Raw genomic sequence first — 54,598 nt, 5'->3', positions numbered from 1 at the left:
AGATATCGCGAGGATCGTAGCGAACGACCACCTTTCCATCCCCGCGCCCAATGTGGCCTGCAAGGGCATCGGACCAGTACCGTATCTGGAACAGATGGATGCCGTCACGTCTGACCTTGCGCAGTTCGCTCGGCAGAAAGCTCACCCGAAAGGCTTCCATCTCAAAGGGAATGTCGCCCATCATTTGCTCTGAGCGCGCCTCCCATTTGGCAACGGGCGTGCAGCCAAGACTTGAATGAATGCTGTTGTTGTAACGGCAGATTTCCAGAGCAAACCAGCGATCGAATTCGCTCAACGTCATCGTGGCCATGTCTTCGGCGTCATAGTCGCCCTTGGCCGCGATCGAGGATTGCGTTGTTCCCGGCAACAGGTGAACGGCCCCCATCATCGTCCCGATCAACCGTTCGACGTGACCTCCAAAGTGAGGACTTCCCGGCGGCCGATAGACCAGATCTATCCCCCATTCCGCACATGCCGACCGAAAGGCATGCGACCGGAAATCGCGGCCATTGTCGACGTGGATGCTATGCGGTTTGCCCTGTGCGGGCCAAGGAATATTGCACGCTAATTCCGCCAGAAGTTCCGCCTTGGGGGCAACCGCCTGTGTCAGGCAAAGCGCCACTGACAGACGCGAAGGGGCCTCCAGAGAGGTGTAGTATCCAGTTACCATCCGCGTTGCGATGTCGATCGCCAGCGTGACCCACGGTCGGCCTATTGATTGGCGCTCAAAGCTGTCGACAAGAATGATGTCCGCGGGCGTATGATCAATTTGCACTTTCTCCAAAGGTTGACTGGCCTTGTTCTCACCTGTGACCGGCGCAAATTTCTGGCGGGCCGCCTTTGCGCCCTCTCGTGCCTTCGCAACTTCGCGGGCATCCATCACATCCAGACGACGCTGAACCGTCCGCCGTGTCGGCGGCTGCAAGCCCTGTTGCCAACACGCGCTGCGGATTTCTGTCACGACGCGCGACAGGCTCGAACGCTCCCGGCGCAAGAAATAACGGCGAAGGTGCCCTTCGATCACCGCTTCGACCTTGCTGGATATCAAGGTCGTGCCGGCCGGGCGGCCCCGTTTCCTCGGGGCCAGGGCACTGGTGCGTCCGCCTTCTTCGACCAGTCGCTTTATCCAACGCCAGACCGTCGCCCTGCTGACACCAAGCTCCCAAACGGCATCATTGATGCCACTTTCCAGGCTGCCAGTCCCTTTCAGAAATGCTTGAACAAGCGGGCGCAGCACCGCGGCCCTGCGCGCCTCTTCGGCACCAACGGCAACGGAGTCTTCGCGATCATCATCCATCAATATTTGCCGCACAAGTCTGTGAACCCTGTCTCAGGTTTAAGGGCAAAAATATCGGAATTAAAGGCAAAATCTCATATTTAAGGGCAAAGCACGGCCGTTGATTTCGTTGGATTTATCATCTCACAATTAAGGGCTACGCGACAGCTGGCCGTGATGCCGTTGCTGATGTCCTTCAGCAGTGACAGCGTGTCTGTTGGCCGTGACATGACATAACTTTCAACCCACGCGGACAACCGCCCCGCGGCGTCCGCGTATTGCGGCTTCGCCAGCGAGCCGAGGTCGGTCCGGTCGTCGCTGGAATAAACAAATGGGTAGGAGGCAGCGTCGGCAGCGATCGGGAAAACCGGCCAGACAGGCGCGCTCAGGTCCACCCGCGCGCGCGACCGGATCGAAAGCGACTCCGTCATCTCGTCGAACTGAGCCGTCGCGATCGCATTGCCGGCAACGTCGTTTGACCAGTCGATGCGGGCCTCGGGACTGATCTTCAGGTCGAAAGACGTCAGACTGAGATCCCGGGTTTCCCGCGGACGCAACATCAACCGATGCGGGCCGAGTGAAACAGCGATGCGATACCGATAGCAGGTTGTGTGCGTGAGGGTGATCGATGGCATCGGTGAGACCTACGACAAACGACCGCCGGAACGTCGGCGCCCATGTCCGCTACCCTCGGAAATAGCCGCGCGCCAAACGGCAGACCCCTTGCAACGCGAACATATGCGCTCAACGAACCCCTCGCTCCAGAAGCGCGACCTGCACTTCAAACAGAAGCGCTCGGCGGCAACGTCGGCCGCTGCCCTCGGAATCTCGAGTTCCTCGTCCGCGAACTTGATCGTCATTTCCGCTCCTCGCGTTTCCTCAGTCGTTCCATGTCGCCAAGGGCCCGTTTGATTAGTTTCTGAAGGCGTTCATCTCCAGCCTCGGGGGGCGATGCGTAGCGAACAAGAAGAAAGCGCCATTTCTCCATGACTTCGACCCATGTCCGCGCAGGCTCTGCCAGCATCTGATCTTCGAGACTTCCGAGGCCAAGTTGCGACGAGAGCGTAGAGGGTGGCTGGCTGTTCGCAGGGCGCCGACGCATCTCTGTTTCGCGCTGGTCGGCAGCGGATCTGTGACCGTCGAGATTGATCGGGTGATCGGTCAAAACCGAGCCCCTTCGATCCATTCGAACAACGCACTCGGTTGGATCGGGAAGCATCTGTCCAACAACGGCGTCATTCTCCTATGCCGGGACGAGAACTTCCAGAGAGTGGGCCGGAAATACCTGCATCCGTCCCATTTCGTATCCCCTTCGGCTTGGAGGGGGCAACTTGCCCTGCCTGCCTATTGTCCGCCTCCGGCAAGCCGGGCCTGGAGTAAAGATGTCGCAAATGCGCCTCGGAGACGCCGTCCGCCTGCATAACGAGACGGATCATCGGGTCGGCAAGCATCTCCTCGAGGAAGAAATCCGTCAAGGCATTACCGGTCAGCTTGTCCCTCGCGCGTGCGTGGTCGAGGTCGGCAAGGGAAACAGTCAGGATTCTCTCCAGTCCAGGATGCGATGTCCGGGGATGAAGCTTCACCAAGACGGAGGCTTTCCAAGCTTCGGGGTCCACTTGATCCGGGGGAGACGCCAGTTCCGTTTCAATCTCGTACTCGCCCGCCGGAAGCGTTTCAGCAAAGCCTGGAACGGTGAACGGTCGGGAGAAAACCGCGATAGTCTTGCTCGTCAGATCTTCCATTGGCGCTGTCCTTTCGCTTGTTTCTTTTGTTGCTGTGGGTGGTCCGCGCCCCATTTGAGTATAAGATGCGTGGCCCGTGGAGATGATGTCCCGCGGCGTGGTGTAGCTTACGCCGGGCCTCGCGCTCACCGGCGGGCCGAGCTTGTCAGTCGCGCTGCGCTGCAGGCAGGCTGACCATGACATCATCGCAGACAGGAGCGAGCGTTTCCAGCGTCATGTACCTGCCACGCTGGACGGTCCATTCCTCGGTCTGTTCCATCAGGATGGCGCCGACGAGGCGGCGTATGGATGCCTCGTTGGGGAAGATCCCGACGACATCGGTGCGCCGCTTGATCTCGCCGTTCAGACGCTCGATGGGGTTCGTGCTGTGCAGCTTCGTCCTGTGCTGCTGGGGAAAGGTCATGTAGGCGAGGACGTCCTCCTCGGCCCCGTCCATGAGCGTTGCGAGCTTGGGCAGCTTTGGGCGCATCTGGTCCGCGACCTGGCGCCATTGGGCCTTGGCTGCCGCGTGGTCGGGCTGGGCAAAGGCGGTGGCGATGAAGGCTGACACCACCCGACGGCTGCTCTTGCCGGCATGGGCCAAGGCATTGCGCTGGAAGTGAACCCGGCACCGCTGCCAGCTGGTCGACAGCACGCGGGCCGTGGCCGCCTTGATGCCCTCATGGGCGTCAGAGATCACCAGCTTCACGCCTGACAGGCCGCGCCGGACGAGATCGCGGAGGAACTCGGTCCAGAAGGGCTCGGCCTCGGAGGCTCCAATCGCCATGCCCAGCACCTCGCGCCTGCCGTCCGTGTTGACGCCCACGGCGAGCGTGACCGCGACGCTGACGATGCGACCGCCTTGGCGCACTTTCAGATACGTCGCATCGATCCACAGGTAAGGCCATTCGCCCTCGATGGGCCGGGTCAGAAAGGCATCGACACGGTCGTCTATTTCCTCGCACAAGCGGCTGACCTGGCTCTTGGAGATGCCAGTCCCGCCCATCGCCTGTACGAGATCATCCATGGCGCGGGTCGATACGCCGTGAACATAGGCTTCCTGGATCACCGCGGTCAGGGCCTTTTCGACGGACCGCCGTGGCTCAAGGAAAGATGGGAAGTACGAACCTGTGCGCAGGCGCGGAATACGCAGCTCGACGCTGCCAGCACGGGTCTGCCAGTCCCGATCCCGGTAGCCATTGCGTTGCGCCAGCCGGTCGCTGCTCTTCTCACCGTAGTCGGCGCCGGTCTTCGTGCCGACCTCAAGTTCCATCAGCCGCTCGGCCGCGAAGCCGATCATCTCGCGCAGCAGATCGGCATCTGCACTCTTTTCGACAAGCGCACGCAGGTCCATCATCGGTTTGGTCATCGGAGTTATCCTTGGTTCAGGTTGGTTCTCGCAACCCGACCCTACCGGGAAACCCGATGGCCACCGCAAGCTACACCACGTCCATGGACGTCACCCCCGTGGACGTCTCAAGATGTCTTGGGTTTCGCTGGTATGTCCTTGCCGGCAGGCTTGGACTCGTTCTCCTTGGCAGGAGTCTTAGCTATCTCCTCAGGCTTCGGATTCATTGCAGCCGCAGCCCGGGCAGTCAGGTCCTTGAAAGACATGTCATCGATCCTTTGATTGACCGACGGCAACTCCCCGTCCATGTCGGACCGGAACGCTTGGCGTCGGTATTATGTATATGGGGACTGGCGAACGGACTTACGATGTCCCGTCGCAAAAGAAACCAAGGTCAGGTCAACTCATCTGTCCAGACGTTGAATTGCGTCAGCGTATTCGGCCCGAATGTCTGGGTCAGAGGCACATCGGCGGCGTCCCGACCGCGCGCGATCAGGATCCTTCCCATGCGCGGGCTGTTGTTTCTTGGATCGAAGACCCACCAGCGGCCACCCAGAAAGACCTCCATCCAGGCTGCGAAATCGTCGGGGGCGTGAGGCTCCGGTTGACCGAATTCGCTCAAATAGCCGGTGCAGTAACGCGCCGGGATGTTCATGCAGCGGCAGAAGGCGATGGCGAGATGGGAGAAATCCCGGCAGACGCCCTGCCGACCGGCCAGCGTTTCGGACGCGGTTCTGGTCGCGCTCGCCTGCATGTAATCGAAGCGGACATGCCTGTGCACGAAATCGCAGATCGCCTGAACGCGTGCCCAGCCAGGCGGGGTATTCTCGAAGCGCCGCCATGCCTCTTCCGAAAGAAGATCGGTGTCGCAGTAACGACTGCCGAGAAGGTAGACCAAGGTTTCGAAGGGCAGGTCCTGAACGGCGTGCTGCGCGGCCTCGGTCGCTGACGGATCGGGCAATCCGGTGTCGCGAAAGATCCCGTCGGTGGACAGGGTGAAGTCCCCCGCCGGCGCCACCATCCGCGTGCACCAATTGCCGAAGCCGTCGCGATAGCTTTCCAGCGGCACGCTCGGTTGCGTCATGAGACAGTCTGCACGCTCCAGATCGCCGAACCGCGAATAGTGCACATTCAGCATTGCAATGAGCGGCGTCGGCTGGGTCAGCTGGTAACGCAGGCGACAGCCTATCCGCAACCGCATGCCAGCCGTCTCGGCCGGACGCGATTTGGGGGCATTATCGTCCAAGAACGCACGCCCCGTCAGAAAGTTGAAAGCTCCGGTCGCAACGCCAGCGGTTTCCGGATCGATCGAGATGGGCATTTGCGGGCAGGTCGATCGCCACACAGGCGTTGTCCACCGCCTCGAAACCCCGTTCGCACCGCCATCCCGGACCGTAGGACTCTTGATCCAGAAAGGCGTTTGCCGGAAGCGCCACGGGATCACAGCGGCCATCGATTTCGAAGAAGCCCCTTTCACAGGCCCATTCGGCACCATAGTCGGCATTGGTGAGATAGCCGTTTTCGGGAACCGAAATCGGAACGCAGGCGCTCGCCGACGGTGTGAAACCGCGGTCGCATACCCACCCGGACCCCGACGTGTCTTCCGTGAGGTATCCATGTTCCTGAAGGACGATTGGCACGCATGTCTCACGATCCTGCCGGTATCCGCGCTCGCATTGCCAGTCGTAACCTGATGATCGCAGATAGGCATTCTCGGGCACGGGGATCGCTTCACAGGACGCATCGCCCACTTCTTCGTATCCTCGCCTGCACGCCCAGCCTGAACCATATGTCCGCCCTGTAGCATAGGCGTTGTCGGGGATGTCGAGAGCCAAGCATTCGGCACCGTCCACCCGAAAACCGGGATCGCAGTCCCAGCCCCCACCATAGTTCCGCGCCTCTGCGTTGTCTGGCATCGGTCCAGTGCCGTCTTGAGCAAAGACTGGGAAGGCCACAGACGCAATGATACCGGCCACGACAGCCAGCCTAGAGATCAGTCGTGCTAGCGAATTGTTGTTTTTCTTCTTGTCCTGTCTGATCGGCTTTTCCCTTGCAGGCCAAGCTTTGCCAGTCGCCGTTTTTTCCTTCAAAGAACCCAGGCAGTGTGTTCCGGTTTGGCTCCCGGGGCGGGTGAAGCGCGGTTGCGTATCCTCGAAATCGGGTCTTGGTGGCATGCCCTCGTTTTCTGCCGCCTGAATCGGGAAGTCTTGCGGAACTGTAAGGCGGGCGCGGTTGGTCATTTTTGGGACAACTTTATTAAAGCCGCAGCCGCAAGGGCATGTTCCTTCTGGTGGTAGTCGCCCCGGAACTTGCCATCGACCTGCACCTCCCAGATGCCGTTTCTTTCGCGCACCTGAACCCCATTGCGCTGCGTCGGCCGGTTCATGGAAGAATCTTGTGCTCCTCTGCTTTTCGGCGGCACGGGTTTCATGTCGGTCATTTCCGGCTCCCTCTCGTTTGGCGCGCGCACGTCTACGAGGAGCATCACGGCGCGAATGAATTCTTCCGCATAATCATCGGTTTCGCGGTAGTCATGTTCATGCCGCGCCATGCGCATCGGCTCGACGAACCGTTCTCTCAGATGATCAATAAATCGCGGCTCGGTGCGGGCCATGAAGGCGATCAGGGCTTGAAGCACCTTCTCATGGGCGAGCACACGCCGTTCGAGATCGGTGGTCTCTGCGGCTGTCCTGGTTAGATGTTTGACTGATGTCATAGCGTATTGTCCTCCTCGCTGCGCGGTGCGACGTTGGAAGTCGTGTCCTCGAGTGGGGGCAGGCAGGCCCTCGCCTCATCGCGATCCATCTCTTGCCATCCACCTACCAGCCAAGCGCAAATCGTGCGCTGACGCAGGTTAGGGGCACGGAAATTAAGTGGGTGTGTCTTGCTCAGAAGCGGAAAGAAACCGACCTCGGTGGTCCCGGTGTCATTGACGTGCTTCCCGCTTGATACCCTCTATTCATGCTTGAAACCCTCCACCATGAACCTATCGGCCTGCTTCGACCTCCGTCTGTGTCACGATTGGCGTCGCGGGGTCTTGCGCTGGTCGGGCCCTGCCGATTGACGCCACGCCACCGTCGCTTGGAACGCTGCCTGGATCGCGGATCGGGTCTGCCTCGCCCTGCATGCCACGCAGGAACTGGAACAGATCGCTGTCCGTCGTCAGGACAAGCGTCGTGTCGTCGGAAATCATGTCGCCGTAGGCCTGCATTGTTCGGGTGAAATCGTAGAATTCGACCGAAACGGCATCAACATTGTAGGCGCCCGCATAGATTGCTGCTGCTGCGGCATCGGCGGCACCGCGGATTTCCTCGACGGCGCGATAGGCTTCGGACTGGATCTTGTTCAGATCCCGCACCCTGTTGCCTTGAATACGGGCCGCTTCACCGTTGCCTTCGGACAGGAATCTTTCGGCGATCTGCCGGCGCTCCGAGATCATGCGGTCATAGATCTTGGGTCGCACGCTCTCATTGTAGTTTATGCGCTTGAAACGAATGTCGAGAAGCTCAATCCCGAAGACGCGCACCTTCTCCGCCGCCGCCTCGAAGATCTGCTGCTCGACCAGCGCCCGCCCCTTCGTGATGGGAACCAGTGCGCCAATGTCCTGCGCAAGCTCCTGATCAGTCAGAAGCGTGTCCCGAAGCGGCGTCCGGCCCCTGGTCGTGCGCACAATCTCGATGAGTTCGTGCTTGGCGACGGCGTTCCGCGTCTCGCTACCGAGGATATCATCGAGGCGCGACTGGGCGCTGCGTTCGTCGCGCAGGCGCAGAAAGTACTGCAGAGGATCGGTGATCTTCCAGCGCGCGAAGAGATCGACCGAGATATAGAGCTTGTCTTTGGTGGGCATGTCCGATGGCGAGCCGTCCCACTCCAGAACCCGGCTGTCGATCCGGTTAACCTCCTGAACGAAGGGGAGTTTTATCTTGAGACCAGCCTCGGTGATCGGCGCGCCGACCGGCTTGCCGAACTGGGTGATGATGGCCTGCTCGACCTCGCCGACGGTGTAGACGGCGGATGACGCAGCGACGACCCCGGCAACCGCGATCCCCGAGGCAATAAGCGAAAGGGTCTTCATCGTTGCTCTCCTGTCTGTCGATCAAGGTTCAAAAGCGGGAGGATGCTTGCCGTGGACCCGTCGACAATGATCTTGGAACCAATTCCCGGCAGAACATCCTGAAGGGTTTCGATGTAGATCCGGCGCCGGGTAACTTCGGGCGCCAGACGGTATTCCGTCAGGAGGGCCGTGAATCGGGCCGCATCGCCCTCGGCTTCATTGATCCTCCTCAAGCGATAGCCATCGGCTTCGCGGATGCGCTGGTCCTTTTCGCCTTCGGCCAGAGGTATGACGCGGTTGTATTCGCGGCGGGCCTCGTTGATGATCCGCTCCTTCTCTTGTTGTGCCTGGTTGACCTCGTTGAACGAGGCCTGAACCGGCTGGGGCGGATTGATGTTCTTCAGCTGTACCTGATCGATGCTGATGCCCATCGCGTATTTGGTCGCGAGCGCCTGCATCTTCATCAGGGCTTCGCTTTCGATTTCCTGGCGCCCGACGGTGATCACCTCGTCGACTGTGCGGTCTCCCACAACTTCGCGCATGACGGACTCCGAGACGTAACGCAGGGTCGCGCTTGGCTCGCGCACTTCAAACAAGAACTTCCGGGGTTCGGAAATCCGGTACTGCACCACCCACTCCACGAGCGCGGCGTTGAGATCGCCAGTCACCATCTCGGTCTCGCGGCGACCGTCCGTCGGGCTCTGATAGGGATCGGAGGCACCCGGAGTCGTGAACCCGAACTCTTGTTTCAACTGGCGCTTGACCGGGACCAACGTGGTCACGTCGATCCCGAACGGGATCTTGAAGTGCAGCCCCGGAGGGACCTCGGCCGCGTACTTCCCGAACCGTTGGACAATCGCAACAGAGTCGCTCGGCACCGTGTAATATGAGGACCACGCCCCAAACGCCGCAAGCGCAATGGCGGCCCCGATTGCAAGACGCTTCACCGGTGGCAGACCGTCCGGCAGGATGCCGTGCAGCCGATCCCGGCCCCGCCTGAGAATTGCGTCAACCTCAGGGGGAACGCGGGTCTGCTTGTTTTTCCAAGGTCCGCGATCTTCCGGTCCATTGTTATCAGAAGGCATCGCAAGCTCCTATTTCGGTTTTGGCACTCGGGGCGATGCGTGGCTCGCGCGTTTGACGGTGCGAACCGTTTTGCGCCATCACATCGTCGGCTCTGAACAGCATGACCTCAGAGTTCCAGTTCCTTCAGGCAGGCTTGCGCAATGTCTCGGTCTGGGGCATCGGTTCCTGGCATCGTCGCCCAGCCGGCTGTCATGAGAGCGTCGCGCCTCTGGTAGGTTGAGGCTGCCCGGATCGTTGCAAGCTTGTCCACCCGAGCCGGGTCTGACCGCGCCATGTCGAGGCAGACCGGTACCATTGAGGCGACGACATCGTTACGGGACATCGCCACCGCCCGGTCATTCGAAGTGCCGCCGGTCACCCAGCCACCCCATGTAAATCCGACGACGCCGACAAAGACAGCACCGATCACGGCACCATAGATGCCGGGTTTGAGCCATTCGGGAGTATTCATTTCAAGTCCTCCTGCGGGAAAAGCGCCGCCTCGCTGTGATTGTTCGTTTCGCTTGTGGTTGCATCCCGGCTCAGCGCCGCTTTCAGGTCGCTGTCGGAAATCGCCCGTAATTCTGTACGTCCCGCATGACCGCCCCTTCCGCGCACCGTCAGGTAGGTCGCCGTCCGGCGATACGCCTCAAAGCTGAGCCCCTGGAGAAGCTCTTCTTCGACAAGAACTTCGTAGTCGCCCGCAGGCAAATCGCCCGGGTATCCCGGCAAGGTGAAAGGGTTCGAAAACGTCACCGTCGATCTGGTCGACCGCATGGTCATCTCTGATCTCCGCGATGTTGGCAGATTCGTCGCTCATCACTGTCGAGGGCACCTTGGAGACCCGGCCTGACCAGTCGAACGCTTTAGTGTCTTGTACATCGGGATCGTCCGACTGGCGCTGACGCATGTTAGTCCCTGGCACCGAACCTGCTGCGACCTTCCCGGGGTGCAGTCGCGCGCACTGACCTGTGTAAGGGCGGGGAGACCGACCCGCGCGTATCCTTTGGCAAACAGGGGCGATCTGCGTTCCTGCAACCAAGGAATGGAAATACAATGGCCGACCCCAATGTACTCAACCCGCACCCACCCGAGTTCGAGCGATTTCTCTATGCATCGGTCGGCGAGGACCGAAACGGATATATCGTGACGGTCCTCTCCACGCTCGCGCGGCTTGGCCTCGATCCATGGAAAGAAACCGCTGAACTGGTCATGCTGGGGCGCGACGGCGCGCGGGCACGATTGGGAACGCTGCTTTCCGGATTTCGGGACGTTCCTGCGCTCGCCAGCGATCACGGCAGGATTGCACGAGACCTGAGCCAGCTGCTTCCCGAAGGACCGACGTCAGGTGCCCTGCAGCGCGCTGCCTCGACGGTGGCCGATGGCCGCCCGGGAACAAGCGGAGCGATCTGGGCGGTGCTCGCGATCATCTTCGTACTGTTTCAGATGTTCATGGTTGGCGGGTCGGGGTCAGGCGAATGACCGTCTCAACCGCAACCATGGGCAGACCGGCACATGCGGCACACAAGTCTGGCACGCTATCGCCTCGCGAACAGGGCGTTCTCTGGGACATGGAGGAGCACTTCTGGACCAGTGGCGCCGAGAACGCGCGGGCAACGACAGCGACCAACGCCGTCATGGTGTTCCCCTATCCGCCCGGCATCCTCCAGGGCGACCAGATCTGGACCCATCTTCGGGAAAGGACAGGCTGGCGCACCGTTGTCATGGCCGAACGGCGCGTCACGCGGTGTCGTGATATCGCAATTCTCACCTATCTCGTCTCGGCAGAGAAACCCGATGTGCCGATCTACAAGGCCCTCTGTGCCTCAACCTACCTCAACGATGACGACAGATGGCTGCGGATTTCCCACCAGCAAACTGCAGTGAATTGAGAAGCGCATGGGCAACCGACCTGCCGCAGGCGTCGGGGCTAACCTGCGTCAGTGCGGCGGGGCGCCGACTCCGTTTAGGTGAGACGTGCCGCCGAACATTCGGTGGTGCATTTTTCCGAGTACCCGAGAAGCGTGTGGGCGTGTCGATCTCCAAAGGACGGCATGTCGACACGCTTCTTATTCTCGGAGCGTCCAGGAAAGGACAATTCCAATGACTCCCGAACAGAACAAGACTGCCGAGAAGATGAAGTCCGTGAAGGCCGCGTGGGACAAGGCGCCCTCCGGCCCGAAGAAAGACGCGGCGCTGAAGCACTACCAGGCAGCCGAGAAGGCCCACACGGCGAAAAACGACGCCGAGACCAACAAGGAACTCGATGCGGCGAAACACGCCCTCGCTTAACCTCCGGCGTCTGATGTGATCACCGGGGCCGCCTGCCGAGCAAGAGAGGGCGGCCCTCTCATTTCAGGAGCGGCCCGGTCTGATCCAGATATGCCGGATCGAACTCGGCAAGTTCCACCAGCCCGCCATAGTCGTGAAACGTCACGCGGCCGTCCCGAAAGGTCACCAAACCACTCTCGCGAAGCTGCCGTAGGACGCGGTTCACATGGACCGCGCTCAACCCCAGCGTATCGGCGAGGTGATACTGCGTGAGCGGGCAATCGAACCCTTCCTTGCTGCCTATGCCGACCAGCGCAAGCCTCGATTTCAGTTCCAGCAAGAAATGCGCCATGCGGGCGTCCGCATCACGTCGACCGATCCCGACGAGATGCTCCACGACCATCGCCTCGTCACGCGACGCCGCCCAGAGGATGGCCGTCGCAAGACGCGGCGTCCGTGCGAAGGTATCGAGAAGATCGCTCGCCAGCACTTCGGCGGCCTCGATGTCCACGATAGGTTCGAAGCTGTGATCCGACGTGCGCAACAGGACGCTGCGCAGTCCCAGAAAATCCCCCGGCACCTGGAAATCGACGATCTGCCGGGTCCCGTCGGCCTGCAGCTTGTAGGAGCAGACCCAACCCGACGACAGAATGTATGCGGCCTGGGCCGATTGGCCCTGATGCACCATATCACGTCCCGCGACGAAGGAGCGGCGACGCTGGTGCAGTCGCTCAAGCACGGCCAGTTCGACCTCCGACAGAGCGACGAAGGCCGAGAGCTTGCGGGTCAAAGGGCTGTGTTCTGCTGATGCCATGGAGGCTCCTGGCGTGTCGCGACCCAAGAGCGGAAATCGACTCGGACACTGCTCTGGATCAGTCCAGCATAGAGCACTTCCTGCGAGAAGTGCGGATGTATTTGAACCTCACATTCCCGAGGGTTCACGATATCAAGGAAGGAAACCCGGATGTCCACCGCGAGCGAACATGCAGGTCGGGCCGCCCTGTCAATCTGCGAAGCGCTCCTGCTTGCCATGAACGATCTCGGATTGCTGCCGGAGCACGAGATTGTGGGGGTTCTTCGCGACGCCGCGGCGACCCATGAGAATGCCGTTGGCACCGAACTCGAAATAGAAAGCCACCGGGCCGTCGCCGAATTGATCAACGCGATCATCGCTGGCGGAAACTCGGTTCGACGCTCGTGATGCAATACCGCGGCGGTCTTGATCCGCAATCTCGAAGAATAGCCCCACCAGGTTGTCGCCGCCTTGCGCGCATCCAAGCCGGGCATTCGAACAAGGTACTTACGCCCGACAATCCTCGACAAGGAGCACGTCGATGTCATTCACTCCCCTCCACGACCGGGTGCTCGTTCGCCGCATTGAAGGCGACGAGACGACCAAGGGCGGCCTCATCATTCCCGATACTGCCAAGGAGAAGCCTCAAGGAGGCGAAGTTGTCTCCGTTGGTGCGGGGGGAAGGCGCGAGGACGACGAGCGTATCCCGATGGACGTCAAAGCCGGCGACCGGATCCTGTTCGAAAAATGGTCCGGCTTAGAGATCAAACTCGATGGCGACGACCTTCTGATCATGAAGGAGAGCGACATTCTCGGCGTGATCGCCTGAGTCCGAAACCTTTCACATCAACCTCAGTCTCAGGAATTCACATCATGCCCGCAAAGGAAGTTCGATTCAGTACCGACGCCCGCGATCGCATGCTTAAAGGCATCGACACGTTGGCCAACGCCGTAAAGATCACCCTCGGCCCCAAGGGCCGAAACGTCATTCTCGATAAATCCTGGGGTGCGCCGCGCATCACCAAGGACGGTGTGACCGTCGCCAAGGAGATCGAGCTGTCGGACCATTTCGAGAATATGGGCGCCCAGATGGTCAAAGAGGTCGCGCAGCGCACGAACGACGAGGCTGGCGACGGAACCACCACGGCAACCGTACTCGCCCATGCGATTGTCCGGGAAGGCATGAAGTCGGTTGCGGCCGGCATGAACCCGATGGATCTCAAGCGCGGGATCGACAAAGCCGTCGCTGCGGTCGTGGCCGAGATCAAGACCATGTCCAGACCGGTCGGCGACAGCGAAGAGATCGCCAAGGTCGGGGCCATCTCGGCCAACGGTGAAGCCGAGATCGGTCGGCAGATTGCCGACGCGATGGCCAAGGTCGGCAAGGAAGGCGTGATCACCGTCGAGGAAAACAAGGGGTTGGAGACTGAAACCGAAGTGGTCGAGGGCATGCAGTTCGACCGCGGCTATCTGAGCCCTTATTTCGTCACGAATGCTCAGAAAATGGTCGTCGAGCTGGATGACTGCGTCGTCCTGCTTCACGAGAAGAAGCTGACCTCTCTCATATCCACGGTGCCGTTGCTGGAGGCTGTGATTCAGGCCGAGAAGCAACTGCTGATCGTGGCCGAGGATATCGAGGGCGAGGCGCTGGCGACGCTGGTCGTCAACAAGCTGCGCGGCGGATTGAAGGTGGCGGCCGTCAAAGCACCAGGCTTCGGGGATCGCCGCAAGGCGATGATGGAAGACATCGCCGTGCTGACGGGCGGTCAGGTGATTTCCGTGGAAATGGGCACCAAGCTGGAGAATGTCACCATGGACATGCTCGGGTCCGCCAGAAAAGTCACGATCACCAAGGAAGACACGACCATCATTGACGGTGCCGGCGACAAAGGCGCGATCGCGGCGCGCGTGACGCAGATCCGGGCGCAGATCGAGAACACCACCTCGGACTACGACAAGGAGAAGCTGCAGGAACGGCTGGCCAAGCTTGCCGGCGGCATCGCCGTTATCCGGGTCGGCGGGGCAACCGAGATCGAGGTGAAGGAGCGCAAGGACCGCATCGACGATGCGCTCAATGCCACCCGTGCCGCAGTTCAGGAAGGTGTCGTGCCCGGCGGCGGCGTGGCCCTGGTTCATGCCGGCAAGGTTCTGGCATCGCTGAAGGGCGAGAACGGCGATCAGGATGCCGGCATCAAGATCGTCCGGCGCGCGATCCAGGCACCGCTGCGCCAGATTGCCGAAAATGCCGGGGTCGACGGATCGGTCGTTGTTGGCAAGGTCATCGAGAACGACAGCCGGAGCTTCGGTTTCGACGCGCAAGCCGAGGAGTACGTCGACATGCTGAAGGCCGGCGTTATCGACCCGACGAAAGTCGTTCGGATCGCACTCGAAAACGCCGCGTCCAATGCCGGGCTATTGATCACGACCGAGGCGATGGTCGCGCAAAAACCCAAGGAGGGCGGCGCCGGTAACGAAATGTCCGATATGGGTGGAATGGGCGGAATGATGTGAAGATCTGCGTCCCTTGGTCACGAGCCTCAGGACGCGAAACCAAATTCTTGAAGGACTTGAACACGGATCAATTCGTTAAGCAAATCCAGAACTAGGAGAAACTCAAATGACCAAAGGTGACAAACGACGTGGCAACCGTGAAGCGAAGAAGCCTAAGAAGGTGAAGGAAAAGGTCGTTGCAACAGCCGACTTCACGAAGGGCAAAACCTTGACCAATCTAGGCGAGCACAAGAAGAAATAGGTAGAGGGCCAAATGATTGGCTATCACTGAATACGGAGCCTGATGGCGGCGGGACACGACGCGCATAACACTTTGGCAGAGCTTCCGCTGCGCAAGGCTGCACCTCTGAGACGAGAAGCACTGGAGATTTCTTTCATTCGCGGAGGCCCGGACGCTTGCCGCCTGAGCCGTACGCGACGCGGCTGAGGCGCCGGCAACTGCTTCTCGCGGTCAACGCATCCGCTTTGCGATGACAAAGACTCTGTCGACCCCAAAAGGTATGCTTCTCCCGTGATCGATACTCATCAAGGCCTGCCCCACGAGGCCGCCGACAGTATAACGAAACCATTCGCACGCTTCCTGAAGATCGAAGCGGCAGCTGGTGGACTCCTGCTCCTGGCTGTTCTGCTGGCTTTGGGGCTGGCCAACTCACCGTGGCAAGAAGGCTTTCTTCGTTTCTGGGAGACCCCCATCGGCCTCACATTCGGCTCGTTGGATTTCACCCGCTCTCTGCGGCACTGGATCAACGACGGTCTGATGACCCTTTTCTTCTTCGTGCTTTCTCTGGAACTCAAGCGCGAGTTGGTGCTGGGCGAATTGCGGAACCCTCGACAGGCCGCCCTGCCGTTCGCAGGCGCCTTGGGTGGCATGGTCGTGCCGGTCTCTCTGTATCTTGCGCTGATGTCCGGCCAGCCCGGCATACATGGCTGGGGAACCGTGATGGCAACCGATACGGCCTTCGTGATCGGGTGCCTGGCGCTCTTCGGAAGCCGGATCCCGCCCACCTTGCGATTGTTCCTGCTGTCTCTGGCCATCTTTGACGACGTCGGTGCTATCCTCGTGGTCGCCTTCGGTTACGGTGAGGCGTTGAACTGGTCGGCTCTCGGATTGGGCCTTCTGGGGATTGGTATCGTCGCAGGCGCGTCGCGCCTCGGGATCAGAAGCGTACCGGTATATTTCCTTCTGGGGGCGGCAGTCTGGTTATGCTTCGACGCTTCCGGCGTCCACGCGACTATTGCAGGCGTCATTCTGGGCCTGATGACGCCAACGCGCATATGGGTGAGCGATGCCCGCCTGCGTGAGATCCTTGGGCGCGTACTCGCCGTTCCGACCGGCGAACGTCGACAAGGAGATGCCGCAAGCCACCGCGACCTGCGTCAAGCCGGCAGAGCGGTCACTGAGTCGCTCTCACCAGTCGAACGGCTCGAGATGATGCTGCACCCCTGGGTCGGCTTTGCAATCATGCCGATCTTCGCACTGGCAAATGCCGGCATCACGATTCAGGGTGCCGATTTCGTACAACCGGTCTCGCTGGCGATCATTGTCGGCCTCGTGTTGGGAAAACCGATCGGCGTCCTCGGGTTCAGCTGGTTTGCCGTACGATCCGGCCTGGCGCAACTCGCGCCGGGCTTGTCGTGGCCCTTCATTCTGGCCGGCTCTTTTCTGACGGGGATCGGTTTCACGATGTCGTTGTTCATCGCAGGCCTCGCATTCGACAGTTCCGTCCTGAATGCGGCAAAGTTGGGTATTCTCGGCGGATCGGCGCTCTCGGCGATACTCGGCATCTCGCTTCTGATTTGGCTCATATTGCGAATGAGGTGACGAAAATACTTAGCCGATGCGCTGCGCGACCTCGTTCATGTACCCTTACTGTCCATCGTCGATTTCGACGCCGATCAGTTCTGAGATGCTTTGCTGCTCAATGTTGCTGCAACAGCCGACGACGCAGCGCAACGTGCAGCAACTGCCTGCAAGGAAGGGAACACGAATTGGAACGGCACGGGAACCGGTATGGGCCTTGGCTGGCTCTGCGCCCTGCTGATCCTCGTACTGGTGATCTTGGCCATAGAGGCACCGATCAAACTTCTTCGACAATAGGCGGAAGCCGGAAAGGGCGCCCCGCCGTCCAGACACCGATCCTATGCTATACTGCGCATGCAGTAGTGAGGCCTGTTTATTAGGCGACCCTTAGGGGTGCAACCTAGGAGGACGAGAAGATGAATTGGAACGACATGGGCTTCGGAATGGGGTTTGGCTGGCTGTTCGGCCTGTTGATCCTTGTGCTGGTGGTTTTGGCCATAGCGGCGCTGATCAAATATCTTCGGAAATAGGAAAAAGGACTTCGCAATGACCTACACGATCAATCGCGTGATCTCCGGCGCAGGTATCGACGACATTGACTCTCGCGCGCGCAAGGCGCTGGCGGATCAGGGTTTCGGCGTTCTGACCGAAATCGACGTCAAGGCGACGATGAAGAAGAAGCTCGATGTCGAGATGCCGGCCTATCGCATCCTAGGCGCCTGCAACCCGAAGATGGCCTATCAGGCCATTGGGATCGAGCCGCGTGTGGGTGCGATGCTGCCCTGCAACGTCATCCTGCGCGAGGTGGGGGGCGGAGTGGAAGTCAGCGCCATCGATCCGGTGGCTTCGATGCAGGCGATCGAGAACGCCGAGCTGACGGCCGTCGCGGGCGATGTGCGAGACCTTCTGACCAAGGCCGTCGCGGCAATCTGAGATGAGCCTGCGCGCCTCCATTCTCACGGGCCTTGCGATTCTCGGGATCGGACTGCTCGGTGTCTGGCACTTCGCGCCTTCGGTGTTCAGCGAGGCACGCGACCTTCTGGAGCCAGAGCGCCTCGAGATGCTGGTGGCGCGCGCGGGTCTCTGGGGGCCGGTCCTGATCGTCACGCTCATGACCCTTGCGGTCGTGGCCAGCCCGATCCCGAGCGCGCCGATCGCACTGGCGGCCGGAGCGGCCTACGGACATCTCTGGGGAACCGTGCAGGTCGTCATCGGCGCGGAACTCGGGGCACTGATCGCCTTCGGTCTCGCACGGGTTCTGGGGCATGATGTCCTGCGGCGGATCTTTGGTGACCGCGTCGATGCCGGGCTGCTCGGCTCGCAGACCGCGTTGACCGCGACGGTTTTCGCCAGCCGCCTGATGCCGTTCGTGTCTTTCGACATGATCAGCTACGCTGCGGGCCTCAGCCGCCTGCACGCCTGGCGGTTCGCCCTCGCCACGCTGGCCGGCATCATTCCGGCAAGCTTCCTGCTCGCGCATTTCGGAGGCGAGGCGGTCAGCGGAGACCTTGGCCGAGCGACCTGGGCAGTGCTCGGCCTCGGGCTCGTGACAGGCCTTCCGCTGCTTTGGGCCGCCATGCGGAGAACGCCTGAAGCAGGCGCTCGCGATCAACATCGAGAAGGGACTTGAGCTTCCAACAGCTGGAGGCCGCAAGCTGAAACGAATTACAAAAGGCAGACGGAACATGGAGCACGATCATCATCATGCCGCGCCCGACATCGCTCCGGGCGCCGAAACCGCGACAGATCCGGTCTGCGGAATGACCGTCGAGATCAAGGAGGGCACCCGCAGCCGCGTCCATGGCGGCGAGACGTTTTACTTCTGCTCGGCCGGTTGCCAGGAAAAGTTCGGTGCAGACCCGCATTTCTACGCCTCCGGAAACGCCAAGAAGGCAGGGCAGCGGGCGCTGCCGGGGACGCAATACACCTGCCCGATGCACCCCGAGATCGTCCGCGACGCGCCGGGCAGTTGCCCGATCTGCGGCATGGCGCTGGAGCCGATGGTGCCGTCGGACGAGCCGAGCCACGAACTTGTCGACTTCACACGCCGCATGTGGATCTCGGCGACGGCGGCGGTGCCGCTTATCGTGCTCACCATGGGCGAAATGGTGGCGCTGCCGGTGCGCGACTGGATCGGACACCAGACGGCGAGCTACGTGGAGTTCGTGTTGGCGACGCCCATCGTCCTCTGGGCGGCGCTGCCGTTTTTCCGGCGCGGCATCGACTCCTTCCGCAATGCCTCTCCGAACATGTGGACGCTGATCGCACTTGGCGTGGGTGCTGCCTATCTCTACTCGCTGGTTGCGACCTTTGCGCCAGGTATGTTCCCCGACGCGTACCGAATGGGCCATGGCGTTGGCACATACTACGAGGCCGCCGTCGTGATCGTCGCGCTGATCTTCTTGGGTCAGGTGCTCGAATTGCGCGCGCGGGAGCGGACGGGCGATGCGATCCGCGCACTTCTGGATCTGGCGCCGAAGACCGCACGGCGCATCCTACCCGACGGCTCGGAATATGACGCACCGCTCGAGAACATCGTGGAAGGCGACCTCTTGCGGGTCCGACCGGGCGACAGCGTGCCGGTGGACGGCGACGTAGTCGAAGGCCGCTCCTCGGTCGACGAGAGCATGATCACGGGCGAGTCGATACCGGTTGAGAAGGTCGAAGGCGACCGCGCCACCGGCGGTACGATCAACAAGAACGGGACGCTTGCTGTTCGCGCGACCAAAGTCGGTGCCGAAACGGTCCTCTCGCAGATCGTCGAGATGGTTGCAGGGGCGCGGCGCTCGCGGGCACCGATCCAGGGTCTGGCAGATAAGGTGTCCTCGATTTTCGTGCCGACCGTGGTTCTGGTGGCCATCGTCGCCTTCGTCGTCTGGCTCTGGGCCGGGCCCGAACCGGCGCTGGCCTTCGCCATCGCCTCGGCCGTGTCGGTCCTGATCATCGCCTGTCCCTGTGCTCTGGGGCTTGCCACGCCGATCTCGATCACCACCGCCGCCGGGCGCGGCGCGCAGGCCGGGGTCCTCATCAAGGACGCCGAGGCGTTGGAGCGCATGGCTCGGGTCGATACCGTGATCGTCGACAAAACCGGAACGTTGACCGAAGGCAAGCCGCGTCTGACCGACGTGGTGGCGCTTCAGGGCGACGAGGCGGAGGTACTGGCCCTCGCCGCAGCGCTCGAGCGTGGCTCCGAGCATCCGCTCGCCGAGGCGATCGTGGCCGGCGCCAAGGACCGCGACCTGTCGCTCGGTACAGCCGAGGATTTCGAGGCCGTGACCGGCAAGGGCGTGCACGGCACGGTCGGGGGGCGCAAAGTCGCGCTCGGCAATGCCGCCATGATGTCGGATCTCGGTCTTGCGACGGACGAGGCCGAGGCGGACGCCGATACGCTCCGCGCCGATGGCAAGACCGCGATGTTCGTCGCCGTCGATGGCGCTCTGGCCGGGATCGTCGCCGTGGCCGACCCGATCAAGGAGACGACGGCGGCCGCGATCCGCGACCTTCACGCTCTCGGCCTCAAGATCATCATGGCCACCGGCGACAACGAAAGCACCGCACAGGCGGTTGCTGGCAAGCTCGGCATGCGCGGGCGTCCTGCCGGAGGACAAGCAGAAACTCGTCGAAGAGCTGCGCGCGACGGGCGCCTCCGTTGCGATGGCCGGCGACGGCGTGAACGACGCCCCAGCGCTGGCTGCGGCCGACGTCGGTATCGCCATGAGCACCGGGGCCGATGTGGCGGTGGAAAGCGCGGGGATCACGCTCATGCGCGGCGACCTCGTGGGGCTTGTCCGGGCGCGGAGGCTGGCGGTGGCGACACTGAGGAACATCAAGCAGAACCTGTTCTTCGCCTTCGTCTACAACGCCGCGGGCGTGCCCATCGCCGCCGGGGTTCTGTATCCGTTTGTCGGCCTGTTGCTGTCGCCGATGATCGCCGCCGCCGCTATGAGTCTGTCGTCGGTATCTGTCATCACCAACGCGCTGCGCCTCAGGCGGATCGACCTTTGAGACCGACAGCCCTATATCAGTTTCCATTTGGTAAAGGAGAACGGCATGAACCACGAAAGACCTACCCGTCGCGAAGTGCTGGTCGGCGGCGCGGCGCTCCTTGCAGCAGCCCCACAGGTATCGCTGGCCCAATCCGCCGGACCGGCGGTACATGTTCTGAAGGATCCGAACTGCGGCTGCTGTTCCGCCTGGATCGAGATCCTGGAAAGCCACGGCTTCGAGGTTACCACCGAGAACAGCTTCGGAACGCTGCTGATGCGGTACAAGTCCGACAACGGGATCCCGCAAGAGATGGTGTCCTGCCACACGGCCCGGATCGATGGCTACATGATCGAGGGGCACGTCCCTGCCACGGATATTCGGCGTCTCCTGGCAGAGCGGCCCAATGCGGTCGGTCTGGCCGTCCCGGGCATGCCTTATGGCTCGCCGGGGATGGGGCCGGAGAGCGCGCGCGAAGCCTACGACGTGTTCCTGATCCAGCGCGACGGTACGACAGAGGTGTTCGCCCGCTATGAGGCTGCCTGACACCTCCTCGGATCGACCATCATTGATGCCCGGCACATGGTTTCATGGTCTGGGGTACGCCCGCACCTGTTCCCGCATCACGATGTAGTCGCTCAGCATCTCCACAGCCGCCGACTCCTCTGGCATCAAAGTAGGTTCCTCGGCAGCCCGCATCTGGAACTCCCAGCTGTACTCGACGGCGGGCGGACACGCCCTGTGCCGATATCAGTCAGAAGCGCCCGTCGCGCCGCCGCTTAGCCAGACCGTCGCGAGAACGAGAATGATGCGCCTCGGCCTCATTAACCCTGCTTCTTTTCGGGCGCGCCGATGCCTGAGAGGTCAGCGCCCAAACGAGGTCATTTTATTCGCCTGCGGGCTAAATGATCGTACGTGACTCCGCTCATGAGGGCGGGTTGCGACAAGTGCGACGGGACACGAAACTGCGCGATCGAAACATGAACATCACTGCACACGCTGTCACGTAAACCTCTGAAAAGCAGCGCTAATCGCGACCATCCATCACTGGACAGTCTATACGCCATCAGCTTTCCACATCTTAAACCGCGCCTGCCCCGTCATCTCACGGATCAAACCGCTTTCTTCCATCCGCGTCAGATTGCGCTGAACCGCGGCGCGACTAGCTCCGGTCATGGCCTCAGCCATTGGGGCGGACACCAAGGGCCACTCAGAGAAAGTTTTTCGCAAGGCGACCGGCGTGCGGCCAGACAATTGCGCCATGACGCTTTCTGCTCGCCCGGTCCACGCTTCAATACCATCAAGTGTTCGCATCGCCGTTAAAATCCCGTTGTTCATCCCATCCAACCAGCGGGCCAAGCGTTCGGTTGGCGAGCCCGAGACACGCAGCCCCCCTGCCCCGCCCATAGCGAGCGGTGCGAAGATGGCGCCGCTTCCGTCGCTGGCCGCGATCCTGGACGCGGTGACTGCGGCTTCCATACGGTCGCCGTGCTGTCCGAGGCCCGCCAGGCTCCAGAGATGAAAGCCCATGCAAGCCCGCGTGATTGGGTGGAAATCACATGCAGCTGCCATTACGTCCAGCCATCCGCCCGCGCGATCTTCGAAACGCTCAGTGCTGTCTTCAATGTTCTCGGGATCGCGGCGATCTAGGAAGGCGGCCAAGTCACCCTTTGGTCCGGGACCGCCTGTCAGGCGCCGAACAGCCCATCCAACTCTTGCCAGGGCATTTGGGTCATCCTGCGCGCCCGAGAGCCGCATCGAAACCCAGAGCGCAAGACGATCAGAACTCACCCGATCCCCTGCGAACCAGCTGAGGTCCGCTGCCTCGATAAGAGCGAGACGATGCCGCCAGCCTTCCGGGCCACGCAGCAGCCGGTCATCCAGAGCCCCCAGGCGTCCAGCCACTCTTGCCAGTCGCGCAGCGTGAACGCCTTCTGCCTTTACCCAGTCTTCGATGACAGCAGTGTCGGGCGGTTCCGCCCGTGGCCCTGGAGGCAAATCATCCGGTTCTTCTTCTAGTGACTCAGGTAGAAACCAGAGATCGTCTTCGTGAGCCTCTTCATCCTCTTCGGTGGTGATGAGGGGGTTGTCGTAATCATCAGTCAAAGTAGACGTTTGTGATTTCATATGTGCAAAATACTGATCTTTTGCACATTACCCAAGCGTTTTGATGGCCGTTGCTTATGCCCTTGATATAGTACGCGCGCACGTCTGCCGGCGGAACCTCTCAGATCGCGCTCAGCGCTAGGAAACCAAGGCATTGTACGCCAGCACGACGAGAGAACACTCACTTGCATTCGTTTACAAACGGTCGTTTAGTAACGGTATATGAAATTGCAAACGGCCGATTTTCATGCCCCTGATAGGCTATGCGCGCGTATCCACAGAGGATCAGACCCCCCTGCCCCAGTCTGAGGCTCTGCAAACTGCGGGATGCGTCGAGATCTTCGAAGAGCACGCCTCAGGCGGCAATCGTGCCCGGCCGGTGCTTGCCCGCTTGCTGGAGCGCATTAGCAAGGGCGACACGCTGGTTGTCGTACGGATCGACCGGCTCGCACGGTCTCTGTCGCACCTTCTCGAGGTGATCGAACGGTTGGAGGCCAAGGGGGCGTTCTTTCGTTCCATTCAGGACCCGATCGACACCGGATCCCCGCAAGGCAAGTTCACGCTGCAGGTTCTGGGCGCCGCGGCCGAGTTCGAGCGGGCGCTGATCCGGGAACGTACCAAAGCAGGGCTGGCGAGCGCCCGTACCAAGGGCCGGGTCGGCGGGAACCCTGGACTGCGGGCCAAAGACCCTGCTGCTCTTCGCAAAGTACGGCTGGCGCGACAAGACGGCTACATGGAGCGTCTGAACGAGACGGCACAAGATTGGGTGCCCCATGTGCGCCGGTTGCGACCCGACTTGGCCTGGGAAGACGTGGTGCGCATCATCAACGGCCCCTTGCCCGAGGCGCGTCGCTGGACCCAAAGCCGTCTCTTGCGCGCTGTGAAGGCCTATGTCGGCGACGGCTTCCTGCCGGCCGAGGTGCTAGCCCGCGCCGGGCGCCGCGAAACCGACGACCGTCTGCCCGCCATCGTCGCCGGCATCAAGGGCGCGGACCCCGACATCACGCTTCAGGCGATCTGCACCCGGCTGGAAGCGATGCGCGAACGCACGCCCCGCGGGCGGACAAGCTGGCAGCCTTCGTCGGTGAAGATGCTGTTGGAGCGAGCGGAGAAGCTGGGAATGATTTAAGAGACTCAGATTCGTTCTTTGGAAGCAAAACCGCCTATGTGAATCGGGTACATCTTGCGTTTAAGAGATGGCAGCGACACAAGCACTTGACGCGCCGGAACCGCGAAATAGGATAAGTCATTGTAAATAAATGATTTCATCGGGCACCGGCCCACCATTTGAAAAAATCCTTGCCTGTCAAACGCTTTCCTGACATTTTTGCGGAAGAACGCTAACCATCAGTTTCCGGCGGTTTTGCGTTCCTTCTCAAGATAGACCCGGAAGACGGGCGGCGGGACGGGCATGAACGAGCAGCGGATCAGAATGGATCAAAAGATCCAAACGATGGCGACACGTCTAAGCAAATCGCTTGATGTGAATATGCGCAAGTCGTTTCTACCTGATGAACGAAAGGCTCTCAGACGGTTCTCATCCACGGAGGTTGCTCAGATCCTCGGGGTAAGCCAGGATTTTCTACGGAAGATGTTCTTCGAGGACAAGCTCGATCTCGGTGACATCGAGACGGATGCCCGCGGCCGCAGGTTCTACACTGCAGAGCAGATCGACATAGCGCGCCACGAAATTGCCCGGTCAAGCACCAAGTTCCAGCATATCGTTCCTCGTCGTCGGGAAGGGGAGCATATCCAGATCATTTCGATCGCCAACTTCAAAGGGGGCGCCGGAAAGACGACAACGGCGATCCACTTGGCCCAAAAGCTCGCCCTTGACGGTTATCGAGTTCTGGCAATCGATCTCGACCCGCAAGCCTCAATGACCACCATGTTCGGTTTCCGGCCGGAAATCGACTTCCCTGAAGCCGGAACGGTGTACGATGCGCTACGGTACGAAGACCCTATCCCCTTTAGAGACGTTGTGCGCAAAACGTATTTCCACAACCTCGATCTAGCTGCGGCCGGCTTGCTGCTCTCTGAGTTCGAGACCGAAACCGCACACGCCCTTCGAAACAATATCAGGCCGCCGTTCTATCAGCGGCTTGCCCTTTGCATTAATGAAGTCGAGACAGACTACGACATTGTCGTCATCGACTGCCCACCCCAACTCGGGTTTACCACACTATCAGCTTTGGTAGCGTCGACATCCCTAGTCGTCACCGTCATTCCAAGCATGCTTGACGTCGCCTCGATGGCCCAATTCCTGCAGCTCACATCCAGCCTCATGGCAACAATTGCTGATGTGGGCGCATCGCCCGACTGGGACTTCATGAGGTTTCTAATCACTCGTTTCGAGCCCAATGACGGCCCCCAAACCCAGATGGCGGCATTCCTGCGGACCATGTTCACGGATGACGTTCTTACACAGCCTTTCCTGAAATCCTCTGCAGTCTCTGACGCTGGGCTCACGCAACAGACACTGTTCGAGATCGCCAGAACGGATTTTCATCGCCAGACGTATGATCGGGCTATCGAGTCCATCAACGGGGTTGTGGCGGAGATCGAAGGGCTCATCAAAACGGCATGGGGGCGCAAGTAATGGCCCGCAAAGTCACATTCGACATTCCCGAGGATGAAGAAAAGCAGGAGAACTCGTCGATTTCTCCGACTCGAACCCAGTCACGAGCCCCTGCCCTTTCGGGAATGGCCCGTTCTCTTCAGGATGCGGCACAATCTTCAATTCAAGAAATCAGTACCGATCTTATTGATGATTCCGAGTTCCAGGATCGTCTGGCCCCGGATGACGAAGATGACATCAGGGAACTGGCTGAAAGTATTGACAAGCAGGGACAGCTTATCCCGATACTTCTGAGCCCCGAAGGGGGGCGATACAGGATCATCTATGGGCGCAGGCGATTAGCTGCCCTTCGACTTATCGGCAAGCCCGCAAAGGCTCTCATCAGAGGCTTGGATGAGGATCAAGCGATTCTTGCACAAGGCCAAGAGAACAGCTTTCGAAAAGACCTCAGCTGGATTGAGAAAGCCCTGTTTGCACGTTCTCTCATAGAGTCCGGCAAGGATGAGGGGCTGGTCTGTGACGCCCTCAACATCGATCAGAAAGCCAGAAAAGCCGGTGACAAGCTCACAGGACTTGCTCGCATGAAACAAGTCACTTCCTGTATTCCGACTGAACTCATCCAAAAGATCGGGGCGGCACCCGGGGTTGGACGGGATCGTTGGTATGCTGCCGCAAAGTCTTATGAGAGCCTTGGCTTCTCTGGAGATGAAGGGTTTCCGGCCGGAAACCGAGAATTCCATGATGCTCTCATGGAATCCAGAGTTTCAGGCAAGACCTCCGACGAACGCTTTGCGGTGTTCGAAGGGCTCCTGAAACAGCACAAGCCCCCTGCCCCATCGGCAATCCAGACAGAACTCGGGATGGTGAAGGTCACCAAGAGAAACGTGATCATCACCGTCAAGAACAGAGATGACGGGCTTCATAAGTGGATCTCTGAGAATCCAGAGGCCGCTCTTCTCGCGTTGGCGAACGCGAAGGCCGCTGGTCCGGGGCAGATCATTAACCCAGAGAAAATGGAACCTATAGGTAACCCAGTCTCCGGCAGGGATCGGGATCTTGATGGTCCTGACATAGACGATAACGAAAACTGAACAGAAAGGAGGACAGGCCAGAAAAGGAAAGACCCCCCGAAAGCAGTGCTTCCGAAGGGCCTCGATTAGCTTAGACACCTGATTGATACCCCGAAGCCGAATCGATTTCAACACCGTTCGCGGTGAACGGGGAAGCTTTTTCAGCCGACATCATCATGAGACAGGTATTTTCTCACACACCCGCCTTGGCGGAACGATCTCCTGTACCCTGTACGAACCCGTACAGGGTCATCGAGCCGATCCGAACGCTTCGCAAAGAACTCGGTTTGACACCAAATGATCTTGTGACACTGCAGGCCTTAATCAGCTTCATGCCGAAGAAGGCCGGACAAACAGCTTCAATGACTACCGTCTTCCCCTCAAACGCATCGTTGTCTGAGAGAACGAACGGTCTGAACGAGAGAACGATCCGACGGTGTATCGGACGCCTCGTGGACGCCAATTTGATCCAACGCAGGGATAGCGCAACCCGCAAACGGTTCCCTCTTCGCTACGGTGGATTGATCAGAGATGCCTTTGGCTTCGATCTACAGCCAATGTTTGATCGGGAGAGTGAGCTCACAGAACAAGCTGAACAGCTTGTCCGCGATCAAGAAGAGCTACGGTCACTCCGGGCGGAAGCACTGGCTCTTCGTGTGGAAGCTTTGCGCCAAGCAAACGATGATGAGACATTCACATTTCTCCAAAACGTGCGCAACATCCTACGCCGCGCAACTCTCAAAGCCGACGAAATCCTAGAGCTTATCAAGAAGCTGGCAGAGTTAGCCGGAGCGACCATCAGAAAGTTTCCGGCCGGAAACCATGACGCTCAGGAAACAATGCCCGACAAAATGTCCGGCAACGACGGACAAAATGTCCGGCACGTAGAACCCACAAGATTGAATATAAAAAAGGATAGAGCAGGTGCGTGCAGTAGCTCAGGCTTTCAGGAACGCCGGGATCCAACACTTATGGCTTGGACGGACCTGAAAAACGTATCGGACTTCTTCCCACATGAACCAAGAGATCATCAATCAGTTGTCGAAATGTTGGCCAATGTCGGAAAATTGCTAAGAATAGAACAAGGCAGGATCATGAAACACCTTAGGGAACAAGGTCCAGGGCAGCTCCTTATTGCGCTCGACGAATTAATTTTGAGAGCCAGCACAGGACAGGTGAGGAACAACAACGCCTACCTCGACGCTATGATGAGGCAGTGAAACCGATGCTCTTGCCGTATTAACTCAATCGGCTTGTGAGTCTGCATAGCCATCGAAGATCAAGCAACAATTGCGGCACAGTTCAAACCATACGATCATCAAGAAGGAAGGTGTTGGTTTGAAGGTAAACACCGATCACGCGCGTCAAGTGCAGGTCTGGGATATGAACAAGTCATCGTAGAACAAGAAGCCATTCCAGATTTGGTGGATGCTCACCGAGGCCTCGGTCCGGGTGACTAACCTGCCCGCGGTTTTTGTGCGTGTTAACGCCTATAAGCCTGCGGGTGGCACAATGCTGCTCGATCGGCTGGTGACGGATGAAGAAGAAGCGGTTCACACCAAACTGCTCTCCAAGTATCAGGCGCTGGAAGAGGAATACGAGGGTCAGGATGAAATCTCCGACGAGATCGACACGCGGCTTGGCGTTTTGGAAGCGGAGATAGACAAGCTTGAGACCCGGGTGTTGATCTTCGATCAAATGGAGATCTGGCGGGCAGGGGCCTTCGTCACGCTAGACCGCTACGGCACGCTTACAGTCTATCGCAGCTACGACCACTTCACATCCGATGAGTCCGTTGAGGACTCCATCATCGCCGATGAATACACCTTCACCCCAGGGGGGCGGCAGTTCGGATGACACAGGGGAGGGTTCAACCCATCTCTTGCAGAATATCCAGAATGTATGTATATTCTGCACAAATGGAGACCCAGATCATGCAAGAGCTTCCCGAGTTCAAGGCGGCCGACCTGACGCGGCACACAAGTGACCTGTTCGACGCGGCCATTCGCTCGCCGATCGCGATCACCAAACATCGCAAGCCAAAATTCGTGCTGATGAGCATGGACCAGTACCAGCAGCTCGCGCGGGGGGCCACGCAACAGGCTCACATGATCGACGAGATGCCCGAGGATCTCAAGGCGCTGATGATAAAAGGGCTCGAGCGGGACTTGACGCAGGCGGATGACTAAGCCTGCGGCTGGAGAGGTTTTCCGCTATCCGTTCCTGTGGAAACGCGAACAGATGGCGGGCGAGACTGAGGGCCGCAAGACGCGGCCTGTTTGTATCGCCGTCACTGTCGCCAAGTCCGATAACGAGACCGTGGTGTTCATCCTGCCGATCACGACGCAGCCGCCTTTGCCCTCGCGCAAGTTTATCGAGGTGCCACAGATCGAGTCGCAGCGCGTGGGGTTAGAAACCCATGTCCGCAAATGGGTCATGCTGGACGAAATCAACACCGATATTCTGGAGCGGTCCTATGTCTGGGAGGATCGCACGCCCATCGGCTCGTTCAGTTCCGTCTTCACATCCAAGATCCAGTCCAGCCTGATCGCGCTTGCCAGATCGGGCGGGGCATCCGTTGTTGATCGGTTGAAGTAGCGTCGATCACCGCAGGGGCTGCCCAGCTTCATTTGTTCCCGTCGATCCATTTCGACATCAGCCCCTTGTCGCGGAAGCACTCGTCGGGCACGGCGCGGCGTTTTATGCGGGCGAGGCGCTCAGCGAAGGCTACCTGTTTCGATGTCGGACGGCTGTCCTGCGCGCTTGGGTTCAGCTTGGCCTGTGCGTCGATCCAGGCGCTCAACGAGCGCCGATCTTGCTGAACCTCCCACGGCAGAAGCGTCTGGTTGCGCAGGGCCAGCGCGCGCGCATAGGCGATCTGCTTTGGCGTCGCGGGCAGGGCGTAAGTGGTGCTTTCCATCGGGGATCTCCCTTCTTAGCTTGACTCTCAACATAGAACATAACAGGAACAAAAGCAAGCCACCTGCGCAGATCACGGGGTTTGAGAGGAAGAGGAGGGCCGGGGAAGGTCAGGCCTTTGGGGTGCCCGAAAGGGGGTGTCTGGGCCTGATCCTGTTCCTGATTGGGGTTTGATGCCGGAAAGTGCGGGATCGTAGGTTCTCATGAGCTTCGCATTTAACATTCTCCGGCATCAGATCCCTAAAGAGTGAAAGTGTCCTTCGGGTTTTGTGACTGACGGATGAGGGCCTTTGGGGTCCCTCAGATGGGTCCGGGCCGGGTTCCGGTCTGTCTTTCCTGATGAAGGGCATTCCGATGCAAACAGGTATCTTGCGCGTGTTGCGCGCGACCGCTGCCTCGTGGTGGCGACACAAGGAGCTACGCCGAACCGGCCAGACGCGGCAGGCACACCGGCTCGAGCGCGAGACTGTCCTGCGTGATCTCGGCTATCTGAAACAGGCGGCGTCATTGCCAAACGCGCATGTGATCTGTGGAGAGGGTGGGACGTTCCTCCATCTCGGCTGGACCACCGTTTCGGCTCTCGCGCCGATCGAGCGCTTTCCCTTGGCCGCTCTTGCGGTCGCGCGAGGGGCACCGTTCATCGATATCCGACCTGTCACCAATGTCATCGCCCTCGCGAACCTGCCGTGGGTGGCGCGGGACAGATCGGTCGACCCTGACCCTTGCGTTCCTGGCACGTCCGTCTCGCTGGCCGAATACATCGACATGGTCGAAGCCCTCGGTGCCAGGATCGCCAACGATCCACGCCCCCGTCAGTCAGCCTGATCACAATTCCCTCACACCAACATTCGAAAGGAGGCCAGCCATGGCCCGATCCCGCACGCCCAAATTCGATGCCTCTGAGGTCATCACCAACGAAATCATCCGTATCATCGAGCGCGGCGTCCTGCCGTGGCGCAAGCCATGGACCGCAGGTGGCAGCTCTCGTCCCCTGCGCGTGGGCGGGGAACCCTACCAGGGAGTGAACAACTTCCTGCTGACGATGCGGACCGTGATGGCGGGCCACAGCTCTCCCTTCTGGATGACGTTGCCGCAGGCCAATGCGTTGGACGCAAAGGTCCGCAAGGGCGAGAAATCCTCTGTCGTCGTCTATTACGGCCAAAGCCGGAAAGACGCCGGCGACAAGGACGACCGCAGCGATGGCGATGATCGCTCCGAGGAAGCCCACATCTTCCGCTTCCAGAAATCCTACCGCGTGTTCAATGCCTGCCAGATCGAGGGCTTGCCCGACAGCTTCTTCCCCGATCCGGAGCCCGTGCTCGAGCATCCGCCGTCCGAGCCCATCCCGCACATGCAGGCGTTTTTCGATGCCATCGACATCACGACCGTCTTCACGGGCACGGAGGCGTACTATTTGCCGCCCGTGGACAAGGTCTACATGCCGTTCATCACGCGGTTCCAGGACCCGCGCAATTTCTACGGGGTCTGGGCCCATGAGCTCGCCCATGCCACGAAAGCCCCCCATCGATTGAACCGTGATTTCGGGTTCTCGAAGTTTGGCAACACGTCCTATGCGCGCGAGGAGATCGTCGCGGAATTGACCTCGGTGTTCCTGGGTCAGACGCTCGGCTTCACGGCGCATACGCTCGAGATGAATGCCGCCTATCTCCACAACTGGTTGCGCGTCCTGCGCTCGGACAAGGGTGCGATCTTCAAGCACGCCGCGGACGCGCAGCGCGCCTGCGACTACTTGATCGCCAGATCGGAGGTGGGCAGGGCAGGTCGCAGTGCCGAGGCCGCCTGACCACACGGAGAACGGAGACTCGCATGTCACGCAAGGAACCCAAGACGCTGCGGGTGGCCTGCTTCAACGACGGCCGCCGCAAGATCATCACCTTCAAACGCGGAGCTTATTGGTGGAGCCAGTCCGAGGGCGCTTATCCGTTCTCGGCAGCGCTCGAGAGCATCAAAGAACAGGGCGGCTGGATCGAAACCATCCCCAACCCGAATTACAGACCCAAGGGGCTGCTCGGGTAGGGCGCCTTCGGCCTCGATTCATCCGCCGCACGGAAAAGAAAAAGCGGGCTTTGAGAAGGGTGTTTCAAACTTCTCAAAGGAAATCCCCATGTCCATGACCATTCAACCCCAGCCAGACCGTCCGGATCCGAGTGTGATCGCGGCGCAGAACGACGCGTTTCGCAAGCTCGCGTGCCTTGGAGTGCCGCCCGCCCAGTCCATCCAGGGCCGGATGCATGTCACCCGTTCGCTTATGGAGGCCGGTGACGGCTTCATGGCCGAGGCGGTGAAGGCGACCGGTGAGTTTGCCACATTCGAGCCCGAGAATGACCCGGAAGGCTGGCACGATTTCGGGGCGGTCGAGATCCGGGGCGAGACCGTGTTCTGGAAAATCGATCTCTATGAGGCAGATTCTGATTTCCGCTACGGGGCTGAGACCCCGGACAATCCTGCCACCACCATGCGCGTGCTGACCATCATGCTGGCGCGCGACTGGTAGGGCAGGGGATACCCCCTGCTGAAACCCCAGGCGATGAAGGCCCACTGACCCTCAAAGGGAGAGTGGGCCTTTTGTCGTGGTGATCCCCGAAGCCGGGGATTGGTCACGCGCAAGCGCGCGGGCCGCATCTCACCCACCTGGAAGGATATCCCATGACCACAAGCTTTGCTCCCCTTACCATCGCCATTGGCGATCTGGTCCCGCATCCCGCCAATGTGCGCAGCAACGCGCCGGAAACTTATGACCCCGAGAACATCGCACATCTGAAGGCCAGCATCGCTGTGCTGGGCCTGCTCCAGCCGCTCCTCGTCCAGAAGCTTGACGGCAAATATGCTGTCCTCGCCGGTGGCCGACGCCATGCCGCGCTGAAGGAGCTGATCGCCGACAAGGGCACCAAGGGGTTCACAGCGAAGACCAAGGTGGACTGCCGCCTTGTCCCTGAGGACTGCGATGTCACCACGGCGTTGTCTCTTGCCGAAAACATCACCCAGGTGCCGATGAACGCAATCGACGAGTTCGAGGCCTTCGCCCGGATGATGGAGGTCGACGGCCAGACGCCCGAGACGATCGCAAAGACCTTCGGCACCACTGTGGCCGCCGTGAAAGGCCGGTTGCGCTATGGCCTTATCCACCCCGACATCCGCACCGCGGCACGGGCCAAGACGATCACGCTCGACGCGATGAAAGCCTTCGCCGAGCACCCGAGCCAGGCGGCGCAGCGCGAGGTCTATGAGGCGCTCACGAAAGACGGCGGCTATCTGCAGGCCTACACCGTTCGACAGGCGCTCAAATCCCGCGGTGTGCAGGTCAGTGACGATATCGGGGCTTTCGTGCGCGCGGACTACGAGGCGCGGGGCGGCGCTGTCGCGGCCGATCTTCTGGAAGAACATTCCGTGCTCGAGGATGCGGCGCTGGTCGAGACCATCCTGCTCGAGAAGCTTGGGGCCGCCGCCGAAGAGGCCCGTATGAGGCTGGGCTTTGCTTGGGCTGATGCTTTGGTGCGCTATGATTACGCGACCATGGCCGACTACGGCCGCGTTTATCCCGGCCCGATCGAGCCTGATGAGGCTGCGCAAAAGCGCATCGATAAGATCACCGCCGAACTCGAGAAACTGCAGCTCGAGATGGAGGATGAGGGGCTCGAGGACGGTGCCTACAACGCGCTTTACGAGCGCGTGGACGCCTTGGAAGAGGAAGCCCGCGACCTGCAGGAGGCCTACAGCGCCGAGGACCTCGCGCGGTCTGGGGTAATCGCGTCCTGGTCGGGCGGGCAGGTGACCCTCCATGTTGGCCTCGTCCGCCCGGAAGACACCGTCAAAGAGGAGGGCGCACGCGGCTCCTCGGCTGGCCCGACCGGGGAAGAAGCCCCGGACGCCGGCGAAATCACCTACCCGGCCTCGCTGGCAGAGGACCTCAAGACCGAGCGGGCCATGGCCCTCGGCGCCGCGATGGCGCTGCATCCCGAGGCCACGCTCGATCTCACGCTCTTCAAGCTGGTTAGTGATGTTCTGGCCAGTGGAATGAGTGTCACGCAGGCGATCAAGATCGATGCCCGCAAGGAATACCGCAGCCACGCCAAGATGGACGAGATCGACGAGACCTCGCTTGAACAGGTGGCGGCGGCGCATGATGCGCTTGACCTCTCGTGGCTCGATGACGCCCGCGCGCCCGCCGATCAGTTCGCGGCGTTTCGCGCGCTCGAAGCAGGGGAGAAGGCCAAGCTCGTCGCCTATGCCACCGCCAGCACCACGCAGTCCTGCTTCGCGCGGGACCGCCAGCGCGACAGCCTGATGCATGATTTCGAGATCGAGATCATGCCCGACATTCGCGCCCACTGGACGCCGAACGCGGCGCTGTTCAACCGCTTCAAGAAGGCCTGGCTTCTCAAGATCCTCGGCGAGGATCTGGGTCTCGCCCAGGAGGCGGTGACGCTGGCCTCGTCGAGCAAAAAGGAGATCGTCGCCTTTTGTGACAAGCTCTTCGCAGAGCCCTTCGCCACGCTCACGGACGCGCAGCGCGCTGCCGTGGCCGCCTGGTGCCCGCCGATGATGCAGACCGCCGGTGGCGCCTGTGATGAGACGGCGCCGATCACGGAAACCCCGGAACCTGACGGCGAGGTCGCGCAAGCGGCCTGAGCCATCACGCGACCCGCGCGAGGCATTCCCTGCGCGGGTCAACCCTCTTCCAAACCGAACAGAAAGACATCCCCATGGCTATTCTCAAGTTCTCTGCGTCCGCTGTGGCGGCGCAAATCGCACATGCGCGCGCCTGCAAAACCTTCCTGCCCAACTGGAACGGGCCCGTGGACAGGCCCGCCCTGATCCTGATCGTCGGCAATGGTGTGCATCTGCGCTCAAACGGCATCGATGGCACGACCACCCGCATCGTCACGACCGAGCAGGCCGATCCCTCCTTTGCCTTCGCCGATGGCATGAACCCGTTTCGGGACACCGACTGGATGGCGCAGCGCCGCATGGCGTTTCGTGATCTGACCGGCCAGTTCTACACCGACATCCTCGACGATGTGCAGGTGCTTATCGATCGGGGGCGGGGGGCCATCCGGCTCGCCACCGATGGCCACAGCATCCGCGTCTTCGTGCGCCGGGCCTCGGACTATCTCATCGGCGGGACCTACGAAGTGCCCTCGGGCCTCGGCGGCACCTTCCGGGTCATCCTCAAGGATGCCTGCGATACCTTCGCGATCGTGCAGAACTGCGGCAATTGCGAGGATTTCGACGCGATGCAGCCCTACCGCGTGCCGCTCGATGCGCTGATGGAAATCGATGACCGGAGGGCGGCGTGATGGGTTGGCTCTTCTATGCCGATCGCCGCGTCCAGACCTACGCGGATGAGAAAGCGGAGATCACCCGGCTCTGCACCTTTGAGAGCGACACGCGCAAAACTGAACTGGTCAAAGCCTGCAAGGTAGGTTCGACCTGGTACGCGGCGGCAAAGGTCACAAGTATCGATGGCTCGCCGGTCGGGGACACGACCTATGTGACCGATGCCGATGGCTCCATCACTTTCGGGGCTGTCTTCCTCACCCGATACGATGACGGCTGCTGGGGCTACAAGGACATGGAGGAAAGCGCTGGCCCGAACGAGTCACGTGCTCCCCTTCGGCTGATCGAGCTTCTCTCCAACCTGAAAGACGAAGGCAGCTACGCTCATGCCTGGCGCCAGCGCTGCCGGGATTGGGCTGCGATCCCGGACTACGAGGAAGGCGACAAGATCAGGCTCGCCACCCCTGTGACACTCACAGATGGCAGCACCTGCCAGATCGTCACTGCCACCCACTACAGGCGCGGGCGGCAAAAACGCCGCTGCTACCGAATCGAGGAAACCGGCGGGCTCGTGCGGCTCTCAAGGGCCTCGCTTGCGGGCTCGGAGCTGCTCAGTTCCGCAAAGGGCGCGGCCAGTCCTGTCCTGGCGGAATTCCTAGCGGGGCGGGACGCTTAGGGGCGCACTGCGAGTAGTGCGCGCACCGTCTCGATTTCCAGCACCCAGTTGCTGGTCGTTTCGTTGCGCCATCTTATGCAGCGGATGATCCGATCAAAATCATCCTGAAGGGCGCGCGGAAAAACAGGCTCATGGTGTGCGATTCTGTTGCGGAGCCTCCTCACGGCTTCAATGTCAGACCTTAATTCTGATCGGCGCTGGCTGGCAGCGACACCACGAGGCGCGTCCGGAAACACTGCGTAGAAATGATCGTCCCACAGTCTGCCTTGGTGCCTGTTTGTCAGCATCTTCTCCCAAAACACGAACTTCAGTTCGGCGACGACCTTTCCGGCAGTGGGTTGCTGTGCTGCGCAACCTTCGAGGTCTCGTTTGGGGCTGTATGCCGGACCGCGCGGGTTCGGTAACGAACGGATGAAGCCTTGTGTCCAAGGCCATGTTCCTCCATGGACAGCTTCGATTGCTTCCACGATCGCGTTTCGCAGCGCAACTTCCAAAACATGGAGTGGAACCATGAACGCGGCTGATACTTGAAGATTCCAGTGGTATAGGTGGAGAGCTCGCGTCCTATCATTGCCGGTTTCGCGCAGATAGGTCGCAAACCTAGGTGCGGATAGGACGTTCGGAAGGTGGTGTTCTTCATCAGCCGTGAACGGTGGATACATTGACAGTAAAGACTTTCGGTGCCATATAGGGCGTGAGCTTTGAGACTGCGGGCACTATGCCTCCCCTCATTGCACAAAGAAAGCAAAAGCCCGTCGCATTGCGGCGGGTTTTTCAGTTTTCCAGCCCGACTCCGGAAAACCGTTTGATTGGCTGGTCGGTGACAGCAGACCATGCGGCTTGTCTTGACAAGACAATGCAAATGCATTACCTGCCACAGACAGCAAAGACCCTTTTCTTTCAGGAGACTGCCATGACAGCGCTCGCACAAGATGTCTCGAAGCTCACGGACCGGTATCAGACGACCGTGCCGGCGGGTGTGCGCAAACAGCTCAAGCTGGGCAAGGGCGACCAGATTCGTTACTGTACCGAGCCGAGTGGCAGGGTCTATATCGAGCCCGTGCGCAGCGACGAGGATGATCCCGCGCTCGGCGCCTTTCTCGATTTTGTCGAGGCCGATATCAAGGCGCATCCGGACCGCATTCGGGCCTTCGATGGGGCTTTGCATGACCGTCTTGCAGCACTGGTCGGAGACGTTGACGTCGATCTCGATGCGCCGCTATCGCTCGAGGATGAATGAGCGGCGATAGCGTGCCCGCCCAAGCGCCCCTTGTCGTAGACGGATGGTCAATTTATGCGCATCCGATCCTTCTGGACCAGCTCGAAGGGCTGACCCTGGAAGTCGAGGCGCGCAAGGCACGCGATCCAAAGACATGGCGCAAGAAAAGTTCCACGAAACGGCTGGCCGCCATTTTCAAGCTGGTCACCGAGGCCATACCGGCAGATCCGGGTGCCGCCGCCTTCCGGCAAGGCGGCACACTCGGCGATCACCGCAAGCACTGGTTCTGGGCGAAATTCTTCCAGCAGTATCGGTTGTTCTACCGGTTCAACAGCGATGCGAAGGTCATCGTGGTGGCCTGGGTGGACGACGACAAGACCCTGCGCGCCTATGGCAGCAAGACGGATGCCTATGCGACGTTCAAAGGGATGCTGGAAGATGGCAACCCACCTGACAATTTCGACGCGCTCTTGAAAGAAGCAGCGGCGGCGGACAAGCGGTTCGAAACTTCCCTTGAAGCGGCGCCAGATCTTTAAGCGGCCAGTAGACGGCTAGCCGTGAACCGTGCGGCAATTCCGATTACGCTGCTAGGCTCCGAGATTTCGCAACGACTTCTTAGCATCAAAGCCGCTCAGGACCATATCTCGGGCCGAACTTCTGCATATATCCGCGAACCCCGTCAAACGAAGGGGGCGGGCTCTCGTTTTCCCATGCCACGATAGGCGCGGAATACTGACTACAGAAACATGCATGAGGACTGAGAATGTGGGATTTTTCGTTTCGCCGCAGCTTGGGGTTGATGGTGCAGACATTACCCTTCGTGATTTTGCGTATGGCGGTCTACTTCGGAGCAGCGCTGGCCTATGTTCTTGTAACCGGAACTGGTGCAGGTCTCGGTTGGGGCATTGGCGCACTTGGCGATGATGGGTTTCGGACCTCGGCGACATTTTTTGGAGGCGTGACTGGCTTCGCAATCGTGTCGATCGTCATGTACTGGTTGCGCGAATACATTCTTTACATCGTCAAGGCTGGCCATATCGCCGTCATGGTTGAGCTGATCGACAACCGAGCCATGCCCGAAGGCCGTAACCAGATCGGGCATGCGCAAGCAATGGTGCGCGAAAGGTTCAACGAGGCAAGCGTGCTCTTTGCCATCGACCAACTGGTCAAGGGCGTGCTGCGCGCGATTACTGGCCTGATCCGCGGTGTTTTCACCCTGCTGCCAATCCCCGGGGTAAGGCAGCTTGTCACGATCCTTCATGCTTTTCTGAATATCGCAGTGGGCTTCATCGACGAAGTCATACTCGCGCACGGAATGCGCACCCGTGCTAGCGATCCTTGGGGGTCGGCGCGCACTGCACTTGTCTTGTATGCGCAGAATTACCGTCCGATGCTCAAGAACGCAGCCTGGATAACTTTGTTTGTTTACGGGCTGACGGCAATTGTCTTCTTTGTGATGCTGGCCCCCGCAGCACTCATCAGCAACCTTTATCCCGGCGGCCTGTCAGGAATAGGCATTGTGGTTGCCTTCATTCTGGCATGGTCCGTGAAACAGGCCCTACTCGAACCACTCGCCGTGGCGTGCTTGTTGCAAGCCTATTTCCGCAAGGTCGAAGGTCAAAGCCCAGATCCGCAATGGGATGCCAGGCTGGATCAAATGTCGCAGAAGTTCCGCGAGCTGAAGGCAAAGGCAATGCCTGAAAGCACAAACGCAGCGGAGAGTGAAGGGATGGCGTGATAAGACGCATAGACGTCGCCATAATGACAATCTCGACTTGCCCGGGGACTATCCTGAATTTTGTGCGCTGACGTGGTAACTGCTCGAAGAGGAGACCCACGTATGAGCATCGACAAAGACCTGCTGGACCGGCTGATGGAAGGCCGCTCGCCTGGCGATCTGTTTGGCAAGACCGGCATCCTTGCGGAACTGACCAAGGCGCTGGCGGAACGTGCGCTGAGCACGGAGATGGACGTCCATCTCGATGAAGAGCGCGCCGAGGAAGCGCCTGAGGGCCAGAACCAGCCCCCCAATCGGCGCAATGGCAGCAGCCAGAAGACGGTGACCACCGACAGCGGCAAGGTGGTTCTGGACATCCCCCGTGACCGGAACGGCACGTTCGATCCGATGCTGATCGCCAAGTATCAGCGCCGCTTTCCCGAGTTCGATCGCAAGATCATCAGCATGTATGCCCGGGGCATGACGACCCGCGAGATCCAGGGTCATATCGAGGAAATCTACGGCGTCGAAGCCTCGCCCAGCCTGATTTCCGCGATCACCGACGCGGTCATGGAGGAGGTCACCGCCTGGCAGAACCGCCCCTTGGAGCCCTGCTATCCGATCGTCTTCATGGACGCGATCCGGGTCAATATCCGCAGCGACGGAGCGGTCTCGAACAAGGCGGTCTTCGTGGCCCTGGCGATTCTGCCGGATGGCACGCGGGACGTTCTGGGCCTGTGGTTTCAGGCTAATGAGGGCGCGAAATTCTGGGCCAAGGTTCTCAGCGACCTGCGCAACCGGGGCGTCCAGGACATCCTCATCGCCGTCGTGGACGGGCTGAAGGGGTTCCCGCAGGCTATCGAGGCTGCTTTTCCCCAGACCCGGATTCAGACATGCATTGTCCATCTGCTGCGCCATTCCATGAACTTCGCCAGCTACAAAGACCGCAAGGCCGTCGCCGCCGCTCTCAAGGCGATCTACACGGCGGTGGATGCTGACGCGGCCGAACTGGCCCTGGTAGAGTTCGAGGAAAGCGATCTGGCAAGACGGTATCCGGCAATCGCGCCCAGCTGGCGCCGGGCTTGGAACGAGGTCATCCCGTTCCTCGACTACCCGCCAGAGGTGCGCAGGCTGATCTACACCACGAACGCCATTGAGGCGCTGAACTCGAAAATCCGCCGTGCCGTCAGAACCCGAGGCCATTTCCCAAGCGACGACGCCGCGGCGAAATTGATCTATCTCGCACTCAATGCTACATCGACCGAGTGGAAGCGTTCGGTGCGCGAATGGCACGCAGTCAGAAGCCAGCTCGCAATCATGTTCGAAGACCGCTTCCCAATGGCCTAACACAACGCGTCAGGCACAAAATTCGGCACAGTCTCCTTGCCCGGGGGTATGTAACTTCCTGCGGCTTTGACCCAAGGCGCTAGGAGCGCGTTCTCCGAGGCCGGCACTTCCACTGCCTTCGCAACATTCAGGTTGAAGCGCGGATCATCACCCGGACAGGCGCATCCATACCGTGCGGCGCGCTTCGATCGGCATGCCCTGAACGACTGAATCGATCTGCATGATCCCGTAAAGGGTCGCCCAGTCTACCGCCATCATCCGGTAGGTAAACTCCATCGTCACGCCGTCGATCACAGCGGTCGACGTGCCGATCAACCTTGGTAACTCGAGCTGGGAACACCCTGCGACCAAAGCCACGTCTTCGGGAGAAAGCAGCGGCTCGGGGATGTCAGGGTTGTCGATATCCACGATCCATCGCGGCTCTTCCGCGAGGCGCAGGACAAGGGGCTCCTGCGCCTCGGGATGGGTGGCCTGCAAGGCATCGCCAAGCTGGAAGATTGTGATCGTGTCGACCTCGTCAGCACCTGGGAACGGCAAGACCATGCCACCAATTAGGGCATAGCCCGCCTGATGTTCGATCAGCCAGTCACCGGTGAAGACTTCCTGAATTTGCGCCCAGTCACCTGCACCCGACGTGCCACAAAGCGGCGGTTCCTGCGCGAGAGCAGGCACCGCCATCACCATGCCGAAAACCAAAAGTGTATTCTTCATTTCGTCCTCCTGTTGGGGCCTTTCGCCTCCGTCATTCCTCGACGAAGAACGGCGTATCGAACGTACCTTCGATCGGACGGCAGTTGTCAGGGTCGGCCTCGGACCCAAAGTCATCAGCCAGGCACAAAAGACCCCGGAAACTGCCAGCGGCATGCCCTTCGTCGCCCTCTACCGTCAACGTCGTGAAAGTCACTTCCAGCGGTTCAGGCGCGCCATCGGAGACCCAGAATTGCATCATGCCATCGGGAACAAAGGTCACGCTGGTCGAAATTGGTGCCGTCTCAGGTCCGGGCGTGTGCGACATGAAGTCGGCGTCAATTACGAAGTTGCCGTCTTCTGTCAGCAGGCTCAGGGAGGAAATATTGTTGATGGTCAAAAACAAATTGGCCGTCGGCGATACCAGATCACCATCGGTCACGATGACTGTTGAACGCTCGAAGGCTTCGCCATCAAAGGTGGCAGTGATCTTGCCGATTTCTTCTACCTCCCAGGCATGGGCCGGAAGGGCAAGCAATGGCAAAGCGAATGCCATATAAGACAGGGTTCGCGACGGGAATGATTTCATGATGCTTTCTCCTTAGTTGCAGTTCGGTGTGGTCAGATGGAATGCGCCGGCTTCGGTTACTTGCGCCTGACCTTGCGCGATCAGGGCCTCGCCAATGATGCGAAAGTCGTCATCAGCCAGCCCCAGACCGTCGAGAATCTCGTTGATGTTCGACCGGTCGACGACACATCCGGCAGCCTCGATCGCGGCAACAGCGCGCTCCTCCTCGGTACCGGCAGTCGCAGTGCATGCCGGCGTCGTCAGGAGGAACATTCCCATTTGAGACACATCGGCGAGGCCTTCGGCGACAAGCTCTTCACCGATGATGCGGAAATCTTCGTCGCTGAGTCCGAGGCCATCAAGAACCGTGTCGATGTTGGTGTCGTCGACTTTGCAACCGGCGGCTTCGATCGCAGCGACCGTGCGCTCTTTCGGGGTTTCGGCATGTGCTGCGGTGACGGTGGCTGCAATGCAAGCCGTGAGCAGAAGCGATATCTTGGTCATGTCAAATCTCACTTTTCGAATTGGTTGGCTGCTGGAAAGCAGCGTTGCGGTCCTAGGGGTCGGTCCAGACCATCGGCATTGACCGCACAAGTCCCAGCAGGTCGGCCTGACGGCGAAGCCCAGTCTTGTCAAAAATGTTTCGTAGGTGGAACGCGACGGTTGTGGACGATACATCAAGCCGGTCGGCCACCTGATCGCGCCGCAGCCCTTCTGCGATGAGAAGTGCAACGCAGGCTTCGGACGGGGTAAGATCGAACAACTGGCGTAACGTCTCGGCATCAAGCGCCTGCTGACGTTCGGGGTCGGAGATGGTGAGCATGGCTGCGATCCCGTCCTTTCCCGCTGCCTGTCCAAGGGGCCGCCCCAGAACCATAAGGCGGCGGCCACCTGTTTCGAGCAGGAGCGCCGCCTCGGCCACCTGGCCAGAGGCCACCTTCTTGGCCAGCGCCACAAGTTTGCGGCCATCCCCGCCCTCGACGCCGATACGGGGGCCGAGATCGATCTTGGCCTCCCGTGCGAGGATTTGCGCCGCGCGATTGGCATGGCGCACGCCGCCATCCTCTCCCAGCAGGACCACGCCGACCGCGAGCCGATCCAGCACCGCCGTACTCGGGGCATCGCGTCTCGATGACCGCAATCGCGCCACCTGGTCGAGACGCGCAGCGACCATGGCGTGCAGAAGATCGTAATCAATGGGTTTTGTCAGGTAATCGTCCGCACCGGCGCGGTGTCCCTCGATCATCTGTTCGCGCGAGGACAGCGCGGTCAGGAAAACGAAGGGAATGTCATCGAAATTGGGCCGCGTGGCCCGCAAATGCGCCAGCAGGGCGTGGCCGTCCATTCCAGGCATGACGATGTCACACAGGATAAGGTCAGGGCGCCGACTGTCGAGTTGATCCAGTGCTTCCTGCGCGTCACCCACCGCAATCACCCGATAGCTGGCCTCGCGTAGTTCAGCAGCGATGTCATCGCGCAACGAAGGTTCGTCCTCGATGCACAGGATCAACGGGGCGGTCATGTCACCACCTTGCCCGGCAGGCTCAACCGCGCGATCAGCCCACCGCCCTCACGCGCTTTAAGGGTCAGATCGCCGCCCTGAAGGCGTGCAAGGTGGCGCGCCAGCGGCAGTCCCAGTCCCGAACCTGGCAGATCGCGATGTCGCGCCCCGCGCGCGAAATTATCGAAAGCGCGAGCCAGTTCTTCAGGTGTCATACCAGACCCTTGGTCACAAACATCGCACATGGCCATATCGCCGCTGAATAGCGGCCTCACATCGATCTCGCTGTCGGTCGGGGAATAGAGCAAGGCGTTGCCCAGCAGGTTTGCCAGGATCTCGCTTGTCAGGACAGGATCGCAGATCGCAGTGACTGGACGGTTGCCAGTGCGAAGCGTCACACGTCGACCCGCCTGCAAATCCTCGATTGCGGTGGCGGCAATTCTATCAAGATCGTGACAAGCCAGTGCGGGCGCGACCGCACCTCTATCGACTCGCGCCATCAGAAGTGCGGTGTCGGTCAGTCGGATAAGGCGCGCCACCGCCTGGCGCGACACGTCTGCCTTGGCGCGGATCACCTCGGGTGTGGGCGGTTTGCCAGATCGTGTCAGCCGGTGCATTGCGCTGTCGATGACCGCAAGCGGCGTCCGTACTTGGTGTGCGATCAGGTCGGCGAACCGCCGATAGCCCTCTGATGCTGCACGCTCGCGGTTCAGGTCCCGTTGCAACCGCTCGGCGCGGAGCCGGTCTACCCGAGCCCGCATGAGACGTCTTTCGCGGTCGACAAGCAAAACGGCGAGTGCGGCGCCCGAAATCAAAGCCCCGATAATGGCAGCCAGCGCCAGAAGGTGCAGCTTGCGCAACTCATCCAGACGCTCGGACTGCACCTGCCATTCACGCGACATGACTTGGCTCGCCTTCTGGCGCAGCGCTCTCGTCAAAGCTGAGACATGCGCCTTCAGCGCTGCCGTATCGCCACCCTCGGCCGGATCGAGCCTGAGCAATCCGTCCCGCCAACCCATCAGCCCCTCTGCAAGTCCGGCCTCGCTGAGGAAGCGCCATTGGGGGCCGTCCCGCATGAGATTCAAGCGTGATACCAGAAGATCATAACGCAGCAGCACCTCGGACGAGCTCGCATCGCTTGACAGGGCAGCGGAGAGAGACAACGCCTCGATCTGGGTCTGACCGAAGATCCATGTCATATTTTGAGTTGCCGAAATCTGCATCTGCCGTTCGATGCGGATGATGTTGGCGGCTGCAATAACTAACAGCCCCAGACAGACCAAAATCAAGGCGCCCAAGCCGGCATAGCGCCAGTGCGCGCCCAATCGGTTCATTGCACATGCAGCGCGCTGAGTTGCCAGACCCAACGCATGTCATAGCGGATATCAGCCAGCACGCTGTGATCGTCGCGTGGGTACACAATCCAGACCGGCCCTTTGTCGCGCGGTGTGAGTGCAATGCCGTCCATGTAAAGCGCCGCGATCACATCGAACTCGTGGAAATCATCCATCGGAATTTCGATCACATAGTCGTTGAGTGCGCGAGCCGTCACGGTGTCGCCACTGGCCTGCGCACGATCGAGGATATCGCGCATCAACACGCCACGGAATACCGGCTGGCCATCGGTCACAGACGTTGAAGTCGCGATCTCGTGCCACTCCAGCGCGTCAAGGTCTGCGCGTGTAAGCTTGACCTCTCCGTCGGCAACGGCACCGGTCAAGGTCAACAGTACCTCTTGGGCAACCGCCCCGGACGCGCCGAGCGCCATCAAAACTGAGCCAAAGAGCAGACGTTTCAGGACTATCATCGGCCACTTTTCTTGACGAAATCCAAAACCATCCCGAGAATAGCACGCAAAATCGCATCGTGCCCACTCCAAACGAACGGGGCGCGACTCTACGGACGGGTTTAAGCTCCCACAATTCCAGACGGGGGATATAAATTGCGAAACACGCCACGTTTCATGGATGCGTTATGCCTCGCTTTGGGGCTTTTGGCAGGCAGTGCGTCAGCGCAGGATCAAGCTGGGTTTGTTACCGGAAGTCTGGGAGACACGCCGCTCGAACTGACAGTCTCACCCGACTTTTCGGACGCAACCATTGTCGGAACCTATGTCGATACCTCCCTTCTTGCCACGCAGGTCGACGGCGCCGAGGGGCCGATAACGCTGATCCTCACTTTCAACGGAGACCTGTCTGATCTTGCGGAAGTGACAGTCGAAATTACCTTTGCACGCGAGATGGGCCGTAACTGGTTAGGCGACAAAAGCGGCCTTTCGCTGAAGCTTGACAAGTTTGATGCAGCCGATGGTGTGATCGCCGTCGCGGGCACCGTTACCGGCGAGGTCACCGGCGGCCCAGATCAGGAAACTCTGCCGGTAACGGTCAGCTTCAACGCCCGAATGAAGGAGACGGACTGATATGTGCCGCCTCATCCTTGCGCTTATCTTTTTGACCACCCCACTTGGCGCGAACCCGGTTGATGGTGTCTATGACGGGTTCGACTGCACCGCGCCCGTCAGCGACCAGCGCGTGACAGTCCAAGGTGATCGACTGATCTACTATGAATCAAGCTGTCGCCTGACCGATCCACAGACTGTCGAAGGTTGGGAAGGCGCCACGCTTTATTGGGCCAACTGCCGTGGCGAAGGACAGGATTGGCGCGAACGGACACTGTTGATGACTCGAATGGGCGGCGATCTCATCGTTGTCGGCGACGGGTGGGCCGAGCGCTATGCGCCTTGCCTCAACCAACAACAGGGGGCCGATTGATGCGCACCATGATGTTTGCAACACTTCTGTGCGGTGCAACACCGCTTATGTCGGATACCGCAACAGTGGTTGTCTTCGACGCCTCCGGCTCGATGTGGAACCGTCTCGAAGGCGATCTCAGCCGTATAGAAGTGGCCCGCGATGTCATGGGCAACTATTTCGTCGATCGTAACCCTGATGCACCTTACGCGATCGTGGCTTACGGTCATAATCGCCGCGGTGATTGCAGCGATATCGAGGTGGTCACACCAATGGGCCAGCATACCGGTGCCGGACAGGCCAACCGGATCGTGGGGCTTATCCCACAGGGGATGACTCCCCTCACCGACGCGTTGCGGGTCGCCCGCGACCAGATCCCGCCAACCGCCGAGTCCGCGGACATCGTGCTCATCACCGACGGGCTGGAGAATTGCGGCGGCGATCCTTGTGCACTGGCAGCGCAGTTCGCTGCCGAAGGCATCGACCTGCGCGCGCATGTCGTAGGTTTTGGAATGGCACCGGGCGAGGTGGGGGCGCTGGCCTGTCTGCCTGACCAGACGGGCGGGCTTCTTCTGGAAGCTGCGACCGGGGCGGAACTGACGGCTGCCCTTGCGCAGGTGACACCCGCTGAACCCCTTGCCAACACGGTGGTTATGTCACTTTTCGCCGTCTCCGCCGAGACGTCCGCGCCGCTGGGTGCCGCCGACTGGCGGATCACCGATGCCGATGGCCAGCTTGTCACACAAGGCGAAAACCGCGATCCTTTCGACCTCGCCCTGCCGCCAGGGGAATATAGCATTGCTGCAACCGCACCGGGCTTTAGCGGCGAAATGCCGTTGACTGTGCGTGCCGACATCGTCCAGCGCGTCGCTGTGCCGCTGATCGAGGATCGTCCCGAGGCGTCGCTTGATGCTCCCGGGACCGCACCGGCAGGCGGGTCGCTGGATGTGGACTGGACCGGACCGGATGCCGATGGCGACCGCATCACGCTCGCACGGCCAGAAGCGGCAGTGGGCGACATACTGGCGGTGACGCTGACCCGACGCGGCACCCCTGCTACACTGCGCCTTCCTGACGAAACCGGGATGTTCGAGCTGCGCTACGAGCAAAATGAGCCGCAGCGCATCCTTGTGACGCGCCAGATCTCGCTGACCGCAACCGAGGCCAGCATCATAGCGCCCGTCGCCGTTCCGCTGGACGAGAGGTTCGAAATCGACTGGACCGGTCCCGCTGGACCACAAGACGAGATCGTTCTGGCCGAGATCGGATCGCCTGATGATGCGCGCATCACGGCGACGCAGACTCGATGGGGATCTCCGGCGAAATTGAAGGCGCCCGACGTGGCTGGAACCTATGAGTTGCGCTACCGCGTTGGTGCGTCGGGCCGCATCCTCGCGCGCACCCAATTCACTTTAGGAGGCACTGAATGACCCGCGTCGTCTCGTTCGTGTCAGCCGTCGGCCTGTTGGCAGCCTGCATGCCGACCGATCAGGCCTCCTTTGACGAACCTTCCGCCAGGCTCGTTAGTTTTGCCCCTGCCAAACAGGATCGCAGCGGTTCCTGCATTGTCGGCTTTACGGTCACCTACCCGGAAGACATATCGCCCCACAAACGCCGCATTACGATCGAGGAACCTGCCCTTGGTGTTTCGACCAGCTATGATCTGCCAATCCCCGCGCTAGGTCCTTCGGGTGCATTCACGCGGCAAGATGGCATGGTGACCTTTGCCGGGTTGGGCAATGCCACCGTGATCGACTGTGATCCCGAGCTGACCCGGCGCACTCTGTCCGTTGGCGCATGTACCGATGGCCAATGCGCACCTGCGCGTTTCGTGCCGGATGCGTCCTTGGCATCGCTGGGACTTGAAGGGAGGGTCCAGTGATGGTCCGCGTCATACTATCCGCCTTGTTGATCGCGCTGGCCAATCCGGTGCTGGCCCAGCAAAACACTGCCATTCAAAATGAGATCTGTTCGGAGACGCCCCGCGGTTCGGATCGGCTCGACCTGCGACGGATCGGCCCGATGCTGGAAGGCAGCTGGGCTGAGATATCAAAGGGTATCGGAATGACGATGGGCGTTCACAGGAATGAAGTCGAGATTGTCTATGACCGCATGCGCAACCGGCTTTACCTTAGCAGTGACGGGATGCAGACCGAACTGGTGCCGGTGCGGGGTGGCAACAGGGAACTGCGTTACGATTTCACTGCGCAGAGAGCTATGCCACCAGAGATGTTCGCGATCGAACCGAAGCTAACCGAATGGGCCTATGTGCTGGGTTGTGACATCGACCTTGCTCCGCAGTTTTCCTGGCAAATCGGTAGCGGCACACGGCGCGCGGATGGCATCATCAGCTTCTTGTCGGAAACGGACGCGATCGGAACAAAATGGAACTCAGGGAGGGGCGCCCGTGAAGTAAGCCTGACAAAGAGATGAGCAGCATGAAACCGATCCTTGCCCTTGTTCTTTCATTGATGGCGGCTCCGACATTCGCCCTCGACTCTATTGGCACAGTCACCGCACGGCTTGAAGGGGCGGACCTGTCATGGCAGGTTTTAACCACGGAAGATGGCGCGGCGATGGTGCAGGTCAACGATATCGGCCCGCTGACCATGGTGGACACGCACGCGATGGGCGATGGCGATGTATATATCGGTCTGGTCTTTCAGGATGAGCCGTCGATAGATGTCGCTCCTGTCGGCATCACGATCGACATAAGACCCGAAGGCGCAGCAGGCCCCGTCTGGAAAAGCGCGGGCGCATCAGTCGCGCCCACGCTTTCGATCGAAAGGCTGAACCTCGACGGCGCGGGCAGGATCGAGGCGGGCTTTGAAGCGATGCTGTGCCGCGGCGATACCCCGGCGACCTGCGAAACTGTGATTGGCCGGATAGAGACCGATCTGGGACTGCCATGAATCTGTCCTCGCTGCTGGCCGATCCCCTGCGTGTGTTGGAAAAGAGTGACCCGGTTCTCGAAATCGAGAACCGCCCCGTACGCCGTGCCACCATCACTATGGGTGGCATCCTGCTTGCGGTCGCGATGGCCCTTGCTGCCATGGCCGATGGGGCTGTTGGCACCGGTTTATTGGTTTTGGCCGTGACTGCGTTCATCGGTTGGATGATCCTTGACGAGACCGTTCAGCTTACGCAACTCCGCCTTGACCGGCCTGCTGATCAGGCCCGCCTGCGCGTGACCGGCCTCAAGGGCCGCAAGGAACAGAACTTGCGGTTGTCGAACGTGTGTCGGGCAGAAACACGCATCCGCTATGGCAAGCAGGCAAACCAGGAAACCATTGAACTCTACCTTGTCGGATCTGAAGATGACGGCATCGGCGAAACCTTGATTCCGTTGGGCCGCGCGGACACCGAAGACGTCATCCGCATTGCCGCCCTCATCACTGACTGGCTGAAGGGCGGAAAAGGTGGAGGCCAGCCATGATGGCCCGAACCAATACGCCCGAGTGCTTCAAGGTCGAACTGGCGATCCCGCGCTTCATCCTGTGGTTCATGATGGCCCCTGTTGTTCCGGTCACCCTCTTCGGATTGGTGAATCTGCTTGGCGGCGAGGTCCTGACGGGCTTGATCCTGCTTTTGGGCCTCAACGGGGCCATCTACCTTGGCTATGTCACTTTGTCCGAGCGTACAGTCCTTGCACTCGACAAACGTGCGGGGCTGGTCACGATCCGCCGCGAGTCGCGGTTTCGCGCGCGTTCGGACGACTATCCTCTGGAGGCGCTGGACAGCGCAGAGCTTGACCGTAGCAATACCTCTGCGGAAAGCCGCACCACCTCTAAGGTAATGCTGGTCTTTCGGAACACCCGCCCTGCGACCCGGATTCCGCTGTCGAGTTGGGGTGTCTCCGGTGACGGGCCGGGCAGGATTGCCGACGAAATCAATGATTGGCTGCGTCGCCAAGAAAATCTAACGCGGTGAAAGAAAGATATGGAGACCCAGCATGACCTCTAGACACCACCTCGTCCTTGCAACCTGTCTTGCCACTTCCCTTGCCACAGCCAGCTATTCGCAAAGCTCGGGAACGGTGACGCTGATCGTTGCAGACCAAGAGCGGACAATTCCGGTCTGGTCTGACCAGAGCGACTGGAGTGGTGGTGAAAGCTGGCCATCCATCAATATTTATGCCCGCGATTTCAGTGATAGCGGCGAAGAGCCCGCGTTGATAAGCCTGAGCTTCGAGGCTGCCGGTTGGCAGCCAAGCGCGCCCGAAATGGACCTGGTTCTTTACGAGAACCGAAAATCCGTCGGAAGGCTTTTTGCCCGCGAGGAGGAGGAGCGCGGCGGATTGACCGTCATCGTCGATAGCCATGCCTTCGATGGAACATCACTAAGCCTGAGCGGCAGCTTTGAAGGCACGCTCGGCCCCTCGGATAACTATGGGAACGATATCGACCTGTCACAGGGCGTTCCGGTGACAGGAACCTTCGACGTTGTGCTGGAGACGCTGGAATAACTCTACTCGTCATGAGCGGCCCCCTCAGAAATGGGCATGGCTAGAAGCGCATTTCGATTGCGCACGAGAAACGCCATTGCCATGCGCTGCGCGATTCATCGTGGTTGCTTAAAATTGATCTGCTTAATGAAATAAAAATGCTTTCTCCTGTCCGGTGAATTCTGTTCAAGCTCGGTAGGTTTTGTCTTGGTGACCTCACCAATCGGAAAAGAAAAAGCAAGCTTTGAGAAGGCTGTTTCAACTTCTCAAAGAAGGGCCCCATAACAATAGCATCACAGCCTCTAAGGCAGCCCAGACCTGGCGCTCCCCGATGGCACCACCTGCCAGATCGTGACGGCGACGCACTACAGGCGTGGGCGGCAAAAACGCCGCTGCTACCGCATCGAGGAAACCGGTGGGCTCGCGCGCCCATCGAAAGCCTCACTCGCGGGCTCGGAGCTACTCAGCTCCGCGAAAGGTGCTGCCAGCTCGGTGCTGGCGGAGTTCCTGGCGGGGCATGGTGGCTGAGTTTCCCGCTGAGACAACATCACAGGCATGCGCACACATACTGCCGACTTGAAACCGTATCTCAAATGAGATACATCACTCCCATCAACTGGAGGACCATCCATGCCTGCCCAAACATCCATGCTTCATGTCCGTGTTGACGATCAGCTGAAAGCACAGGCTTCGGACGCACTTGCGGGCGTCGGTCTGACGCTCTCCGACGCGGTGCGTATTCTTCTGACCCGCGTGGCCGCAGAAGGCGGCTTGCCTGCCGGATTGACTGCTGATCCGGATGCCTATGACGCCTGGTTCAGGGCGAAGGTACAGGAAGCGCTGGACGATCCAAGGCCCACAACGCCCCATGCCATGGCGATGCAAGACGCCCAGGCATTGATTGACGGGAAGCGCCTTGCCAAATCTTGAATGGAAAGCCACGGCCATAGCCGACTTGCTGGCAATCATTGACTACATCTCTGACGACAACCCGGATGCCGCCCAAGTTCTCAAAGACGAGATTGAACACAAGACGTCCCTCCTTCCAGAACGCCCTCAGATGTACCGCGCGGGCCGTGTGGACGGGACTAGGGAGATGGTTGTTCGGCCGAACTACATCGTGGTTTATGCTGAAAGCCCTGAGATGGTGACCATTTTGCGCGTTCTTCATGCTGCGCAGCAGTGGCCATGATCGGGGTGCAGGCCCCCCGCTAAGAAATTGCCCGCTCTACGCCTTCAAAGTGTAGAGCGGGCTTTTTGTCCTTTGGAACTCAGACCCTGATCCAAAGGAATATCCCCATGTCCAAGCCCAATCCGGCAAACCCGGCTTTCCCAATCTCCGACGCTAACCTCACCTCTGCCCTCGCGCAGATCGGCGCGGAGGTCGACAACCAGCCCCTGCGCAGTTCAGCGCTCGCGCGCATCATGCGCGAGACGTTTCATGGCAGCGATGCCGGCGGTGCCTGGGACTGGCGCATGGCCTATGACCTGATGCAGGCCGCGGCTGTTCAGGTGCTGCTGCGTGGGGAAGGTGCTTCAGGTGACATCGCCGCTGCAAGGCTGCTTGCCTCGCGGCTCCTGACGGAAACCCGCCGCTCCGAGCAGCAAATCCGGCTGCAGCAGTTTTCCACGCCGCTGCCATTTGCGGCGCTGGTCTTGCGGGCCGCGGCGATCCGCGAGGGCGAAACCGTGCTGGAGCCCTCGGCTGGCACCGGTGCCCTGGCTGCTTTCGCCGCCCGGGCCGGTGCCACGCTTTTGCTCAACGAGATCGATCCTTTGCGCCAGCGCCTCCTGCGCGCGGTTTTCGGTGGCGAGGTCACAGGCCATGACGGCGAGCATATCGACGATCTACTGCAAACGCCGGTTCTACCCGACGTCGTGGTGATGAACCCGCCCTTCGCCTCCTCGATCGATCGCTCCCGAGACAAGCACATCGCCGCCAAGCATCTCATCGCGGCTGCAAAGCGCTTGGCACCCGGCGGGCGGCTTGTGGCGATCATGCCGCCGGGATTCACGCCCGAACGCGATGCCGCGCATTGGTCCCGCGCCTGCGGCCTCCTGACGCCGCGCTTGGCGTTGACGATGCCGGGGCAGGTCTACCGCAAGCTCGGCACCTCTGTCGAAACCCAGCTCATGGTCTTCGACAAGGTGCAGGAAGACGGCGAGATGATCCGCGCAAATGTGCGGGATCTGGATGAAGCCTTGGCATATGTCGATGCCGTGGCCGCAACCCGGCCTGAGATGCGCCCCGTCCAACGGGCGGCAGCGGTTACTCCTGCGCGACCGACCGTTGCATCCTCTGCCCCGCGCAAGACCGCCGCTGCGCCTGTCGCCCCCTCCAAACCCCGGGCCAATGCCGTCCGTCCGCTCAGCTTCACAAGCCTTGAGATCCCGCGCGACAACACGCCCATCTCGGACATCTATGCGCGCTACCGTCCGCAGCGGATTGAGATCGCAGGCGCGCAGGAACATCCCACACCGCTGGTCGAAAGCATCGCCATGGCCTCGGTCGCGCCGCCGGTGCCCTCAGGTGCCGCCAGTGCGGAATTGCGCCTGCCTGCCAGGCTGATTGAGGAGGGACATCTCTCCGAGGCGCAGCTGGAAACCATCATCATGGCGCATGATGCCCATGGGCGCGACCTGCCGGGGCGGTTCACCGTCGACGACGACCAGACCAAGCTGACGCGCGCCGATGATGACCCAGACGCACGGGCCTATCGCCTTGGGTACTTTCTCGGCGACGGCACCGGTTGCGGCAAGGGCCGCGAATGCGCGGGGCTCATTCTCGTGAACTGGCTTTCCGGGCGCAGGAAGGCGATCTGGGTCTCCAAATCCGCTACGCTCATCGAGGACGCCATCCGCGACTGGACCGATCTCGGCGGCTCGCCAGCCGACATCCAGCCGCTCTCCAAATGGAAACCGGACCAGCCCGTCCCTATGGGTGACGGTATCCTCTTCGTCACCTACGCCACGCTGCGGTCCGCGGGCAAATGCGGCACCACGCGACTGAGCCAGATCCTCGACTGGATGGGCGAAGACTTTGAAGGCGTGCTGGCCTTTGATGAGGCCCATGCCATGCAGAACGCGGCCGGGTCCGATCAGGGCAGGGGGGTCAAACCCTCCCAGCAGGGCCTTGCTGGCCTGCGGCTGCAACTGGCAGCACCCCGCACCCGCGTCTTCTACATCTCGGCCACGGGTGCCACGAGCGTGCACAACCTGGCCTATGCCGCGCGGCTGGGGCTCTGGGGGCAAGGCCCCGAATACCCCTTCCCGAGCCGCGAGAGTTTCGTCTCGGCGATGGAAGCAGGCGGTGTCGCCGCCATGGAGGTGGTCGCGCGTGATCTCAAGACGCTCGGCCTCTACACGGCCCGCGCCCTCAGCTTCGATGGCGTGGAATATGACGTGCTCGAACACGCGCTCACCCCGGCCCAGATCGAGATCTACGACGCCTATGCGGGAGCCTTTCGCACGATCCACCACAATCTCGAGGCAGCGTTGACTGCGACCGGCGTCAATGATGCTTCGGGAGAGACCAATGCCTCGGCTGCTCGCGCCTCGGCCAAGTCCCGCTTCGAGAGCACGAAGCAGCGCTTCTTCAACCATCTCCTGATGGGCATGAAAGCCCCGACCATCATCCGCGCGATCAAGGACGATCTGGCAGCGGGCAAGGCTTGCGTCATCCAGGTGGTTTCGACAGGCGAGAGCCTGCTGAAACGCCGGCTTGAGACGATGGATTCCGACGACGAGCTCGTCGAGGGTGCCTTGACGCCGCGTGACTACGTGCTGGGCTACCTCGAACAGGCCTTCCCGATTCATGCTCAAAAGCTCGTCGAGATCGACGGCAATATGGTGGTGGAACCTTTACGGGATGAGACCGGGGCGCTCGTTGTCTCGCGCGAGGCGCTCGCCCTGCGCGATGCGGCCATGATGGAGTTGATGACGCTCGCCCCGATCCCCTCGGCGCTCGATCAGATCCTCTGGGCCTTTGGTGACGACGCCGTGGCAGAAGTCACGGGGCGGTCCATCCGGCCCCTCAAGGCCGAGGATGGTCATCTCTTCATCGAAAAGCGCGCCGCCAGCAGCAATTCCTCCGAAACCCAAGCCTTCATGGACGGCGAAAAAGATATCCTTATCTTCTCCGATGCAGGCGGCACGGGCCGGTCCTATCACGCGGCGCAAACGGCGAAGAACCAGAAACGGCGGCGGCACTACCTGCTGGAGCCCGGCTGGCGCGCCGATGCGGCCATCCAGGGGCTCGGCCGCACGCATCGCTCTGCCCAGGTCAGCGCGCCTTTCTTCCGGGTCTGCACCTCGGATGTGCATGGCGAAAAGCGTTTCACCTCGACTATAGCCAAGCGCCTCGACCAGCTGGGGGCCCTGACCAAGGGCCAGCGCGAGACCGGCTCGCAGGGCATGTTCCGCGAGGAGGACAATCTCGAAAGCCCGATCGCACGGGCGGCGCTGCGTGGGTATTTCGCCGATCTTGCCGCCGGGCGCGCTGAGGCGATGAGCTACGAGAGCTTCACCGACTGGACGGCCCTGCGGCTGATCGACAAGGACGCGGTGCTGCTCGAAGAGCTGCCGCCGATCCAGCGGTTTCTGAATCGGGTGCTTGCCCTTCCCATCCACATGCAGAACGCGCTCTTTGCCGAGTTCATGCGCCGGATCGCTGATCAGACCGAACGCGCGCGGGCGGCGGGCACGCTCGATCTCGGCGTGGAAACCCTGCGCGGCGAAAAGATCGAGCAGGTCTCCACGGAGGATCTCTGGACCTGCCCGAAATCTGGCGCCGTGACGCGGATCATCGGGCTCGAGGTGACGGACCCGGTCCATGTCCTGGGCGCTGAAGAGGCCATATCGCGCAATCCGGACAAGCTGCCGATGGTCAATCGCG

At 60.5% G+C, this 54,598-nt stretch carries 63 protein-coding genes and 2 pseudogenes (1 of these 65 cut by a window edge); 43 read left to right on the top strand and 22 right to left on the bottom strand.

Going from position 1 to position 54,598, the window contains the following annotated elements; genetic code table 11:
• The 12 genes from DC363_RS14165 to DC363_RS14115 all read right to left on the bottom strand — a co-directional run.
• A protein-coding gene (locus DC363_RS14165; RefSeq protein ID WP_108641814.1) for a Mu transposase C-terminal domain-containing protein crosses the window boundary here: on the bottom strand, positions 1-1,297 show its 5' portion. The gene continues 338 nt to the left of window position 1, outside the view; only the first 1,297 of its 1,635 coding nucleotides appear in the window; its start codon is at positions 1,295-1,297; the stop codon falls past the left edge of the window.
• A gap of 80 nt (positions 1,298-1,377) precedes the next feature.
• Positions 1,378-1,911 (bottom strand): transglutaminase N-terminal domain-containing protein, encoded by a 534-nt coding sequence (locus DC363_RS14160; protein WP_108641813.1) that lies wholly within the window; start codon positions 1,909-1,911, stop codon positions 1,378-1,380.
• A 221-nt stretch (positions 1,912-2,132) separates the two neighbouring features.
• Positions 2,133-2,441, bottom strand: a complete 309-nt coding sequence (locus tag DC363_RS14155; protein WP_108641812.1) for a hypothetical protein — start codon at positions 2,439-2,441, stop codon at positions 2,133-2,135.
• A gap of 70 nt (positions 2,442-2,511) precedes the next feature.
• Entirely contained in the window at positions 2,512-3,018 is a 507-nt protein-coding gene (locus tag DC363_RS14150; protein WP_229709627.1) for a hypothetical protein, read from the bottom strand.
• A 145-nt stretch (positions 3,019-3,163) separates the two neighbouring features.
• Complete coding sequence (locus DC363_RS14145; protein ID WP_108641811.1) at positions 3,164-4,366, bottom strand: IS256 family transposase; 1,203 nt, start codon at positions 4,364-4,366, stop codon at positions 3,164-3,166.
• Between the two features lie 373 nt (positions 4,367-4,739).
• Complete coding sequence (locus DC363_RS14140) at positions 4,740-5,546, bottom strand: transglutaminase-like domain-containing protein (RefSeq protein WP_108641882.1); 807 nt, start codon at positions 5,544-5,546, stop codon at positions 4,740-4,742.
• A gap of 34 nt (positions 5,547-5,580) precedes the next feature.
• Positions 5,581-6,585, bottom strand: a complete 1,005-nt coding sequence (locus DC363_RS16725; protein ID WP_146180795.1) for a hypothetical protein — start codon at positions 6,583-6,585, stop codon at positions 5,581-5,583.
• The gene (locus tag DC363_RS14135) at positions 6,582-7,061 is read right to left on the bottom strand and encodes a hypothetical protein (protein WP_057821651.1); all 480 of its coding nucleotides are present in this window, start codon (positions 7,059-7,061) and stop codon (positions 6,582-6,584) included. Before DC363_RS14135 ends, DC363_RS16725 begins: the two co-directional genes overlap by 4 nt.
• Before the next feature lie 270 nt (positions 7,062-7,331).
• The gene (gene hflC, locus DC363_RS14130) at positions 7,332-8,420 is read right to left on the bottom strand and encodes a protease modulator HflC (protein ID WP_108641810.1); all 1,089 of its coding nucleotides are present in this window, start codon (positions 8,418-8,420) and stop codon (positions 7,332-7,334) included.
• Positions 8,417-9,484, bottom strand: coding sequence for an FtsH protease activity modulator HflK (gene hflK, locus DC363_RS14125; RefSeq protein WP_108641809.1), 1,068 nt, complete (start codon positions 9,482-9,484; stop codon positions 8,417-8,419). The genes hflC and hflK overlap by 4 nt, the downstream gene beginning before the upstream one ends.
• 107 nt (positions 9,485-9,591) lie before the next feature.
• Positions 9,592-9,936, bottom strand: coding sequence for a hypothetical protein (locus DC363_RS14120; protein WP_073038017.1), 345 nt, complete (start codon positions 9,934-9,936; stop codon positions 9,592-9,594).
• A complete protein-coding gene (locus DC363_RS14115; RefSeq protein ID WP_241963011.1) occupies positions 9,933-10,247 on the bottom strand; it encodes a hypothetical protein in 315 nt (104 codons plus the stop codon). Before DC363_RS14115 ends, DC363_RS14120 begins: the two co-directional genes overlap by 4 nt.
• 273 nt (positions 10,248-10,520) lie before the next feature.
• On the opposite strand from DC363_RS14115, the gene DC363_RS14110 reads away from it, so the two are divergent.
• From DC363_RS14110 to DC363_RS14100, 3 genes are all read left to right on the top strand, one after another.
• On the top strand, positions 10,521-10,946 hold the full coding sequence (locus DC363_RS14110; RefSeq protein WP_108641808.1) for a hypothetical protein: 426 nt from the start codon (positions 10,521-10,523) through the stop codon (positions 10,944-10,946).
• Positions 10,943-11,356: a hypothetical protein gene (locus DC363_RS14105; protein WP_241963010.1), complete on the top strand. Its 414-nt coding sequence runs from the start codon at positions 10,943-10,945 to the stop codon at positions 11,354-11,356. Before DC363_RS14110 ends, DC363_RS14105 begins: the two co-directional genes overlap by 4 nt.
• 211 nt (positions 11,357-11,567) lie before the next feature.
• Positions 11,568-11,756, top strand: a complete 189-nt coding sequence (locus DC363_RS14100) for a hypothetical protein (RefSeq protein WP_057821640.1) — start codon at positions 11,568-11,570, stop codon at positions 11,754-11,756.
• 58 nt (positions 11,757-11,814) lie between these two features.
• On the opposite strand, the gene DC363_RS14095 is transcribed toward DC363_RS14100, so the two are convergent.
• Complete coding sequence (locus tag DC363_RS14095; RefSeq protein ID WP_108641806.1) at positions 11,815-12,549, bottom strand: Crp/Fnr family transcriptional regulator; 735 nt, start codon at positions 12,547-12,549, stop codon at positions 11,815-11,817.
• A gap of 150 nt (positions 12,550-12,699) precedes the next feature.
• Between DC363_RS14095 and DC363_RS14090 the strand changes: the two genes are divergently transcribed.
• The 9 genes and pseudogenes from DC363_RS14090 to DC363_RS14055 all read left to right on the top strand — a co-directional run bounded on the left by DC363_RS14090 (position 12,700) and on the right by DC363_RS14055 (position 21,370).
• On the top strand, positions 12,700-12,936 hold the full coding sequence (locus DC363_RS14090) for a hypothetical protein (protein ID WP_108641805.1): 237 nt from the start codon (positions 12,700-12,702) through the stop codon (positions 12,934-12,936).
• Between the two features lie 133 nt (positions 12,937-13,069).
• A complete protein-coding gene (locus tag DC363_RS14085) occupies positions 13,070-13,357 on the top strand; it encodes a co-chaperone GroES (RefSeq protein ID WP_108641804.1) in 288 nt (95 codons plus the stop codon).
• 44 nt (positions 13,358-13,401) lie between these two features.
• A complete protein-coding gene (groL, locus tag DC363_RS14080; protein WP_108641803.1) occupies positions 13,402-15,039 on the top strand; it encodes a chaperonin GroEL in 1,638 nt (545 codons plus the stop codon).
• 106 nt (positions 15,040-15,145) lie between these two features.
• The gene (locus DC363_RS17300) at positions 15,146-15,280 is read left to right on the top strand and encodes a hypothetical protein (RefSeq protein WP_264464704.1); all 135 of its coding nucleotides are present in this window, start codon (positions 15,146-15,148) and stop codon (positions 15,278-15,280) included.
• A gap of 270 nt (positions 15,281-15,550) precedes the next feature.
• Entirely contained in the window at positions 15,551-16,861 is a 1,311-nt protein-coding gene (gene nhaA, locus DC363_RS14075) for a Na+/H+ antiporter NhaA (protein WP_108641802.1), read from the top strand.
• 525 nt (positions 16,862-17,386) lie between these two features.
• Positions 17,387-17,773: a DUF302 domain-containing protein gene (locus DC363_RS14070; protein WP_108641801.1), complete on the top strand. Its 387-nt coding sequence runs from the start codon at positions 17,387-17,389 to the stop codon at positions 17,771-17,773.
• Position 17,774: 1 nt separating this feature from the next.
• Positions 17,775-18,470, top strand: a complete 696-nt coding sequence (locus tag DC363_RS14065) for a TVP38/TMEM64 family protein (protein WP_108641800.1) — start codon at positions 17,775-17,777, stop codon at positions 18,468-18,470.
• A gap of 55 nt (positions 18,471-18,525) precedes the next feature.
• Positions 18,526-20,845: pseudogene (locus DC363_RS14060) on the top strand (heavy metal translocating P-type ATPase).
• A 45-nt stretch (positions 20,846-20,890) separates the two neighbouring features.
• Positions 20,891-21,370 (top strand): DUF411 domain-containing protein, encoded by a 480-nt coding sequence (locus DC363_RS14055; protein WP_108641799.1) that lies wholly within the window; start codon positions 20,891-20,893, stop codon positions 21,368-21,370.
• Between the two features lie 510 nt (positions 21,371-21,880).
• Here DC363_RS14055 and DC363_RS14045 read toward each other — a convergent pair.
• The gene (locus DC363_RS14045; RefSeq protein ID WP_108641798.1) at positions 21,881-22,951 is read right to left on the bottom strand and encodes a hypothetical protein; all 1,071 of its coding nucleotides are present in this window, start codon (positions 22,949-22,951) and stop codon (positions 21,881-21,883) included.
• A 226-nt stretch (positions 22,952-23,177) separates the two neighbouring features.
• Between DC363_RS14045 and DC363_RS14040 the strand changes: the two genes are divergently transcribed.
• The 7 genes from DC363_RS14040 to DC363_RS14010 all read left to right on the top strand — a co-directional run bounded on the left by DC363_RS14040 (position 23,178) and on the right by DC363_RS14010 (position 29,176).
• Positions 23,178-24,059, top strand: coding sequence for a recombinase family protein (locus DC363_RS14040; RefSeq protein WP_108641797.1), 882 nt, complete (start codon positions 23,178-23,180; stop codon positions 24,057-24,059).
• A 282-nt stretch (positions 24,060-24,341) separates the two neighbouring features.
• Complete coding sequence (gene repA, locus DC363_RS14035) at positions 24,342-25,529, top strand: plasmid partitioning protein RepA (RefSeq protein WP_108641796.1); 1,188 nt, start codon at positions 24,342-24,344, stop codon at positions 25,527-25,529.
• The gene (gene repB, locus DC363_RS14030; RefSeq protein WP_108641880.1) at positions 25,529-26,599 is read left to right on the top strand and encodes a plasmid partitioning protein RepB; all 1,071 of its coding nucleotides are present in this window, start codon (positions 25,529-25,531) and stop codon (positions 26,597-26,599) included. The genes repA and repB overlap by 1 nt, the downstream gene beginning before the upstream one ends.
• Before the next feature lie 155 nt (positions 26,600-26,754).
• Complete coding sequence (locus DC363_RS14025) at positions 26,755-27,798, top strand: helix-turn-helix domain-containing protein (protein ID WP_108641879.1); 1,044 nt, start codon at positions 26,755-26,757, stop codon at positions 27,796-27,798.
• A gap of 292 nt (positions 27,799-28,090) precedes the next feature.
• Positions 28,091-28,435: a hypothetical protein gene (locus DC363_RS14020; protein WP_146180793.1), complete on the top strand. Its 345-nt coding sequence runs from the start codon at positions 28,091-28,093 to the stop codon at positions 28,433-28,435.
• Positions 28,436-28,512: 77 nt separating this feature from the next.
• Complete coding sequence (locus DC363_RS14015; RefSeq protein WP_241963009.1) at positions 28,513-28,767, top strand: type II toxin-antitoxin system prevent-host-death family antitoxin; 255 nt, start codon at positions 28,513-28,515, stop codon at positions 28,765-28,767.
• On the top strand, positions 28,760-29,176 hold the full coding sequence (locus DC363_RS14010; RefSeq protein WP_241963008.1) for a hypothetical protein: 417 nt from the start codon (positions 28,760-28,762) through the stop codon (positions 29,174-29,176). The genes DC363_RS14015 and DC363_RS14010 overlap by 8 nt, the downstream gene beginning before the upstream one ends.
• 28 nt (positions 29,177-29,204) lie before the next feature.
• Here DC363_RS14010 and DC363_RS14005 read toward each other — a convergent pair whose 3' ends face one another.
• Positions 29,205-29,498, bottom strand: coding sequence for a hypothetical protein (locus tag DC363_RS14005; RefSeq protein WP_108641793.1), 294 nt, complete (start codon positions 29,496-29,498; stop codon positions 29,205-29,207).
• 353 nt (positions 29,499-29,851) lie between these two features.
• Here DC363_RS14005 and DC363_RS14000 point away from each other — a divergent pair, with 353 nt between their 5' ends.
• The 7 genes from DC363_RS14000 (at position 29,852) to DC363_RS13970 (ending at position 35,471) form a co-directional block, all read left to right on the top strand.
• Positions 29,852-30,322, top strand: a complete 471-nt coding sequence (locus tag DC363_RS14000) for a hypothetical protein (protein ID WP_241963007.1) — start codon at positions 29,852-29,854, stop codon at positions 30,320-30,322.
• A gap of 40 nt (positions 30,323-30,362) precedes the next feature.
• Positions 30,363-31,301: an ArdC family protein gene (locus DC363_RS13995; RefSeq protein ID WP_108641791.1), complete on the top strand. Its 939-nt coding sequence runs from the start codon at positions 30,363-30,365 to the stop codon at positions 31,299-31,301.
• 23 nt (positions 31,302-31,324) lie between these two features.
• Positions 31,325-31,534: a DUF6330 family protein gene (locus tag DC363_RS13990; RefSeq protein WP_108641790.1), complete on the top strand. Its 210-nt coding sequence runs from the start codon at positions 31,325-31,327 to the stop codon at positions 31,532-31,534.
• A gap of 88 nt (positions 31,535-31,622) precedes the next feature.
• Positions 31,623-32,012 (top strand): DUF3768 domain-containing protein, encoded by a 390-nt coding sequence (locus DC363_RS13985; RefSeq protein ID WP_108641789.1) that lies wholly within the window; start codon positions 31,623-31,625, stop codon positions 32,010-32,012.
• Between the two features lie 152 nt (positions 32,013-32,164).
• Positions 32,165-34,147, top strand: coding sequence for a ParB/RepB/Spo0J family partition protein (locus DC363_RS13980; RefSeq protein WP_108641788.1), 1,983 nt, complete (start codon positions 32,165-32,167; stop codon positions 34,145-34,147).
• Positions 34,148-34,221: 74 nt separating this feature from the next.
• Entirely contained in the window at positions 34,222-34,815 is a 594-nt protein-coding gene (locus DC363_RS13975) for a hypothetical protein (RefSeq protein WP_025042408.1), read from the top strand.
• Positions 34,815-35,471 (top strand): DUF6927 domain-containing protein, encoded by a 657-nt coding sequence (locus DC363_RS13970; protein WP_108641787.1) that lies wholly within the window; start codon positions 34,815-34,817, stop codon positions 35,469-35,471. The genes DC363_RS13975 and DC363_RS13970 overlap by 1 nt, the downstream gene beginning before the upstream one ends.
• Here DC363_RS13970 and DC363_RS13965 read toward each other — a convergent pair.
• Positions 35,468-36,133 carry a hypothetical protein gene (locus DC363_RS13965; RefSeq protein WP_074647077.1) on the bottom strand — a complete coding sequence of 222 codons (666 nt, stop codon included), beginning with the start codon at positions 36,131-36,133 and terminating at the stop codon, positions 35,468-35,470. The two genes, DC363_RS13970 and DC363_RS13965, sit on opposite strands and share 4 nt — an antisense overlap.
• A 251-nt stretch (positions 36,134-36,384) precedes the next feature.
• On the opposite strand from DC363_RS13965, the gene DC363_RS13960 reads away from it, so the two are divergent.
• From DC363_RS13960 to DC363_RS13945, 4 genes are all read left to right on the top strand, one after another.
• Positions 36,385-36,711: a type II toxin-antitoxin system PrlF family antitoxin gene (locus tag DC363_RS13960; protein ID WP_036562940.1), complete on the top strand. Its 327-nt coding sequence runs from the start codon at positions 36,385-36,387 to the stop codon at positions 36,709-36,711.
• Complete coding sequence (locus DC363_RS13955; RefSeq protein ID WP_108641786.1) at positions 36,708-37,226, top strand: type II toxin-antitoxin system YhaV family toxin; 519 nt, start codon at positions 36,708-36,710, stop codon at positions 37,224-37,226. The genes DC363_RS13960 and DC363_RS13955 overlap by 4 nt, the downstream gene beginning before the upstream one ends.
• Before the next feature lie 227 nt (positions 37,227-37,453).
• The gene (locus tag DC363_RS13950; protein ID WP_108641785.1) at positions 37,454-38,428 is read left to right on the top strand and encodes a hypothetical protein; all 975 of its coding nucleotides are present in this window, start codon (positions 37,454-37,456) and stop codon (positions 38,426-38,428) included.
• Positions 38,429-38,530: 102 nt separating this feature from the next.
• Positions 38,531-39,754, top strand: coding sequence for an IS256 family transposase (locus tag DC363_RS13945; protein WP_108641784.1), 1,224 nt, complete (start codon positions 38,531-38,533; stop codon positions 39,752-39,754).
• Between the two features lie 147 nt (positions 39,755-39,901).
• Here DC363_RS13945 and DC363_RS13940 read toward each other — a convergent pair whose 3' ends face one another.
• From DC363_RS13940 to DC363_RS13915, 6 genes are read right to left on the bottom strand one after another with little or no spacing between them, the layout of a single operon-like run.
• Positions 39,902-40,465, bottom strand: coding sequence for a hypothetical protein (locus tag DC363_RS13940; protein WP_108641783.1), 564 nt, complete (start codon positions 40,463-40,465; stop codon positions 39,902-39,904).
• Positions 40,466-40,496: 31 nt separating this feature from the next.
• A complete protein-coding gene (locus DC363_RS13935; RefSeq protein WP_108641782.1) occupies positions 40,497-41,030 on the bottom strand; it encodes a hypothetical protein in 534 nt (177 codons plus the stop codon).
• Positions 41,031-41,042: 12 nt separating this feature from the next.
• Positions 41,043-41,513: a hypothetical protein gene (locus DC363_RS13930; RefSeq protein ID WP_108641781.1), complete on the bottom strand. Its 471-nt coding sequence runs from the start codon at positions 41,511-41,513 to the stop codon at positions 41,043-41,045.
• A gap of 52 nt (positions 41,514-41,565) precedes the next feature.
• On the bottom strand, positions 41,566-42,531 hold the full coding sequence (locus DC363_RS13925; protein WP_108641780.1) for a response regulator: 966 nt from the start codon (positions 42,529-42,531) through the stop codon (positions 41,566-41,568).
• Entirely contained in the window at positions 42,528-43,844 is a 1,317-nt protein-coding gene (locus DC363_RS13920) for a sensor histidine kinase (RefSeq protein WP_108641779.1), read from the bottom strand. Before DC363_RS13920 ends, DC363_RS13925 begins: the two co-directional genes overlap by 4 nt.
• The gene (locus DC363_RS13915) at positions 43,841-44,317 is read right to left on the bottom strand and encodes a putative pterin-binding protein (protein WP_108641778.1); all 477 of its coding nucleotides are present in this window, start codon (positions 44,315-44,317) and stop codon (positions 43,841-43,843) included. The genes DC363_RS13920 and DC363_RS13915 overlap by 4 nt, the downstream gene beginning before the upstream one ends.
• Before the next feature lie 135 nt (positions 44,318-44,452).
• On the opposite strand from DC363_RS13915, the gene DC363_RS13910 reads away from it, so the two are divergent.
• The 13 genes and pseudogenes from DC363_RS13910 to DC363_RS13850 all read left to right on the top strand — a co-directional run.
• Entirely contained in the window at positions 44,453-44,929 is a 477-nt protein-coding gene (locus DC363_RS13910; RefSeq protein WP_146180792.1) for a hypothetical protein, read from the top strand.
• A 1-nt stretch (position 44,930) separates the two neighbouring features.
• Complete coding sequence (locus DC363_RS13905; RefSeq protein ID WP_108641776.1) at positions 44,931-45,281, top strand: hypothetical protein; 351 nt, start codon at positions 44,931-44,933, stop codon at positions 45,279-45,281.
• A complete protein-coding gene (locus tag DC363_RS13900) occupies positions 45,281-46,690 on the top strand; it encodes a vWA domain-containing protein (RefSeq protein WP_108641775.1) in 1,410 nt (469 codons plus the stop codon). The genes DC363_RS13905 and DC363_RS13900 overlap by 1 nt, the downstream gene beginning before the upstream one ends.
• Complete coding sequence (locus DC363_RS13895; RefSeq protein ID WP_108641774.1) at positions 46,687-47,142, top strand: hypothetical protein; 456 nt, start codon at positions 46,687-46,689, stop codon at positions 47,140-47,142. Before DC363_RS13900 ends, DC363_RS13895 begins: the two co-directional genes overlap by 4 nt.
• A complete protein-coding gene (locus DC363_RS13890; protein ID WP_108641773.1) occupies positions 47,142-47,693 on the top strand; it encodes a hypothetical protein in 552 nt (183 codons plus the stop codon). Before DC363_RS13895 ends, DC363_RS13890 begins: the two co-directional genes overlap by 1 nt.
• A gap of 5 nt (positions 47,694-47,698) precedes the next feature.
• Positions 47,699-48,172, top strand: a complete 474-nt coding sequence (locus DC363_RS13885; RefSeq protein ID WP_146180790.1) for a hypothetical protein — start codon at positions 47,699-47,701, stop codon at positions 48,170-48,172.
• Complete coding sequence (locus tag DC363_RS13880; protein ID WP_108641771.1) at positions 48,169-48,696, top strand: hypothetical protein; 528 nt, start codon at positions 48,169-48,171, stop codon at positions 48,694-48,696. Before DC363_RS13885 ends, DC363_RS13880 begins: the two co-directional genes overlap by 4 nt.
• Positions 48,693-49,190, top strand: a complete 498-nt coding sequence (locus tag DC363_RS13875) for a hypothetical protein (protein WP_108641770.1) — start codon at positions 48,693-48,695, stop codon at positions 49,188-49,190. Before DC363_RS13880 ends, DC363_RS13875 begins: the two co-directional genes overlap by 4 nt.
• Before the next feature lie 22 nt (positions 49,191-49,212).
• Positions 49,213-49,725: a hypothetical protein gene (locus tag DC363_RS13870; RefSeq protein ID WP_108641769.1), complete on the top strand. Its 513-nt coding sequence runs from the start codon at positions 49,213-49,215 to the stop codon at positions 49,723-49,725.
• 297 nt (positions 49,726-50,022) lie between these two features.
• Positions 50,023-50,232, top strand: a pseudogene (locus tag DC363_RS17175) (DUF6927 domain-containing protein); the annotation flags it as partial.
• A 102-nt stretch (positions 50,233-50,334) separates the two neighbouring features.
• The gene (locus DC363_RS13860; protein WP_108641768.1) at positions 50,335-50,634 is read left to right on the top strand and encodes a type II toxin-antitoxin system RelB/DinJ family antitoxin; all 300 of its coding nucleotides are present in this window, start codon (positions 50,335-50,337) and stop codon (positions 50,632-50,634) included.
• Positions 50,621-50,896, top strand: a complete 276-nt coding sequence (locus DC363_RS13855) for a type II toxin-antitoxin system RelE/ParE family toxin (RefSeq protein WP_071974127.1) — start codon at positions 50,621-50,623, stop codon at positions 50,894-50,896. Before DC363_RS13860 ends, DC363_RS13855 begins: the two co-directional genes overlap by 14 nt.
• A gap of 107 nt (positions 50,897-51,003) precedes the next feature.
• Positions 51,004-54,598, top strand: a 3,595-nt coding sequence (locus DC363_RS13850; protein ID WP_108641767.1) for a strawberry notch-like NTP hydrolase domain-containing protein, incomplete at its 3' end; no start/stop codon positions are given.

The organism is Thalassorhabdomicrobium marinisediminis (assembly GCF_003072065.1).
GTDB lineage: Bacteria > Pseudomonadota > Alphaproteobacteria > Rhodobacterales > Rhodobacteraceae > Octadecabacter > Octadecabacter marinisediminis.
This window is presented reverse-complemented; position numbering and strand designations above follow the sequence as displayed.

Bases quoted from the DNA above. Each gene is read 5' to 3' on its own strand.
- DC363_RS14160 (WP_108641813.1), bottom strand. From the start codon at position 1,911: ATGCCATCGATCACCCTCACGCACACAACCTGCTATCGGTATCGCATC.
- DC363_RS14150 (WP_229709627.1), bottom strand. From the start codon at position 3,018: ATGGAAGATCTGACGAGCAAGACTATCGCGGTTTTCTCCCGACCGTTC.
- DC363_RS14145 (WP_108641811.1), bottom strand. From the start codon at position 4,366: ATGACCAAACCGATGATGGACCTGCGTGCGCTTGTCGAAAAGAGTGCA.
- DC363_RS14140 (WP_108641882.1), bottom strand. From the start codon at position 5,546: ATGCGGTTGCGGATAGGCTGTCGCCTGCGTTACCAGCTGACCCAGCCG.
- DC363_RS16725 (WP_146180795.1), bottom strand. From the start codon at position 6,585: ATGACCAACCGCGCCCGCCTTACAGTTCCGCAAGACTTCCCGATTCAG.
- DC363_RS14135 (WP_057821651.1), bottom strand. From the start codon at position 7,061: ATGACATCAGTCAAACATCTAACCAGGACAGCCGCAGAGACCACCGAT.
- hflC (WP_108641810.1), bottom strand. From the start codon at position 8,420: ATGAAGACCCTTTCGCTTATTGCCTCGGGGATCGCGGTTGCCGGGGTC.
- hflK (WP_108641809.1), bottom strand. From the start codon at position 9,484: ATGCCTTCTGATAACAATGGACCGGAAGATCGCGGACCTTGGAAAAAC.
- DC363_RS14120 (WP_073038017.1), bottom strand. From the start codon at position 9,936: ATGAATACTCCCGAATGGCTCAAACCCGGCATCTATGGTGCCGTGATC.
- DC363_RS14115 (WP_241963011.1), bottom strand. From the start codon at position 10,247: ATGACCATGCGGTCGACCAGATCGACGGTGACGTTTTCGAACCCTTTC.
- DC363_RS14110 (WP_108641808.1), top strand. From the start codon at position 10,521: ATGGCCGACCCCAATGTACTCAACCCGCACCCACCCGAGTTCGAGCGA.
- DC363_RS14105 (WP_241963010.1), top strand. From the start codon at position 10,943: ATGACCGTCTCAACCGCAACCATGGGCAGACCGGCACATGCGGCACAC.
- DC363_RS14100 (WP_057821640.1), top strand. From the start codon at position 11,568: ATGACTCCCGAACAGAACAAGACTGCCGAGAAGATGAAGTCCGTGAAG.
- DC363_RS14095 (WP_108641806.1), bottom strand. From the start codon at position 12,549: ATGGCATCAGCAGAACACAGCCCTTTGACCCGCAAGCTCTCGGCCTTC.
- DC363_RS14090 (WP_108641805.1), top strand. From the start codon at position 12,700: ATGTCCACCGCGAGCGAACATGCAGGTCGGGCCGCCCTGTCAATCTGC.
- DC363_RS14085 (WP_108641804.1), top strand. From the start codon at position 13,070: ATGTCATTCACTCCCCTCCACGACCGGGTGCTCGTTCGCCGCATTGAA.
- groL (WP_108641803.1), top strand. From the start codon at position 13,402: ATGCCCGCAAAGGAAGTTCGATTCAGTACCGACGCCCGCGATCGCATG.
- DC363_RS17300 (WP_264464704.1), top strand. From the start codon at position 15,146: ATGACCAAAGGTGACAAACGACGTGGCAACCGTGAAGCGAAGAAGCCT.
- DC363_RS14070 (WP_108641801.1), top strand. From the start codon at position 17,387: ATGACCTACACGATCAATCGCGTGATCTCCGGCGCAGGTATCGACGAC.
- DC363_RS14065 (WP_108641800.1), top strand. From the start codon at position 17,775: ATGAGCCTGCGCGCCTCCATTCTCACGGGCCTTGCGATTCTCGGGATC.
- DC363_RS14055 (WP_108641799.1), top strand. From the start codon at position 20,891: ATGAACCACGAAAGACCTACCCGTCGCGAAGTGCTGGTCGGCGGCGCG.
- DC363_RS14045 (WP_108641798.1), bottom strand. From the start codon at position 22,951: ATGAAATCACAAACGTCTACTTTGACTGATGATTACGACAACCCCCTC.
- DC363_RS14040 (WP_108641797.1), top strand. From the start codon at position 23,178: ATGCCCCTGATAGGCTATGCGCGCGTATCCACAGAGGATCAGACCCCC.
- repA (WP_108641796.1), top strand. From the start codon at position 24,342: ATGAACGAGCAGCGGATCAGAATGGATCAAAAGATCCAAACGATGGCG.
- repB (WP_108641880.1), top strand. From the start codon at position 25,529: ATGGCCCGCAAAGTCACATTCGACATTCCCGAGGATGAAGAAAAGCAG.
- DC363_RS14025 (WP_108641879.1), top strand. From the start codon at position 26,755: ATGAGACAGGTATTTTCTCACACACCCGCCTTGGCGGAACGATCTCCT.
- DC363_RS14020 (WP_146180793.1), top strand. From the start codon at position 28,091: ATGCTGCTCGATCGGCTGGTGACGGATGAAGAAGAAGCGGTTCACACC.
- DC363_RS14015 (WP_241963009.1), top strand. From the start codon at position 28,513: ATGCAAGAGCTTCCCGAGTTCAAGGCGGCCGACCTGACGCGGCACACA.
- DC363_RS14010 (WP_241963008.1), top strand. From the start codon at position 28,760: ATGACTAAGCCTGCGGCTGGAGAGGTTTTCCGCTATCCGTTCCTGTGG.
- DC363_RS14005 (WP_108641793.1), bottom strand. From the start codon at position 29,498: ATGGAAAGCACCACTTACGCCCTGCCCGCGACGCCAAAGCAGATCGCC.
- DC363_RS14000 (WP_241963007.1), top strand. From the start codon at position 29,852: ATGCAAACAGGTATCTTGCGCGTGTTGCGCGCGACCGCTGCCTCGTGG.
- DC363_RS13995 (WP_108641791.1), top strand. From the start codon at position 30,363: ATGGCCCGATCCCGCACGCCCAAATTCGATGCCTCTGAGGTCATCACC.
- DC363_RS13990 (WP_108641790.1), top strand. From the start codon at position 31,325: ATGTCACGCAAGGAACCCAAGACGCTGCGGGTGGCCTGCTTCAACGAC.
- DC363_RS13985 (WP_108641789.1), top strand. From the start codon at position 31,623: ATGTCCATGACCATTCAACCCCAGCCAGACCGTCCGGATCCGAGTGTG.
- DC363_RS13980 (WP_108641788.1), top strand. From the start codon at position 32,165: ATGACCACAAGCTTTGCTCCCCTTACCATCGCCATTGGCGATCTGGTC.
- DC363_RS13975 (WP_025042408.1), top strand. From the start codon at position 34,222: ATGGCTATTCTCAAGTTCTCTGCGTCCGCTGTGGCGGCGCAAATCGCA.
- DC363_RS13970 (WP_108641787.1), top strand. From the start codon at position 34,815: ATGGGTTGGCTCTTCTATGCCGATCGCCGCGTCCAGACCTACGCGGAT.
- DC363_RS13965 (WP_074647077.1), bottom strand. From the start codon at position 36,133: ATGTATCCACCGTTCACGGCTGATGAAGAACACCACCTTCCGAACGTC.
- DC363_RS13960 (WP_036562940.1), top strand. From the start codon at position 36,385: ATGACAGCGCTCGCACAAGATGTCTCGAAGCTCACGGACCGGTATCAG.
- DC363_RS13955 (WP_108641786.1), top strand. From the start codon at position 36,708: ATGAGCGGCGATAGCGTGCCCGCCCAAGCGCCCCTTGTCGTAGACGGA.
- DC363_RS13950 (WP_108641785.1), top strand. From the start codon at position 37,454: ATGTGGGATTTTTCGTTTCGCCGCAGCTTGGGGTTGATGGTGCAGACA.
- DC363_RS13945 (WP_108641784.1), top strand. From the start codon at position 38,531: ATGAGCATCGACAAAGACCTGCTGGACCGGCTGATGGAAGGCCGCTCG.
- DC363_RS13940 (WP_108641783.1), bottom strand. From the start codon at position 40,465: ATGAAGAATACACTTTTGGTTTTCGGCATGGTGATGGCGGTGCCTGCT.
- DC363_RS13935 (WP_108641782.1), bottom strand. From the start codon at position 41,030: ATGAAATCATTCCCGTCGCGAACCCTGTCTTATATGGCATTCGCTTTG.
- DC363_RS13930 (WP_108641781.1), bottom strand. From the start codon at position 41,513: ATGACCAAGATATCGCTTCTGCTCACGGCTTGCATTGCAGCCACCGTC.
- DC363_RS13925 (WP_108641780.1), bottom strand. From the start codon at position 42,531: ATGACCGCCCCGTTGATCCTGTGCATCGAGGACGAACCTTCGTTGCGC.
- DC363_RS13920 (WP_108641779.1), bottom strand. From the start codon at position 43,844: ATGAACCGATTGGGCGCGCACTGGCGCTATGCCGGCTTGGGCGCCTTG.
- DC363_RS13915 (WP_108641778.1), bottom strand. From the start codon at position 44,317: ATGATAGTCCTGAAACGTCTGCTCTTTGGCTCAGTTTTGATGGCGCTC.
- DC363_RS13905 (WP_108641776.1), top strand. From the start codon at position 44,931: ATGTGCCGCCTCATCCTTGCGCTTATCTTTTTGACCACCCCACTTGGC.
- DC363_RS13900 (WP_108641775.1), top strand. From the start codon at position 45,281: ATGCGCACCATGATGTTTGCAACACTTCTGTGCGGTGCAACACCGCTT.
- DC363_RS13895 (WP_108641774.1), top strand. From the start codon at position 46,687: ATGACCCGCGTCGTCTCGTTCGTGTCAGCCGTCGGCCTGTTGGCAGCC.
- DC363_RS13890 (WP_108641773.1), top strand. From the start codon at position 47,142: ATGGTCCGCGTCATACTATCCGCCTTGTTGATCGCGCTGGCCAATCCG.
- DC363_RS13885 (WP_146180790.1), top strand. From the start codon at position 47,699: ATGAAACCGATCCTTGCCCTTGTTCTTTCATTGATGGCGGCTCCGACA.
- DC363_RS13880 (WP_108641771.1), top strand. From the start codon at position 48,169: ATGAATCTGTCCTCGCTGCTGGCCGATCCCCTGCGTGTGTTGGAAAAG.
- DC363_RS13875 (WP_108641770.1), top strand. From the start codon at position 48,693: ATGATGGCCCGAACCAATACGCCCGAGTGCTTCAAGGTCGAACTGGCG.
- DC363_RS13870 (WP_108641769.1), top strand. From the start codon at position 49,213: ATGACCTCTAGACACCACCTCGTCCTTGCAACCTGTCTTGCCACTTCC.
- DC363_RS13860 (WP_108641768.1), top strand. From the start codon at position 50,335: ATGCCTGCCCAAACATCCATGCTTCATGTCCGTGTTGACGATCAGCTG.